Source organism: Brevibacillus dissolubilis, assembly GCF_006170445.1.
In the GTDB taxonomy this organism is placed as follows: Bacteria; Bacillota; Bacilli; order Brevibacillales; family Brevibacillaceae; genus Brevibacillus_B; species Brevibacillus_B dissolubilis.
Genome location: NZ_VCNA01000007.1, coordinates 173,014 through 230,684, shown reverse-complemented (window position 1 = coordinate 230,684; position 57,671 = coordinate 173,014). Strand labels below are relative to the sequence as shown.

The 57,671-nt window shown below is 49.7% G+C and carries 52 protein-coding genes and 1 riboswitch (2 of these 53 only partly in view); of the genes, 10 read left to right on the top strand and 42 right to left on the bottom strand.

Annotated features, from left to right (window positions below; all coding sequences use genetic code 11):
* Nucleotides 1-908, bottom strand: the beginning of a protein-coding gene (gene secA, locus FGI41_RS15085; protein WP_139491179.1) for a preprotein translocase subunit SecA. It extends 1,585 nt beyond the left edge of the window; 908 of the gene's 2,493 nt are visible here — the first part of the coding sequence; it begins with the start codon at nucleotides 906-908; its stop codon lies off the left edge, out of view.
* 144 nt (nucleotides 909-1,052) lie between these two features.
* On the bottom strand, nucleotides 1,053-1,598 hold the full coding sequence (gene hpf / locus FGI41_RS15080; RefSeq protein ID WP_139491178.1) for a ribosome hibernation-promoting factor, HPF/YfiA family: 546 nt from the start codon (nucleotides 1,596-1,598) through the stop codon (nucleotides 1,053-1,055).
* 238 nt (nucleotides 1,599-1,836) lie between these two features.
* On the opposite strand from hpf, the gene FGI41_RS15075 reads away from it, so the two are divergent.
* Complete coding sequence (locus tag FGI41_RS15075) at nucleotides 1,837-2,925, top strand: HD-GYP domain-containing protein (RefSeq protein WP_139491177.1); 1,089 nt, start codon at nucleotides 1,837-1,839, stop codon at nucleotides 2,923-2,925.
* Between the two features lie 399 nt (nucleotides 2,926-3,324).
* Here FGI41_RS15075 and FGI41_RS15070 read toward each other — a convergent pair whose 3' ends face one another.
* The 6 genes from FGI41_RS15070 to FGI41_RS15045 all read right to left on the bottom strand — a co-directional run bounded on the left by FGI41_RS15070 (nucleotide 3,325) and on the right by FGI41_RS15045 (nucleotide 7,546).
* Nucleotides 3,325-3,552 carry a hypothetical protein gene (locus tag FGI41_RS15070; protein WP_139491176.1) on the bottom strand — a complete coding sequence of 76 codons (228 nt, stop codon included), beginning with the start codon at nucleotides 3,550-3,552 and terminating at the stop codon, nucleotides 3,325-3,327.
* A 332-nt stretch (nucleotides 3,553-3,884) separates the two neighbouring features.
* Entirely contained in the window at nucleotides 3,885-4,082 is a 198-nt protein-coding gene (locus FGI41_RS15065) for a cold shock domain-containing protein (protein ID WP_139491175.1), read from the bottom strand.
* A 97-nt stretch (nucleotides 4,083-4,179) separates the two neighbouring features.
* Nucleotides 4,180-4,854 carry an amino acid ABC transporter permease gene (locus tag FGI41_RS15060; RefSeq protein ID WP_139491174.1) on the bottom strand — a complete coding sequence of 225 codons (675 nt, stop codon included), beginning with the start codon at nucleotides 4,852-4,854 and terminating at the stop codon, nucleotides 4,180-4,182.
* Nucleotides 4,855-4,947: 93 nt separating this feature from the next.
* A complete protein-coding gene (locus tag FGI41_RS15055) occupies nucleotides 4,948-5,721 on the bottom strand; it encodes a basic amino acid ABC transporter substrate-binding protein (protein WP_139491173.1) in 774 nt (257 codons plus the stop codon).
* 258 nt (nucleotides 5,722-5,979) lie between these two features.
* Nucleotides 5,980-6,741 (bottom strand): OmpA/MotB family protein, encoded by a 762-nt coding sequence (locus FGI41_RS15050; RefSeq protein ID WP_139491172.1) that lies wholly within the window; start codon nucleotides 6,739-6,741, stop codon nucleotides 5,980-5,982.
* On the bottom strand, nucleotides 6,731-7,546 hold the full coding sequence (locus FGI41_RS15045) for a motility protein A (RefSeq protein ID WP_139491171.1): 816 nt from the start codon (nucleotides 7,544-7,546) through the stop codon (nucleotides 6,731-6,733). The genes FGI41_RS15050 and FGI41_RS15045 overlap by 11 nt, the downstream gene beginning before the upstream one ends.
* 160 nt (nucleotides 7,547-7,706) lie before the next feature.
* On the opposite strand from FGI41_RS15045, the gene FGI41_RS15040 reads away from it, so the two are divergent.
* Nucleotides 7,707-7,895: a putative motility protein gene (locus FGI41_RS15040; protein ID WP_139491170.1), complete on the top strand. Its 189-nt coding sequence runs from the start codon at nucleotides 7,707-7,709 to the stop codon at nucleotides 7,893-7,895.
* A 71-nt stretch (nucleotides 7,896-7,966) separates the two neighbouring features.
* Here FGI41_RS15040 and fliT read toward each other — a convergent pair whose 3' ends face one another.
* The 15 genes from fliT to FGI41_RS14965 form a co-directional block, all read right to left on the bottom strand.
* Entirely contained in the window at nucleotides 7,967-8,371 is a 405-nt protein-coding gene (gene fliT, locus FGI41_RS15035; RefSeq protein ID WP_139491169.1) for a flagellar protein FliT, read from the bottom strand.
* 15 nt (nucleotides 8,372-8,386) lie between these two features.
* Entirely contained in the window at nucleotides 8,387-8,761 is a 375-nt protein-coding gene (gene fliS / locus FGI41_RS15030) for a flagellar export chaperone FliS (RefSeq protein ID WP_139491168.1), read from the bottom strand.
* A gap of 27 nt (nucleotides 8,762-8,788) precedes the next feature.
* Nucleotides 8,789-10,360 (bottom strand): flagellar filament capping protein FliD, encoded by a 1,572-nt coding sequence (fliD, locus tag FGI41_RS15025; protein WP_139491167.1) that lies wholly within the window; start codon nucleotides 10,358-10,360, stop codon nucleotides 8,789-8,791.
* Between the two features lie 12 nt (nucleotides 10,361-10,372).
* Entirely contained in the window at nucleotides 10,373-10,738 is a 366-nt protein-coding gene (locus tag FGI41_RS15020; protein ID WP_139491166.1) for a flagellar protein FlaG, read from the bottom strand.
* A 189-nt stretch (nucleotides 10,739-10,927) separates the two neighbouring features.
* Nucleotides 10,928-12,814, bottom strand: a complete 1,887-nt coding sequence (locus FGI41_RS15015; protein WP_139491165.1) for a glycosyltransferase family 2 protein — start codon at nucleotides 12,812-12,814, stop codon at nucleotides 10,928-10,930.
* A gap of 130 nt (nucleotides 12,815-12,944) precedes the next feature.
* On the bottom strand, nucleotides 12,945-13,715 hold the full coding sequence (locus tag FGI41_RS15010) for a flagellin N-terminal helical domain-containing protein (RefSeq protein WP_139491164.1): 771 nt from the start codon (nucleotides 13,713-13,715) through the stop codon (nucleotides 12,945-12,947).
* Nucleotides 13,716-13,940: 225 nt separating this feature from the next.
* Nucleotides 13,941-19,418, bottom strand: a complete 5,478-nt coding sequence (locus FGI41_RS15005; protein ID WP_139491163.1) for an OmpL47-type beta-barrel domain-containing protein — start codon at nucleotides 19,416-19,418, stop codon at nucleotides 13,941-13,943.
* A gap of 282 nt (nucleotides 19,419-19,700) precedes the next feature.
* Nucleotides 19,701-19,940, bottom strand: a complete 240-nt coding sequence (gene csrA, locus FGI41_RS15000; protein WP_139491162.1) for a carbon storage regulator CsrA — start codon at nucleotides 19,938-19,940, stop codon at nucleotides 19,701-19,703.
* A gap of 8 nt (nucleotides 19,941-19,948) precedes the next feature.
* Nucleotides 19,949-20,371 carry a flagellar assembly protein FliW gene (fliW, locus tag FGI41_RS14995; RefSeq protein ID WP_139491161.1) on the bottom strand — a complete coding sequence of 141 codons (423 nt, stop codon included), beginning with the start codon at nucleotides 20,369-20,371 and terminating at the stop codon, nucleotides 19,949-19,951.
* Nucleotides 20,372-20,392: 21 nt separating this feature from the next.
* Nucleotides 20,393-20,968, bottom strand: a complete 576-nt coding sequence (locus FGI41_RS14990; RefSeq protein ID WP_139491160.1) for a DUF6470 family protein — start codon at nucleotides 20,966-20,968, stop codon at nucleotides 20,393-20,395.
* Between the two features lie 29 nt (nucleotides 20,969-20,997).
* Entirely contained in the window at nucleotides 20,998-21,882 is an 885-nt protein-coding gene (gene flgL / locus FGI41_RS14985) for a flagellar hook-associated protein FlgL (RefSeq protein ID WP_139491159.1), read from the bottom strand.
* 33 nt (nucleotides 21,883-21,915) lie between these two features.
* On the bottom strand, nucleotides 21,916-23,415 hold the full coding sequence (flgK, locus tag FGI41_RS14980; RefSeq protein ID WP_139491158.1) for a flagellar hook-associated protein FlgK: 1,500 nt from the start codon (nucleotides 23,413-23,415) through the stop codon (nucleotides 21,916-21,918).
* A 12-nt stretch (nucleotides 23,416-23,427) separates the two neighbouring features.
* Nucleotides 23,428-23,931, bottom strand: a complete 504-nt coding sequence (locus tag FGI41_RS14975; RefSeq protein ID WP_139491157.1) for a flagellar protein FlgN — start codon at nucleotides 23,929-23,931, stop codon at nucleotides 23,428-23,430.
* A gap of 15 nt (nucleotides 23,932-23,946) precedes the next feature.
* Nucleotides 23,947-24,225 (bottom strand): flagellar biosynthesis anti-sigma factor FlgM, encoded by a 279-nt coding sequence (flgM, locus tag FGI41_RS14970; protein ID WP_139491156.1) that lies wholly within the window; start codon nucleotides 24,223-24,225, stop codon nucleotides 23,947-23,949.
* Between the two features lie 102 nt (nucleotides 24,226-24,327).
* Nucleotides 24,328-24,750: a TIGR03826 family flagellar region protein gene (locus FGI41_RS14965; protein WP_139491155.1), complete on the bottom strand. Its 423-nt coding sequence runs from the start codon at nucleotides 24,748-24,750 to the stop codon at nucleotides 24,328-24,330.
* Between the two features lie 337 nt (nucleotides 24,751-25,087).
* On the opposite strand from FGI41_RS14965, the gene map reads away from it, so the two are divergent.
* Entirely contained in the window at nucleotides 25,088-25,840 is a 753-nt protein-coding gene (map, locus tag FGI41_RS14960) for a type I methionyl aminopeptidase (protein WP_139491154.1), read from the top strand.
* 123 nt (nucleotides 25,841-25,963) lie between these two features.
* On the opposite strand, the gene FGI41_RS14955 is transcribed toward map, so the two are convergent.
* The 10 genes from FGI41_RS14955 to FGI41_RS14910 all read right to left on the bottom strand — a co-directional run bounded on the left by FGI41_RS14955 (nucleotide 25,964) and on the right by FGI41_RS14910 (nucleotide 37,532).
* Nucleotides 25,964-26,794: a ComF family protein gene (locus FGI41_RS14955; protein ID WP_139491153.1), complete on the bottom strand. Its 831-nt coding sequence runs from the start codon at nucleotides 26,792-26,794 to the stop codon at nucleotides 25,964-25,966.
* A complete protein-coding gene (locus FGI41_RS14950) occupies nucleotides 26,791-28,803 on the bottom strand; it encodes an ATP-dependent helicase ComFA (RefSeq protein WP_139491152.1) in 2,013 nt (670 codons plus the stop codon). The genes FGI41_RS14955 and FGI41_RS14950 overlap by 4 nt, the downstream gene beginning before the upstream one ends.
* Nucleotides 28,804-29,002: 199 nt before the next feature.
* Entirely contained in the window at nucleotides 29,003-29,353 is a 351-nt protein-coding gene (locus tag FGI41_RS14945; protein WP_139491151.1) for a hypothetical protein, read from the bottom strand.
* A gap of 76 nt (nucleotides 29,354-29,429) precedes the next feature.
* Nucleotides 29,430-30,137, bottom strand: coding sequence for a response regulator (locus FGI41_RS14940; RefSeq protein WP_139491150.1), 708 nt, complete (start codon nucleotides 30,135-30,137; stop codon nucleotides 29,430-29,432).
* Nucleotides 30,138-30,172: 35 nt separating this feature from the next.
* Nucleotides 30,173-31,327: a sensor histidine kinase gene (locus FGI41_RS14935; RefSeq protein ID WP_139491149.1), complete on the bottom strand. Its 1,155-nt coding sequence runs from the start codon at nucleotides 31,325-31,327 to the stop codon at nucleotides 30,173-30,175.
* Between the two features lie 11 nt (nucleotides 31,328-31,338).
* Nucleotides 31,339-32,301: a polysaccharide deacetylase family protein gene (locus tag FGI41_RS14930; RefSeq protein ID WP_255298475.1), complete on the bottom strand. Its 963-nt coding sequence runs from the start codon at nucleotides 32,299-32,301 to the stop codon at nucleotides 31,339-31,341.
* A gap of 145 nt (nucleotides 32,302-32,446) precedes the next feature.
* On the bottom strand, nucleotides 32,447-33,652 hold the full coding sequence (gene metK / locus FGI41_RS14925) for a methionine adenosyltransferase (protein ID WP_176560288.1): 1,206 nt from the start codon (nucleotides 33,650-33,652) through the stop codon (nucleotides 32,447-32,449).
* 134 nt (nucleotides 33,653-33,786) lie between these two features.
* Nucleotides 33,787-33,885: riboswitch (SAM riboswitch) on the bottom strand.
* A 98-nt stretch (nucleotides 33,886-33,983) separates the two neighbouring features.
* Nucleotides 33,984-34,427 carry a hypothetical protein gene (locus FGI41_RS14920; protein WP_139491147.1) on the bottom strand — a complete coding sequence of 148 codons (444 nt, stop codon included), beginning with the start codon at nucleotides 34,425-34,427 and terminating at the stop codon, nucleotides 33,984-33,986.
* Between the two features lie 52 nt (nucleotides 34,428-34,479).
* Nucleotides 34,480-37,053 carry a S8 family peptidase gene (locus FGI41_RS14915; RefSeq protein ID WP_139491146.1) on the bottom strand — a complete coding sequence of 858 codons (2,574 nt, stop codon included), beginning with the start codon at nucleotides 37,051-37,053 and terminating at the stop codon, nucleotides 34,480-34,482.
* Nucleotides 37,054-37,127: 74 nt separating this feature from the next.
* Nucleotides 37,128-37,532 carry a hypothetical protein gene (locus tag FGI41_RS14910; protein WP_139491145.1) on the bottom strand — a complete coding sequence of 135 codons (405 nt, stop codon included), beginning with the start codon at nucleotides 37,530-37,532 and terminating at the stop codon, nucleotides 37,128-37,130.
* A 166-nt stretch (nucleotides 37,533-37,698) separates the two neighbouring features.
* On the opposite strand from FGI41_RS14910, the gene FGI41_RS14905 reads away from it, so the two are divergent.
* Complete coding sequence (locus FGI41_RS14905; RefSeq protein ID WP_139491144.1) at nucleotides 37,699-39,843, top strand: S8 family serine peptidase; 2,145 nt, start codon at nucleotides 37,699-37,701, stop codon at nucleotides 39,841-39,843.
* A 78-nt stretch (nucleotides 39,844-39,921) separates the two neighbouring features.
* Here FGI41_RS14905 and FGI41_RS14900 read toward each other — a convergent pair whose 3' ends face one another.
* The 3 genes from FGI41_RS14900 to FGI41_RS14890 all read right to left on the bottom strand — a co-directional run bounded on the left by FGI41_RS14900 (nucleotide 39,922) and on the right by FGI41_RS14890 (nucleotide 42,893).
* Complete coding sequence (locus tag FGI41_RS14900; protein WP_139491143.1) at nucleotides 39,922-40,905, bottom strand: SLAP domain-containing protein; 984 nt, start codon at nucleotides 40,903-40,905, stop codon at nucleotides 39,922-39,924.
* Between the two features lie 30 nt (nucleotides 40,906-40,935).
* Nucleotides 40,936-41,883 carry an SLAP domain-containing protein gene (locus FGI41_RS14895; protein WP_139491142.1) on the bottom strand — a complete coding sequence of 316 codons (948 nt, stop codon included), beginning with the start codon at nucleotides 41,881-41,883 and terminating at the stop codon, nucleotides 40,936-40,938.
* 77 nt (nucleotides 41,884-41,960) lie between these two features.
* Complete coding sequence (locus tag FGI41_RS14890) at nucleotides 41,961-42,893, bottom strand: accessory Sec system S-layer assembly protein (RefSeq protein WP_139491141.1); 933 nt, start codon at nucleotides 42,891-42,893, stop codon at nucleotides 41,961-41,963.
* 166 nt (nucleotides 42,894-43,059) lie between these two features.
* Between FGI41_RS14890 and FGI41_RS14885 the strand changes: the two genes are divergently transcribed.
* Entirely contained in the window at nucleotides 43,060-43,803 is a 744-nt protein-coding gene (locus FGI41_RS14885) for a response regulator transcription factor (RefSeq protein WP_139491140.1), read from the top strand.
* Here the strand turns inward: FGI41_RS14885 and FGI41_RS25475 are convergent.
* Together FGI41_RS25475 and FGI41_RS14880 are read right to left on the bottom strand one after the other, a co-directional pair.
* The gene (locus FGI41_RS25475; protein ID WP_255298474.1) at nucleotides 43,773-43,907 is read right to left on the bottom strand and encodes a VOC family protein; all 135 of its coding nucleotides are present in this window, start codon (nucleotides 43,905-43,907) and stop codon (nucleotides 43,773-43,775) included. The genes FGI41_RS14885 and FGI41_RS25475 overlap by 31 nt on opposite strands.
* Nucleotides 43,908-44,029: 122 nt before the next feature.
* Nucleotides 44,030-44,446, bottom strand: coding sequence for a MarR family winged helix-turn-helix transcriptional regulator (locus FGI41_RS14880; RefSeq protein WP_139491139.1), 417 nt, complete (start codon nucleotides 44,444-44,446; stop codon nucleotides 44,030-44,032).
* A 103-nt stretch (nucleotides 44,447-44,549) separates the two neighbouring features.
* Here FGI41_RS14880 and FGI41_RS14875 point away from each other — a divergent pair, with 103 nt between their 5' ends.
* Nucleotides 44,550-44,798, top strand: coding sequence for a hypothetical protein (locus FGI41_RS14875; RefSeq protein WP_139491138.1), 249 nt, complete (start codon nucleotides 44,550-44,552; stop codon nucleotides 44,796-44,798).
* An 81-nt stretch (nucleotides 44,799-44,879) separates the two neighbouring features.
* On the opposite strand, the gene FGI41_RS14870 is transcribed toward FGI41_RS14875, so the two are convergent.
* The 4 genes from FGI41_RS14870 to FGI41_RS14855 all read right to left on the bottom strand — a co-directional run bounded on the left by FGI41_RS14870 (nucleotide 44,880) and on the right by FGI41_RS14855 (nucleotide 50,786).
* The gene (locus FGI41_RS14870) at nucleotides 44,880-46,613 is read right to left on the bottom strand and encodes a phospho-sugar mutase (protein ID WP_139491137.1); all 1,734 of its coding nucleotides are present in this window, start codon (nucleotides 46,611-46,613) and stop codon (nucleotides 44,880-44,882) included.
* A 70-nt stretch (nucleotides 46,614-46,683) separates the two neighbouring features.
* The gene (gene galU, locus FGI41_RS14865; protein WP_139491136.1) at nucleotides 46,684-47,568 is read right to left on the bottom strand and encodes a UTP--glucose-1-phosphate uridylyltransferase GalU; all 885 of its coding nucleotides are present in this window, start codon (nucleotides 47,566-47,568) and stop codon (nucleotides 46,684-46,686) included.
* 94 nt (nucleotides 47,569-47,662) lie between these two features.
* A complete protein-coding gene (locus FGI41_RS14860) occupies nucleotides 47,663-49,363 on the bottom strand; it encodes a phospho-sugar mutase (RefSeq protein ID WP_139491135.1) in 1,701 nt (566 codons plus the stop codon).
* Nucleotides 49,364-49,382: 19 nt separating this feature from the next.
* Entirely contained in the window at nucleotides 49,383-50,786 is a 1,404-nt protein-coding gene (locus FGI41_RS14855) for a sugar phosphate nucleotidyltransferase (RefSeq protein ID WP_139491134.1), read from the bottom strand.
* A gap of 268 nt (nucleotides 50,787-51,054) precedes the next feature.
* Here FGI41_RS14855 and FGI41_RS14850 point away from each other — a divergent pair, with 268 nt between their 5' ends.
* The 4 genes in view from FGI41_RS14850 to FGI41_RS14835 are tightly spaced (at most 49 nt apart) and all read left to right on the top strand, a layout consistent with a single transcriptional unit that may run on beyond the window.
* Nucleotides 51,055-52,545 carry a sugar transferase gene (locus FGI41_RS14850; RefSeq protein ID WP_176560283.1) on the top strand — a complete coding sequence of 497 codons (1,491 nt, stop codon included), beginning with the start codon at nucleotides 51,055-51,057 and terminating at the stop codon, nucleotides 52,543-52,545.
* A gap of 49 nt (nucleotides 52,546-52,594) precedes the next feature.
* The gene (locus FGI41_RS14845) at nucleotides 52,595-53,422 is read left to right on the top strand and encodes an ABC transporter permease (protein WP_139491132.1); all 828 of its coding nucleotides are present in this window, start codon (nucleotides 52,595-52,597) and stop codon (nucleotides 53,420-53,422) included.
* Nucleotides 53,412-54,725 carry an ABC transporter ATP-binding protein gene (locus tag FGI41_RS14840; RefSeq protein WP_139491131.1) on the top strand — a complete coding sequence of 438 codons (1,314 nt, stop codon included), beginning with the start codon at nucleotides 53,412-53,414 and terminating at the stop codon, nucleotides 54,723-54,725. Before FGI41_RS14845 ends, FGI41_RS14840 begins: the two co-directional genes overlap by 11 nt.
* 6 nt (nucleotides 54,726-54,731) lie before the next feature.
* Nucleotides 54,732-57,671: the 5' portion of a glycosyltransferase gene (locus FGI41_RS14835; protein ID WP_139491130.1), read on the top strand. 2,160 nt of this gene lie beyond the right edge of the window; the window shows 2,940 of its 5,100 coding nt (coding positions 1-2,940); its start codon is at nucleotides 54,732-54,734; its stop codon lies beyond the right edge, outside the window.

Here is a 57,671-nt window from a genome sequence, read left to right as displayed (position 1 = left end):
CGCTTGAACAGCGCTTCCGCTTTGAGTGCAGAGGTGATGTGATGGTTGAGCGCCATATGCTCGACATCATAAAGGTTATTGATGTTGAATGCCTTTTCAATCTTGCCTATTCCGTCATCTGTCAGCGTGACGATCTTCAGCTTCTCGTCGATGGTGAAGTCGGTATCTCTTTCCAGACGTTTGACGAAATGAGCGCAGATGTAATACAGTTCCGTGGTCCGGTTCGCCGCACCCGAGATGATCAGCGGTGTACGCGCTTCGTCGATGAGGATGGAGTCCACCTCGTCGATGATGGCAAAATGAAGCGGACGCTGTACCATCTGCTCTTTGTACAGCACCATGTTGTCACGCAGGTAGTCAAAGCCGAACTCATTATTCGTTCCGTACGTAATGTCGCAGTAATAAGCTTCACGCTTCTGCTCGGCATTCATCCCACTGACGTTGATACCTACGGTGAGGCCCAAGAAATTATACAGCTCACCCATGATCCCGGAGTCACGCTCAGCCAAGTATTCGTTGACGGTGACGACGTGTACGCCTTTGCCTTCGAGTGCATTGAGGTATGTACCCAGCGTAGCTACGAGGGTTTTACCTTCCCCCGTCTTCATCTCCGCGATGCGGCCTTCCTGCAGCACCATACCACCGATCAGCTGCACGTCGAAGTGACGCATCCCAAGGACACGCTTAGAGGCTTCCCGACAGACAGCAAACGCTTCGTTCAGGATGCGGTCCAGCGTCTCGCCCTTTTGAAGGCGTTGTTTGAATTCAAAGGTTTTTTCTTTAAGCTGCTCATCGGTTAAAGCAGATATCTGCGGTTCCAACGCATTGATTTTCTCGACGCGCTTGAACATTTTCTTTACTTCACGTTCATTTGAGTCGCCAAAAATCTTCTTTACCAGTCCTAGCATTACAGGGGCACCCCTTCCATGGTTCCCTCTTTGGGAAGCCAGTCTATCTCCATACTATACTAACTATCTATTTTACAGAGTAACACAATTAAACACAAGTAAGGGGAGACGCCGATTGACGCTCCCCTGTAACGAATTTTCGACTTATGCCGGTTCAATCAGCCCGTATTTGCCGTCATTTCGACGATATACGACATTGACCGAATCGGTCTCACTGTTGTGAAAGACGAAAAAGTTATGACCCAGCATATCCATCTGTAAGACAGCTTCTTCTGAATCCATCGGTTTTAAGTCAAAGCGCTTGGTGCGCACGATTTCAATATCTACTTCATCTTCTTCAAAAAGCGCTACAGGTGAGGTCTCACGGAAGGCTAGCTTCGTCCCGGCCTCTACACGGATTTTTCGCCCCAGTTTGGTCTTGTGCTTGCGCATCTGCCGCTCCAGCTTCTCGGTGACGAGATCGATGGCGGCGTACATGTCCTCATGAGTTTCTTCGGCCCTGACAATCACACTCCCCATGGTCATGGATACCTCAATGGTACTGTCTCCGCGCAGCACGCGCATGGTCACATGTACATCAAGGGAATGGTCTTGGTCAAAATAGCGGTCGAGGCGTCCAATCTTCTTCTCCGCATAGTCTCTGAGAGCAGCGGTTACCTGAATGTTTTCTCCACGAATATGAAAGTTCATGAGTATGACCTCCTTCCGTCCTGTGATATATATATTCTCGAAAATTCAGAAAAATCCTTCTTGGAAATCACACTTTTTTTACAAAAATCGCATTGTTCTTCATATATATATGATCAAGCCAAGCTTTTTGCATGAAATTTTGACAAAAAACGACGAGAAATGTGCGAAAGATTTGGTATAATATTTAAAATGGAATTATGTAGGACGTTTAGTACAGAAGACACGGAGGAGTCAACCAATGCCCCAGATAACCACAGATTTTTCGGCGGTCGGTAAAATTTTAGAAGAGGACATTCATAATACACATGGGTTATTGCTTCTTACCAAAGGGACTGTCTTAACTCCATCAGATGTGAATCTACTCCTTGGGCATAAAGTCTCCTCCATTCGCGTAAGCACTCCCTCAGATTTTAAGCTTTTTGGACCTAAAGAGGAAAACGGGGAATCCATCACCTTTCAAATCTACGATGTGCTCGGCCAGTACGAGGAAACAGCAGAAAAATACGTGCAGGCCATGGAGCAGACCCGCGAATTGTTCAGCAAAGTGACAGAGGTCTATATCCCCCCGCTCCAACAGTTCACCAATGCATTTTTCCCCATGCTCGATCAGGTGATCAAGCAGACAGGGATTTTTCACCCGATCTATTTAGTGGAAGGTTCTGAGAATTATACCTACCGTCACTCCATCAACGTCGGCATCCTGTGCGCCCTGATTGCCAAGTTGATGAACCGGACCCGTGAAGAGGTAATCCTCATGGGGCAGGCCGGCTTGTTGCATGATATCGGTAAAATGCTGATCCCGCAACACATCCTGATGAAGCCGACCAATCTCACCTCGGACGAATACGATACGATGAAAAAGCACACCATCTACGGACACGATCTTCTGCAAAAGATGGAAGGAAGCAATGAGCTGATCTCCCTCTGCGCTCTCTTACACCACGAGCGCCGTGATGGCTCCGGATATCCACATGGCCGACGGGGGTCAAATATCCCGCTCGAATGCCAAATCGTCGCTGTTGCTGATGTATTTGATGCGATCTGCTCTGACCGCGTCTACAAGCCGCGTACTTCTCCGTTTGAGGCGGCGCAGCTGTTGTGGAAAGCGACCTGCGAGGGGCAGTTTAATGCTGAGATTGTGACCCGTTTTATTAATTACATAGCTTTGCTGTATGTCGGTTGCCGTGCCGTCCTCAATACCGGCGATGAGGTAGAGGTTGTCCTCATCCACACCGATGAGCCGATGCGTCCGTTGGTGCGTAAAGGGTTGGAGTATATGGATCTGCGGTTTAACCGGCGAGTGATGATTGAGAAGATGATTGGATAGGATTGGTTAATGGATTGTAATGAAGAACTGAGGGGTTCCTTGGTTCTTTTTTTATTGGCTTGATTGGTTTTGGTGGGGGAGAGGGGGAGCCCTTCAAGCTGCTTGCCTTCTTGAAAATCCGCAAGGATGTAGGAGCTGTCCGCTGCGGCAAAAGAAATGGCTTGTCCGGGGAAAAATGTTCTATGAAGCTTATTCAAGCGATGGGGTTTCCCCTGGGAGGATTCAGAGATGCTGGTACGCCATTTCTTTTCCCTTCGCTGGGGCGGCTTTTCAAAGAGGCTCGCATCTTGAACGGCTCCCCCCTCTCCTGCCAGCTGTCGTGATCAACCGGATTAAAAAAGAATTGGTGTATCGAACATCTTTCTTCATACACATCCATCCTGATCAAAACAATCCCCCCTATGCATACCTGATCCTTCTCCTAATCACCTGCCTGAGCCCCTTTTTTCTTCGTCTGCTTCCAGCAACTCTTGAACCTGCGACTCGCTCTTTTCCCATTATTTCTTCTAACATTTCTTCCTTCTCCCCCACTTTATCATCACCCCCCCTTGAAAATTCCCCATCAACCTCTCCTTCGAGATGTCCCACTAAACTCTCCCCTGACTCCACCCACGTCCATTCCATCATCCCCCGCTTTCAAGAGTCTTTTCGTTTTCTCCCGCCCGCGCAGAGAGAGGGTCAGGGGTGTGGGGGACTGGCCTTTTTGACAGCTTACCCAGCAGGGAAGGGAACGGATGGGGAGATGCTTTTGGGGCAAATAGTCTCACTTCCTGGTACTACCCAGATGTTTTTGCCCCACTCCCCATCTGTTCTCTTCCCTGCGGACAGTCACAGCTTCTAGCGAAGCTGGCAAATCGGCCTTGTCCCCCACACCCCTGACCCTCTCTCCCCCCACCGCAGCCCCGGAAAAAAGGAAAAACCCTTGAAAGCTATCGCCCCCAAGGGTTTTCATTTGCTATTTATCTTTTGGTAACGTTAGCAGCTTGTGGACCGCGTTCGCCATCAACGATGTCGAACTCAACTTCTTGTCCTTCATCAAGGGATTTGAAGCCCTCGGTTTGGATGGCACTGAAGTGTACAAATACATCGTCTCCGCCTTCACGTTCGATGAAGCCAAAACCTTTTTCAGCGTTGAACCATTTAACTCTACCTTGCATGTAATCAAACATTCCTTTCTGTTTAAAAACTAATGAGAAGCTCGTTCTCATGAAAAGAATATACACTTTGAATACAGCAAAGTCAAATTAAGGGAGTTCACCTTGAACTGAAACGTTTTTCCAGTCCACGAACAACCACTCGCGATAGGAACAAAGTCATGATGAGATAAATCGCAGCAGAGGTCATGTATGGAGGGTAGCGTTCGAAAGTGTTTTTGGCGACACTTAAGGCCGCGTAGCCCAGTTCGGGTGTGGCGATGACCGCAAGCAGGGAAGAATCTTTGAGCAGAGAGATGAATTCGTTGCCCAAGGCGGGAAGCATACGGGTGAACGCCTGGGGGATCATCACCAAGCGCATGGCTTGCCCTTTGGTCATCCCGAGTGAACGGGCTGCTTCCATCTGACCAGGGTCAATCGACTGAATCCCCGCCCGGAAGATCTCCGCGATATAGGCGGCTGCATTCAGGGACAGCGCGACAAAACCGGAGAATAAGGCGCTCGGTGGTGCTTGCTCCGGCATAAATACATCCCAGATCGAAGGAATCACTGCAAAATGAATCAACAAGATCTGGACAAACATCGGTGTACCGCGAAACACCTCTACATAAACCGCTGCAGGTATCCTCAAGAACGGGTTGCCCGACATCTTGCCAAGACTGAAAAACAGACCCAGAATCGTACCGCATCCGATCCCTACCGCCGTTAAGGCGATCGTATAAAAGATCCCCCGGATAAACAGTTCCCGATACTCATAAATAACGCTCCAATCCATTACCGAAGTCCCCTTTCTCCCCTGATCGTTGGACAGGCTGTCAGGAAAAGGGACGGGCGCCCGAAAGGTTCCCGCCCTGCCGACTGTACCCTTTTATTGCTTGAAGTACTTGTCATGGATTTCTTGCAGTTTGCCGTTTTCCTTGATGATTTTCAGCCCTTGATTCAGTTTGGTGAGGAATTCGGTATTGCCTTTCTGGACCATGATGCCGTAGTGTTCCGGGGCGAAGGAGTTGTCTTTGATCAGCTTGTATTGCTTGCCCTCGATCTTGCCGGCGAAGTAGCTCAGCACCCCATTGTCAGCCACGACCGCTTCGACGCGTCCATTGAAGAAATCATCCACAGCAGACGGGGTATCCTCGTAGCCCTTGATGCCTTCATACGTATCGCCGAAGGCTTTTTTCACCACAGTCTCACCAGTAGTGGCCGATTGGACGCCGATCTTCTTGCCCTGCAGGTCAGTGAGCGCACCCACTGGGGAATCCGCACCGACGAGGATCAACTGATTCGCTTCAAAATAGGGTTCGGTGAAGTCATATTTCTGCTTCCGTTCATCTGTGATCGTGATCGAAGAAATGCCTGCGTCAACCGTCCCCTTTTCCACCCCGTCGAAAAGCGGGTCCCAGCCTGTGTTGCGGACTTCGAACTTGAACCCGGCCGCATCCGCAATCGCCTGCATCACATCAATATCAAAGCCCGTAATTTTGTCTGCCTCCATTTTCTCAAACGGGGGGTAGGCCGCATCTGTACCGATCACATAGACCTTGTCCCCAGACGAAGTGGGCTTGTCGCCTCCTACCGAACATCCAGCCAGCAAAAGTCCGATGCTCAGGGCGAAAGTGAGAGTTTTCCACCAGTTTTTTTTCATTTTGCAAATCCCCCTTTTATCGTATTCCACAAGATATCCACAAGAAATGTAGGTGTTTTAGGCAATTTCCACACAGTTATTCACATTATCCACAACAGCTTGTGCACAATCTGGATAACTTAAGGATTTCTGTGGATTTCTTTGCGCCAACATTCTCTGTGTTATCAATATATGCACGATGTACAAGATTCAGGAGACTTGTTTTCCCGCGAAAAATAAAAAAGACAAGGAGCATCACTCCCTGTCTTTATCCACAAGTTATTCAGGATTCGCCATGATCAACACTTCGACACGGCGGTTCAGCGCCCGGTTATCCGGGGTAACATTGGTGACCAGTGGCTTGTTCTCACCATTACCTGCGATGCTAAAACGGGTCGCCGGTATGTGGTGCGCATCCACCATCTCCCGCATCACAGCGATGGCACGCCCCGCAGAAAGCTCCCAGTTGGACGGGTATTTGCTGCTTTTGATCGGTGTGTCATCCGTGAAGCCTTCGATCCGCACCTGGTATGGAAAACGGGTCAGCACTTCCGCGACAGAAGCGACGGCACGCTTGCCATCCTCACCAAGCTCCGCAGAACCACTGGTGAACAGCACCTTCTCCGGAAAACGGATCAAGAGACCTTCTGTAGACTCCTCGAATTCGATGTTCAACTCCTGGAGTGCCGTAGCCAGTTGGGCCTTCACCATCTCCATATCCTCGTCAGTCTTGTCATCAGAGCCTTTCAGCGCCTTCACATCGCCTACCAGCGCATCCCGTCTTGCTTCGAGCAGAGCGATTTCGCGTTGGAGCTCCAGCTTTTCGATGGAGAGGATCTCCTTGCTCTCGATCGCTTCCTTGAGTGTGGCCTGCTGCTTCGCCTCCGCGACCTTGACTTCGTCGAGCTTCACCTGGATCTGACTGGAAGAAGTAGCCGCGATGATGACCACGATGACGAACAACAGCGTAATCAAATCGCTGTAACTGAGCAGCCAGCTTTTCTCCAGCTCCTTCTCATCGTACAGGCGATCATCCTGCATAGTCGGCCTGCCTTTCAATCGTTCCTCTGGTTGTGCCTGGAGTCTTGATAAGCATCAGCTTCTGGTCACCCGGCAGGAACGAATTCAGTTTTTCAAACAGCACACGCGGGTTTTCTGCCTTTTGCAGTCCCACACAGCCCTCGATGAAAATCTTCTTCTCAAACATCTCCTGATCGTGAATATCCATCAAACGATAGTAACACGGAAGCGCAAATACGTTGGCCAGCAGTGCACCATACAGGGTCGCGACGACCGCAGCACTTAAGCTGTGGCCGGTGTTGGTAAAGTCAGAGAGCGTCTTGAGCACACCCGTCATCCCGAGCAGCGTACCAACTAACCCTAAGCCTGGTGCAAGTAAGCTGATCAGTCGAAACATTCCGCCAGCCTGCTGGTAGCGGTACTGTTCCCCTTTAAGCTCGTTTTCGAGGATCATACGAAGCTCCTCTTCCGGCACACCCTCAATCGCCAACAGACTGCCTCGGCGAACGAAGGACTCCGGTTCCTTGGCTAATTCCTTCTCCAGCGGAATAAAGCCTTTTTCTTTTAGAATAAGCGCGTAATCATAAAAACGCTTGATCGTCTCCTCCACATTACTTTGGCGGCCATGGATCAACAGACGAACCAGCGGACGAATCTGAATATGCTTGCGCTTGATCGCAAATGAAATCACGACTGCAAGAGCAACCAATTCCACCGCGGTCGCGTTAAACAGAGACGAAATACTGCCATTGAGATAAATCGCGTGTAATAGGATAAAAGCCGCCACCACGATAAGGATGATGGATCGACGGTTAGTCGGTAGCATGGTTTCACCTGCCTGTCTGAGAGTCACTATCCATTATAACAGAGGATCTATGTAGAATTGGGACGGAAAATACAGGGGTACGCTTACGACACAGCCAACATTTTCCGATATGAATAAAGAAAGCACGATTATGTCTGATTCAATGAAAGGGTGATTCACGATGGATATCAGCAGCCTCATGAGCGCAAATCTGGCTTCCTTGCGTCAAACAGTCTCATTGAGCATTCTTTCCATGTCTCAATCGACTCAAGCCGCACAAGCAGCAGTCATGCTGGACGATTTCTCCAAAGCCCAAGCAACAATGGCTCCCCATCCAAATCTGGGTCGTAGCCTTGACATCAGCGTATAAGACATCATAAAAAGAGGTCGGGATTCCGACCTCTTTTTGCGTGGAGTCTCGCTCCTTTGAGGATGAGACCCTTATTTTTTCTTGTCGAAGAAAGCCCCATAGGCATTATATCCTGATTGCCCGGCATATTGATTGTTGGCAGTCTTGGCTCTGCGAAGCTTGCCGATTTGCATCTCTACCATTTTCTTACGGGCCATCACTTTCGGTGCGATCTCTTGGTCCAGCTGATAGATTCTGGCAATGTATCGCTGCTTGAGATCCTCGCTCAGTGTGGCTCCCTGCTGAATCATGGTGTCGATTTGGTTCATCATGGACTGGCGCTGTTGCAAAAGCGTCACCCAGAGCTCCGCATACGCTTCAGGTTCAACCTGATTATCCTCTTCAGGCTCCACCTGTTCCTTGTCTACCAGCTCTTTGAGAGCCAGGGTATGCGTCCATAACTGCTCCAATACTTCCTCTAACGGAGTGGCTGTCATCGTATCGCCTCTATTCTAGCCCTGTTTCTTAGCTAATGCCATTGCTTCCTTCCATGTATCGCGGAATTGTACGAAGAATTCTTCCACTTCATCAAGAATTGCGATATCCTTTCGCGAGTTAGCCTCGATCGTACGATGCAAGAGATAATCATAGAGTACGAGAAACTGCTCGGAGATTGGATATTGTCGGTCAAGAGAAGCAACCAATTCGTTGATAATATCTTGAATCCGAATGATGGACTCATGAGCCTTCGGGATATCTTTGCTCTCAATGGCCTGCTTCGCCTGCTTGGCAAAGCGAATGGCTCCATTGTACAACATCAAGGTTAATTCTCCAGGGGCAGCTGTTGTGACTTGGTTTTTTTGATACGCCTGAGCAGCATTATGCATGTGCTACATACACTCCTTTAATGAATGCTATTGCCCGCTACCCAACTGTTGACTGAGCCAGCTGCTTTGCTGATTCATTTGGCTAAGGGCTTTTTCCATAGCGGTGAATTGTCTCCAGTAGTTATCTTCAATACGGGTCAAGCGGTCTTCCCATTTGTAAATCCCTTGGTTGATGGTTCTCAGTTCCTGGCTAAGTGTGCTGTTATCACTGAGGGAACCAGAGATACCTGCTTTGTCCTTGATTTCATCCATGGAAGCACTCAGTTGGTTATAGATCCGTACTGCCAAACCGCTCTTTTCAAAATCAACTTTGGTCTTGCCACTGGCATCGGTGTAGTTGACCTGCTTCGTAAAAAGCTCTTCTACCTTGTCAGGGTTGTCGCGGATCGCATCCTTCAGCTTTTGTTCATCGATGTAGATTTTACCGCTCTCCATCGAGTTCAATCTAGCTGTCAGCGGGTCCGCTTTTTTCGGGCCGATTCCGATTTCACTGAGCGTGTCGAAGGCCGCGCTGCTCGCACCATTCATCGGTTGATAGAATCCGCGGCGCATTTCAGATACAGCATTGGAGAGGATACTGTCGCGGCGGAGCAGACCAGTCTTGGCTTTTGCTTCCCATTGCTCGATCTGTTTCTCTGTCATCTCTTCTTTTTGATCTTCGAGCAGCGGTTGGAAATCACGTTGCGGTTTTTCGCTCAGTTTGGTATTAAGCTTATCAATCACTTCATTATACTTATCGACAAAACTCTTAATCCCGTTATAGATTCCATCGATATCTTTTTCGACGGAAATTGTTACCGATCCGGTGAAGCCTTGTTCCTTCAGGTTCAGCTTCATACCATCCAGCTCAAGGGTATTGCTGGTAAGTGTATAAGATACACCGTTTACCTTCACACTGCCGGTTGTACCGTCAATCCCTGCGTAGCCATTGCCGCCAAAGCTGTTGGTCGTGTTGGAGATCGTTCCATTGGCAATGTTGAGCGGGTTCGCTCCGCTTACATTGGAGATGGTTACCGCACTGGCAGACCCTGTTGTTTTGGAGCTGAATACGATCGATTTATCAGTGGCAGAGTAAGTCGCCGTCACACCAGTCGTACTGGTTTGTGCATTGATTTTGGAGATAACGTCCTGAATGTTGTTGGAGGTAGTGACATTGATGGTAGCCGTCCCGCTCGCACCTGTCACGTCAAAGCTGAAATCTGACGCGAGGCCAGCATCAGAGAGCTTGGTCGTGCCGGTTGCTACTGAGTTGCTGAACTTCACAGATGCACCCGTAGCAGGTGTCGCAAAGTTTACGTCAGAGACGGTGTACGTAGACGCACTCGCCGAACCGGTAAGAGTCACCCCTACCTTGCTCTCGTCACTTGTTGTTGCTTTTTGTTTATTGAAGCCGGTGCTGAAACGCAGGTCGAATACGGAATTGCGAAGTTCAAGCATCATCGAGCTTACATCGCGGTATGCGTCACGTTTCCACTCGACTGTCTGTTTCTTTTGATTCAGCTTGTTTAGCGGGTAACGCTCGGCCTGCATTAATTGTTTAATCATGTTTTCGGTGTCCATACCAGAGGCCAGACCACCAAAGCGAATTGAACCTACCATACAAAATCCCTCCTACAATTTTTTATCGACCAAAAGGCCAATCATTTCGTACATTTTGGCGATGGTATCCATCATTTTTCTTGAAGGGATCTCACGGACCACTTCATCATGTTCATTGACGATCTGAACGTAGTATTCATTCAACTTTTCGTGGTAAGTGAACTTTAGATGTGAATTATTAACAGTCAGCCACTTGTTGAGAATCGGTAGATGGGCTTCCAGTTCAGACCGCATCAGCGCTTTATCCGCAATCGCCGCCTTGGCTTCCTCTGCACCAGTCTCTACTTGACCTGTTCCCCCCACTGAAGGCTGTGGAGTTGGGGCCTGATCAGGGAAGGAGGCAGGGGTTATTCCATTTGAATTAATACGAATATCCATGGGAACCTCCCGATACACAGTCTTTATATATGGTATCGGCTAGATGAACAAGAAAGTTAATAACTGTTTGAATGCAAGTGCGAATTTTTGGTAAGAAAAATGGAAAAATCCCCTTTGCGACTTTCAGGATCGGTCTTACTCCAACCTGTTCTGCTCAAAGGGGACATCACTTATTTGGTACTGGTAAAACTAAAGGTTTTTTACATGAATGGACAATGGATAAAGCTTTTTCATCTCGGCCTTGATGCTCTCTGCACCCTGTTTATTGCCGTTCTTGCTATATACATCATACAAGCGCTGATAGCTTGGGTATTCCTTATTCACGTTGACCAGTTGCTGATAGAGATAGGTCGCATCATCCAGATGTCCTTTTGCTGCACAAATATCCCCCAAAAGCTGTACGAGCGGGACATGGTTCGGATGGGTCTCAAGGTTGGGCAGCAAAATCTCAATCGCTGTGTCGGTATAGCCGTATTCATGAAGGATACGGGCCAACGCACATTGGGTATCAAGAGAACCCTTCATGACAAAAGCACTCAGGTACTCAAACTGGTCGAATTCTTCGAGGACGATCAGATGCAGGCAGAGCTCCAGCAGGATTTTTTCCAGCTCTGGTGAGAGACCCTTGTCGTTGCCCTCTTCGCGAAGGATGATCTTTTTGAGCTGCTTCCATTCTCTTTGACTGAAGTTCAGCGCACCCCTGCAACGCTCCAACAGGGACATATCCTGAAGCAGCAAAGATAACAGGATGGCATCTGACACGTTTTCATCCGAGATCTCTTCGACATTGTTCCATTCCAGACGGGCCGCTCCATAATGCTTGCTGTACTGTTGGGCAACCACTCGGAAATCTACGGACAAGCTGCCTGCATCACCCTGAATATAGCGGTAAAAGAGTGGATGGCGTGCTTCATACAGGGCATAGAGCAGTGTCTTCATATCATCCAGGGAGGTGAATGGGTATACCTTGGACAGATGCTCGTATGTTTCGTCCAGAGGGATGTGAGCCTTCTGCATCATGTTCAGATAAAGAACAACCGCTGGGCGGTGATGCTTATTGATGCTGATCGATTCGAATGCTGCTTCGAATGCCTCTGCATACCGCAGCTGTCTGGCGTAGACAACCCCCAAGCGATAGTACGCCAAGAAGCTGCCTGTCCCCTCCACGTTGAAGACATCCTTGGTTTCACCTATGGAGATACACTTCTTATACATCAGCTCGGCATCGTTTGAGAAGCCCTTAGCTTCATAGACCCGTCCCAAGCTGTAATAAAAATCAGTATAGTTCGTGTAGATATTAGACGCATCCGACAGAACAGAAATCGCATCATCATATTTATTCAGAGCTGTTAAGCAATTGGCTATGTTCACAATCAGATATTTGACATAGCTTTTGGTCTTACTAAGCTGATAAGAGCGCTTAAAGGCATCCAGGGCCTTCTCAAACTCTCCTACGGAATAGTAAGAAAAGCCAAGGTTCATCAGGTTGTAACCTGTCGGATTGGCTTCCGCCTCTTTTACGATGATGTCATAGTTACGGTTTTTCTTATCCTTCTCCAGCACTACGTCGCTCATATAACCAACGTGATGAATGAGGAACGCCGCGTCTCCCCCGGTTAATCCCAGAGACTCATCGTAGGTATTGACATTCTCATGGAGTTGACCCCGATAGCGCACGTCCTCACGATTTTTGAACAGCCGCGTATTATAGTGGTAGACAACCGAATCATTTGATTGATAGTTTTTGATCCGTACACGGTAATAATCTTTTCCTGATTCCAAATCCTTTTGGAGGTCGGTCTCTTTATCCAAGTATTCATCAGCATCAAGCACCAGAATATATTCACTTGTCGCCTGCTCTAATCCGTGGTTTCGGGCCGCAGCAAAATCTTGAATCCATTCGAAATGATAGACTTTTGCACCAAACTGCTCCGCAATCGAAACAGTGGCATCCGTAGAACCAGTATCTACGATGATGATTTCATCTACCTTTCCCTTTACACTTTCGAGACAGGTAGGAAGATACTTTTCTTCGTTTTTGACGATCATACAAAGTGATACCGTTTTTTTGCTCATCAGTAAGCCCTCACTTTTTATACTTTTCTCTCTTTGTTGTATCGACCAAAACCCCCGATTCCTTTATAAAATGTTGCTGGAAATACAAAAAAGGAACCTCGTAATGAGGTTCCTTTTATCGTTACTAAAATTAACGGAGAAGTTGGAGAACACCTTGTGGTTGTTGGTTAGCTTGAGCCAACATAGCTTGGGAAGCTTGAGTAAGGATGTTGTTCTTAGTGAACGCCATCATTTCTTTCGCCATGTCTGTGTCACGGATACGGGACTCAGCAGCTGTAAGGTTCTCAGTAGTAGTACCGAGGTTGTTTACAGTGTGCTCAAGACGGTTTTGGAGAGCACCGAGGTGTGCACGGGATTTAGAAACGTTGTCGATTTCAGTAGTAGTAGCATCCAGGTCAGCAGGAGCGATTGCGCTGATGTCAGTACCCATGGTGATGAGGATTGTATCAGCAGCAGCTTCGTTGATTTGGATGGTTACAGACAGAGTGCTGTCAAGGAGAGTGATACCGTTGAATTTGGTTTTGGAACCGATGTTAGCGATCTCATCAGTGAGAGCTTGGATCTCAGCAGTGATGTTAGCTTGGTCGGTAGCGTTGTAGGTACCGTTGTTGAATTGAGTGTAAAGTTCTTTAATACGAACGAGCATGTCGGATACTTCGTTCAGTGCACCCTCAGCAGTTTGGATGAGGGAGATACCGTCTTGAGCGTTGCGTTGTGCTTGCTCCATAGAACGGATTTGACCACGCATTTTTTCAGAGATGGAGAGACCTGCAGCATCGTCAGCAGCACGGTTGATGCGGAGACCGGAAGAGAGTTTCTCCATGGATTTGCCAGCGTTAACGGTGTTCATGCCCATTTGACGGTGGGTGTTGATTGCGGAAATATTGTGGTTAATACGCATGTGTAGTTCCTCCTTGAGTAGTAAACCTCCACGTCCTTGTGGATGGTTATTAGATTTCGGGAGCCTTCCCAATCGGCCGCTTGAGTTGTTCTCCCTTACATTATTATTATCGGTGGAGTATTTAGAGTTGTTTAGTGTTTTTTTGATTTTTTCTCAAAAAACTTTTGAAGGAAAAAAGAGAAGAACCGGAACATGATGTCCGGTTCTTCGATCGGGTAAAACCTATTACTTCTTAGCTTGAACAGTGGTAGTGCCGTACACTTCTTGACCATTAACAGTCTTCGCACGGAACTCAAGAACCACTTCACCGTTTGGCCAGTTGAAATCTTCACGCTCGAATTTGTATTGACCCAGTTTTGGTTGGGTACCTTTGTCGAGGCGAGGTTTCACGCCATTGAGGGTTACTGTGCTAGGATCAATGTCAGCTGCGTTGAAGCCACTGCCAGGGGTTACACGGACAGTGAACACACCCTTGTTGCCATTGATCACTTTAGGAGTTACTTCGATGGTAGCTGGTACGAGTACTTTGAAGGTTTTCTCCAGAGTAGTGGTCCAGCCAGCGTTGTCAGTTACAGTTACAACAACCTTGTACTCACCGGTTTGGTTGAGTGGGAACGTGTCGCCCTTCTTCACAACTACACCGTTGATTGTTACGGTTTCAGTTGCGATACCGGATACGGCATCGGTCGCTGTATAGTCGATTGGAAGTTTGGTTCCGTAGTTATAGGTGGAATTGAGGTTCCATTCTACAACCGGTTTGGTTTTGTCTACTTTTACTTCAACGGTTTTTGCTTCTTCTTTGTTACCTGCAACGTCTACGCTATAGAAGGTTACTTTGTTGATGCCTTCTTCGGTGACGGTGAGGGTTGTGCCTTCCACGAATTGGCCGCCGTTAATGGAGTAGTAGGTTTTCGCTACGCCACTTTGTGCGTCAGTCGCGGTGAGGTTTACGGTTACATCAGTTTGAGACCATTTGTCAGTTGCATCGGAAGTAGTTGCTGGAGCCGTTTTGTCTACTTTCACTTCAACGGTTTGAGCCTCTTCTACGTTGCCTGCTTTGTCTGTGCTGTAGAAGGTTACTTTGTTGATGCCTTCTTCAGATACAACAACAGTTGTGCCTTCCACTGGAGTTCCGCCATTGATGGAGTAGAAGGTTTTGTCTACGCCGCTCAGGTTGTCAGATGCTTCCAGAGTCAGGGTTACATCTTCACGGGACCAGTCAGTTGGAGCTGTTGTTTTGGTAACTGGTGCAGTGCGGTCTACTTTTACTTCTGCTTTTTTGACTTCTTCTTGGTTGCCTGCAACGTCAACGCTGTAGTAAGCGATGATGTGAATGCCGTCATTTTCAACAGTGAAGGTCGTACCTTCCACGAACTCAGCACCGTCTACGGAGTAGTAGGTTTTCGCTACGCCGCTGGTTGCATCGGTTGCGGTCAGGTTGATGACTGCTTCTTTGTTGATCCATTGAGCGGTAGCATCAGACGTAGTGGAAGGAGCGGTTTTGTCGATCTTCACTTCGCCTGTTACTGCTTCTTCTACGTTGCCTGCGTTGTCTACACTGTAGAAGGTTACTTTGTGTACGCCTTCTTCTGTGAGAGTGAAGCTGGTGCCTTCTTGCGGTTCGGAATCGTTGATGGTGTAGTAGGTTTTCGCTACACCGCTCAGGTCATCGGTTGCAGTCAGTTCTACGGTTACATCAGTGGTGTTCCAGCCTTCTGGCATGTTGCCTTTTGTTACTGGAGCCGCTTTGTCTACTTTTACTTCAAGTTTCTGTACTTCTTCTTTGTTGCCTGCATTGTCCACGCTGTAGTAGGCGATGATGTAGATGCCGCCTTCATTAACATTCGCTTCTGTACCTTGTTGGTATTCAGAACCGTTGATGGAGTAGTAGGTTGCTGCTACACCACTGAGGTTGTCTGTTGCCGTGAAGGTGATTTTACCGTCTTGGTTGATCCAAGATTGTGGTGCATCTGCAGTGGTTACAGGTGCAACCTTGTCGATTTTCACTTCGCCTGTTACTGCTTCTTCTGTGTTGCCTGCGTTGTCTACGCTGTAGAAGGTTACTTTGTAGATGCCTTCTTCTGTGAAGGTGAAGGTAGTGCCTTCTTTTGGTTCAGAACCATTGATGGTGTAGTAGGTTTTCGCTACACCGCTGGTTGCGTCAGAAGCTTCGAGTGTTACGGTTACATCTTGGTTGCTCCAGCCTTTTGGCAGGTTGCCAGTGGTGACTGGTGCGGTTTTGTCTACTTTTACATCGATTGATTTCCCTGCTTCTACGTTGCCCGCTTTGTCTACGGAGTAGTAGGAAATGATGTGTCTTCCCTCTTCTTTGACAGAAACGGTTGTACCGGATACGTATTCGCCACCATCAATAGAGTAGAAGGTGTCAGCTACGCCGGAGAGTTCATCAACCGCTGTGAAAGTGATCGTACCATCTTGATTAACCCAGCCTTGTGGAGCTTCAACCAAAGTGGTTGGGAAGGTTTTATCGATTTTTACGGTGATGGTTTGTTCGGTTTCTGTGTTGCCGGATTTGTCAACACTGTAGAAGGATACTTGGTGTACGCCCTCTTCAGAAATGGTGAGTGCGGTGCCTTCTTGTTTTTGACCGCCGTCGACGGAGTAGTAGGTCGCTGCAACGCCGTATTCGTCAGTTGCTGTGAACGTTACTTTCACATCTTGGTTGGTCCAGTCTTTTACATAATCAGCAACGGTTACTGGTGCTGTGGAATCGAGGGTCACTTCGAGAGTAACTGGAGCTTCCACGTTGCCAGCTTTGTCAACAGAGTAGAACTTGACGGTTGCTGTACCAGCACCTGTTGGAACCACTTTTGTGCCTTCGACATATTCGCTTCCGTTAATGGAATAGAATGTTTTGTCAGGGCCGCTCAAGGTGTCTTCCGCGGTGAGGTTGATTACACCGTTTTCGCCGATTTTGCCGGTAGTTACCGGTGCCGTACGGTCGATTTTGACGGTTTTGACTACAGCTGCCTCGACGTTACCTGCGTTGTCTACAGAGTAGTAGGTTACTTTGGTTTGGCCTTCTTGGGTTACTGTGAAGGTTGTACCTTGTCTTTCGGTTGCACCTGCGATGGTATAGAGTGTCTTGGCCACTCCGGACAAATCGTCAGTAGCAGTCAATGTAACGTTTACATCTTCTTTGGTCCAGTCAGATCCGATGTTGGAAGTGGTGACTGGTGCTGTTACGTCAATTACTTTCACAGTCGCTGTGGCAGAACCGTAACGAACAGCTTGTTTGCCGGTAGAGTTAACCGCATATACTTGGAACTCGTATGTGCCTGGTACCAGGTTCGGAACCGTGAAAGCAGTGCCGGTCACGCCGCTCTTCACAAGCGTTGGTTGACCATTTACCACTTGGTATACATTGTAAGAAGCAGCACCTGTTACTGCAGACCAGGTCAGATCTACGTTGTAGCCGGACACTTTCGCAGTCACAGTTGGTGCAGCCAGACCCACATCAACGGTTACCGTATTAGAGTCAGGTGATTCCCCGAAGCGGTCACTTACCGCAACGGCTACATAGTTGTGCGTGCCTTCGGTAAGAGCTGTCAGGTTCATAGAAGTACTGGTCGTTGTTCTTACCAACACTTTGTTTCCGTTGATGACTTCATAGACGTTGTAAGATGTTGCGTAGTTAATAGCAACCCATGACAGTCTTACAGACGAAGCATCAGTTACAGTCAATTTGAGTACCGGAGCCGCGATGTCTGGGAAGACAACTGGAACAGTAAGAGCGGAGCGTTTTGCAGATTCGCCGAAACGGTCGCTGACAGAGGATACTTCATACTCATAAGTGCCTTCTGCCATAGCCGCGAATCTCTTACTGGTGGTACCAGCTTCAGCTGTACCTGCGAGTGTTTTTTGACCGTCTTTTACCAGATAGATGTTGTAGGATGTTGCATACAGAGCCGGATCCCAACGAACTGTTACATCATTACCATTGGCAATGGTGTATTTGAAGTTGACCGGTGGCTCCATGATCGGGTATACCATCGTGCCGGAGACAGTAGATGCTGTAGGTGATTCACCGAAACGGTCGCTGACAGCAGTCACTTCATACTTGTATGGACCTTCCGGCAGATTAATGAGACGTTTGGAAACAGCTGGAGCAATCACATTGGTCACGAGCTTACGGCTTCCGCTTGTTACATCATAGATGTTGTAAGAAGTTACGTATTGGGACTCGGTCCACTTGATTGTCAGGTCGTTCCCGTTCGTTACCGAGGTGGTAAGGTTTGTCGGAGGCTGCATGATCGGGAAGACAACCTCAACGGTCAGTGGTTCGGACAGCAAGGATTCACCAAAACGGTCACTTTGCGCTGCGATTGCATACACATGTTTACCTTCTGCAACGTTAGTCAACGTATTAGTCGCACTCGGTGCGGTAACTGTTTTCACCAATGTATACTCTTCATTGACCAACTCATAGATCTTATAGGTGGTGGTGTATGTTACTTCTGCCCAGCTAAACTTCACATCGTTCCCTTTTACAATGGTGTAGCTGAAGTCAGCTGGTGGTTGGATGTCTGGATAAGAGAGTTCAACCGTCAATGGTGCAGATAAAGCAGATTCACCAAAGCTCGGGTGAACGGAGGTTACGACTAAATTGTACGTACCTTGAGGAAGTTTACGTGCAGTATAAGTAGTAACACCGAAAACTTCTCCGAGGAGTTTATTTTCTCCGTTAACAACAGAATAAATCTTGTAGGATTGCGCGAATGCTACTGCGTCCCAGCTCATTGCAATGTCAGCACCGTTTTTGATTTGATACTGGAGATTGGTTGGTGCTTGCATTTCTGGATAATCGAGTTCGACTGTTACAGGCTCACTTTGTACTGATTCACCAAAAGTGGAGTGAACAGTGGTAACGACGAGGACATGTGTTCCTTGTGGGAGTTTACGTGCGGTATAGGCAGTAGACGACGTATTCCCAAGCAATTTGGATTCATCGTTTGTGATTTCATATACATTGTAAGTTTGTGCATTGACAGCCGCATCCCACTTCAGGGCGATGTCACTGCCATTTACAATCGTATATGTCACATTGGCTGGTGCTGCCAAGTCTGGATAATCCACAGTAACAGTTACCTGTTCGGAATGATCAGACTCCCCGTATAACGTATTGACAGATGTGAGGGAGTACGTGTGTGTACCCTCTTTCACACGTGATAATGTACGAGCAGCTGACGTATCAGCAGTGGTAATCAGCTTTGGCTGACCATCAATCCATTCATAGACATTGTAGCTGTTTGCATATTGAGATGCTTCCCATTTCAGGGCCACATCGCTGCCTCTGAGGATTGTGTAGCTGATCCCCGTTGGAGCTTTCATCTCTGGATACACAATTTCTACCGTCACAGAACTGGATAACTCTGACTCAACCCCCGCCTTATAAGAAGCAACTGCATAAGTGTAGCTGCCTTCTTTTAGGTTTCGGATGTTCATTGAAGTTGCCGCAACTTGGCTTACCAACTTCTTCTCAGTGCCAGTCAACTGATACACGTTGTATACACTGATACCGGTAATAGCATCCCAAGACAGCGTAATGTCATCGGGACTCGTGTTCTTACTGGCGAGGTTGGTTGGTACAGGCAGCGTATCCGCAAACACGTTACCCATCGGCATTAACATTTGTAAAATTAAGACAAATGTAAGCAAGAATGACAACCTACTCTTAACCATCGCGTTTCCTCCTTTTTCCACCGTGAAAAGGCAAATAAAAAACCAGTAAGATGCTGGGCATGACCCGACCTCTTTCTGGTCTACATGATACCTTGTCAGGAAGGCCTATTCTTCCAACAAGGCCCATGTTGCAATCCCTGCTTGTGACTACCGCAGTTTGCCTTTTTCACCAGTGTATGTTATTTGTTTATAGCTTTATAGTATGTTGACGATATTAATATGTCAACGGACTATTTTCCTGTGTATATGAATTTCAATAGAACTTTTTTCTCATTTGTAAATTCATGACTTTGGTGGTTCTTGCTGCATAAATCTCCGGATATGTGCCCAATCCAATTTACTTTGAGAAGCTAGCCTGTTCTCTTCCTGGATCGCCGAATAGACCTCTTTCCGGTGCACATCTACTTCACGCGGAGCTGAGATGCCGATCCGAACCGTCTCTCCTTCAACAGAGATCACCTTAATCTCAATGTGATCGCCAATCATGATGGATTCGTTCTTCTTGCGTGATAAGACCAGCATAGGTTCACCTACTCACTTGTGGCTTTCGTTGGGATTTGGAATAAAGGTTGGCGTATGTCGAATTTCTCATCATGTAAAATGACTTGCTTGGCCATCCGGTTATCCATGTTGATGATGATTGGTGCTTTGAGATTTACGGTAATTTGGTTGTCAGCTCGCAAGGTAGCCATGTTTACCACGCCAATGTTACTATCTTCCTTCATACGAAGAGCTGATTTCGCCTGTTCCGGCAGATCAAACTCATATTCTCGGAAAAAGGAAAACGGATTAATCACCCAAAATGATACCGTTTGCTCTTCTATTGATTGCAGAACAAAAAAGGGACTATCCGGCTCCTCCTGCAACAATTGAAAAAATTGTAGGTTTGAAAAGCCAGGTACTCCCTCCTCAAAATAGAGTTTTTCCAGTTCGATAGATTTGAATGAGGTCATCAGGACATCCCCTTCTGTCTATTACAGCGATTTATCAACATGAAGACCAACAACCTCAATCGTGAGACTGTTCCATCGATTGACATAAGCCTCGACTTTTCCCGGTGTGTAGTTGTGAACAGGTTTATGTATGACCGGGTCCATCTTCTTGCCTCTTGGCTCAACCGTGATTTCCGGCTGCTTGGCTTCGTAGTGCAGCTCGATACCATCCCCGCCGTTATGGTGGGCCATGATCTCGGTCTGCTCATAGATGCCGCTTTCTTCAAAAGCAATATCAGCAATCGGCTTCCCCTTGTTTTCAATCTTCGACAGACGGTCACCCTCGGAACTGATCTGGGCGATTGCCTCCATTGCTTTTTGGTATCCGTACTCGGCATTATCCCGAGTACGGAGTAGAATCCCACGAAGATCAAGGTTGTTTTGGCCTTCGGTTGTATCAATAGTTAATTCACCCTTGGGCTGACGGATCTCAAGAATAGCTGCTTCTTGTGTCAGATTCAGCTCAGCCTGTGGTTGTTCGATCTCTTGAACTGGTTTGTTGATCTGCAAACCTAATTGAGCAAAGACGGATTGCATACGTAGTTGAGGGATTTGCATAGAAACTTCATCCTCTTTCACTCAAAAATTTAGCGCAAGAAATCGAGCAGGGATGGCTGAATGATCCGTGCACCAACGCCTAGGGCGGAACGGTGTACGTTTTCTTGGGTCTTGAGCTCAGTAATAACCTCAGCCATATCTGCGTCCTCGTTATCAGACATCAGCTTGTTGAGGCTGACCTCTTCAGTGGAGAGACGTTCAGAAATCAATTCCAGACGGTTCACACGCGCACCGAGTGTCGCACGTACGGCAAGCATGTTGTCAGTTTGGCTGACTACCCGGTCCAAAACGGATGTAGCTGATGCACCTGTATTCAAGATCGTCACGGCATCACCGAGCACTTTAAAAATATTGTCGGTAGCTGGCTCGTTAAAGACTTGAACACCCTGCACGTTGATCGGCAAGAAAATGCCTTTGCTCAGCTCGACGTTGATGTCGTCAGCACTCTGGTTAGTGAATGTCTGAGTGACCGGATCAAATGGCTGTGTCTTGGTCTCCGTACCTGCGAAGATGTAACGGCCCCCGATGGTTTTATTAGCGACGCTCCCCATCTGCTCTCTGATCTGAGAAAGTTCACCAGCGATAGCTTGGCGGGCTGCATCATCCAAAACGCCTCCGGATTGTACCAAGAGCTCCTTCGCCCGATGCATCAGGTTAACGGCTTCATCCAGTGCTTGGTCTGTCGTATCCATCCAGGCTTGAGCTTCGTTCATATTGCGTTGGAATTGCTCATTTTCCGCCAAAGCAGTACGATAATACATCCCTCTGGACGCAATAACAGGGTCATCAGACGGACGGGAGATGACGCGCCCCGACGATGCCTGCTCCTGTAATTTATCCATCGCTCCCATGGAGTTAGACAGATTGCGCATCATGTTTTTATTCAACATGGTCTGGGTAACACGTATTGACATGATCAATGCTCCCTTCTATATATACCCACTAATTTAGAGACCTACACGTCCCATACCATTAATAATTTTATCTAAGATCTCATCCATGCTGGTCATCACGCGAGCCGATGCATTATAGGCATGCTGGTACTTCACCATTTCCGCCATCTCTTCATCGATGGAGACACCGGATACGGACATCCGCTGTGTATCGACTTGACCCACCAGGATATCGGAGTTTTTCTCCATACGCATAGATTCTTGGCTGTCTACCCCGAGCTGGGCAATCGTATAACGATAGAAGTCGTCAAGCGTGGTGGTTTCCCCCAAGCCATTTGAGCCTGTGCTTGCGATGATGGTCTTGAACTTCAGAGATGCGATAGCCTGTGCGTTGGAGCCGTCACCCTCATTGGTTGTTCCGCCGGTTCCGCGCGTACCTGCTGCGATCGCATTGAGACTTTTCATAATCTCTGGATTCACTTCGAATGATGCTGCACCTGTCGGATTGCCGTTAGCTGTTCCTTTTTGGACGAAGAACGGAATATTGGCAGGTCCTGGGGTGTTATTGATTTGGAAGAGGTTAACCCCTTGTCTGTGGAGGTTGTTGATCTCGGTAGTCATATTGAGAGCAAGAGCGTCAAGTTTGCGCAGCATATCTGGAATGACGCCAACCATCTGACCGTCCACACTGTAGCCCCGGGATTCAAAGGTTCCAGCCAGACTTCCTGTTTTCGGTGTGAAGACCGCTCCACCCAAGGAGATCTCGACCAGTCCTGTTGTTTCATTGGTGCCGACCGTCATCGGAACAGAGGTACGGCCAGTTACAAGGTTTTGCCCTTCGATTGTGACGTTCACCATTCCGCTTTCGGCAGTGGTTACTTTCACTTCTGTCATTTTGGACAATTTATCGATGAGGACATCGCGTTGGTCGTAGAGGTCATTCGGTTGATAGCCATGTGGAACCACGTCGGCAATCTGCTTATTGATATTGGCAATCTGTGTCGCGATCGAGTTGATATCAATCGCTTTGACGCGCACGACATTATCGAGGTCAGTCTGGAGCTCTTTCATGGAGGTGGTAAGTGCGCCAAACGTCTCGGCAATCGCAACAGCACGTTGACGGACAACAGCACGGGCAGACAAGCTCTCAGGTTCTTTTACGAGGTCTTGCCAAGATTTCCACATATCATCCATGACCTTTTGCAAGCCGGTATCTGACGGTTCATTAAAAATGGTCTCAATTTTCTCAAGACCATCACGACGGGCTTCCCAATAGCCGAAGTGTTTGTTCTCGGTACGGAATTGCACATCGAGATAATCTTCGCGAATCCGTTGCAAATCCGTAACTTCTACACCTGTACCCATTTGGCCGGGAGCACGGTCAACGTTCATTCCCGGAGCCGGTATCCCCTTGGTTGCCTGCATGTTGGCACGTTGACGGGTGTACCCTTCTGTATTTGCATTGGAAATGTTATGCCCTGTTGTATTTAGGGCTGATTGCTGTGCGAACAACCCGCGTTTGGAAACCTCTAACAGATGGAATGTCGAGCGCATGCGGACACCTCTCTAATATTTTTTGTTGATCATGGAACGGTTCGTATAGGTTCCAGCCCCATACCCAGTCGGCTTTCTGTAAATGAAATCGTCCTCTGGTGTATCTGTCAAAAAATCCAGACTATAGTTGATAAAAGAAAGGGATTGCGCCAATAACTGCTGATTTAATTCATTGGCATCGCGCAGTTGGGACACAATCCTCATAAGTTCATCGCGATAATGAGTGAGGCGCTGCTTCTCCTCAGCCCCTGTCCAGCTCTTGATGAAATCTTGCAGAGTGGCATTTTGGACGGGAAGACCCCGCTCTGCGAACAGCTGATCGATCAGTTCAATACGCTTGGCTTCCGCCGCACTGATCGCCTTGATGAATTTTTGTTCCTTCTGGGAGATCGCGGTCAACGCCGTGACATCCCCCTTGATCAGGATTTCTTTTTTCTGAGTGGCAAAGGTATAGAGTGCTTGATGAAGCTTCAGCAGATTCTCTAACACCTCATACAGTTCATCTAATCGGCTCATCTGATTTCACCGCCATTAAGGCTTTTTCCAAAAGTTAATCAGTTTTTCAGCGATCTTTTGGCTTGGAACCTGGTAGGTACCTTTCTCGACCTGTTGCTTCAGCTCTTGAATTTTGGCTTTGCGCGCGGAGGTCAGTTCAAGATCTTCTCCCAGCTTGAGCAGTTCAAGCGCTTCAGTGGAGATCTGCACCTCGTCTTTACCCATTTTGCCTTTGACTTGGCCAGCACCTTTGGCTTGTGGGGTTTTATTGTAAGCATTGATCATGCCCGTACGATTGGTCTCATTGATACGCATATGGAATCACCTCGATAGAAAGCTAAATAAAAAACCGATGAATACGTCTTACTTGTATCATCGGCATTTTTACTAAAAATGATTAGTTATTTTATGAGTTGCTTACTCCAGCGTTTTTTTCCGCTGGTACGTAATATTGCGCTTGTGCTGCTCTTCTTCGCTCAGACGGCGGTCAACATCAAGCTGCTGGTTGATCTCGCGTTTGAGTGAACGCATGCAGGATTCGCACATGTTGCCTGTACGGATTGGTTCACCGCATTGCTCACACGGATAGCCCAGATTCGGGGTTCCTGCGACAGAGATTCGTCCGTCTTTGATGAAACGGGTAATCTGCTTGACAGACACACCTGTTGCATCGCTTACCTGGTGGATTGTCGAACCACGGTTTTCACGTTTGCGTAAGAATTGAGCTACTTTTTCATATTCTTTCTCTATCTCTTGGTAGCATTTCGGGCATACATCACGTACGCCGCGGACAAATAATACATCGCAGCGCACACAGTTCGCCAAATTAGCCATCACCATATAGATTGCCCCCTATAACGAACAGGTAATTGGAATAAATTCATATTACCCCAAACTCGAATTCTTGACCATGGCAAACTCAAGATATTTGATGGCAATTTTGTTGGCATTTTCCGACAAACCGCGCTGTTTCCTGTAGATTAATCTGTCTCTTTTTGTTATCCTCACATTCATAACGTTAGAAAATGATCAAAGTTGATCAGGAATATGACTGCCCCGACCGAAAAAGATGATAAAATAAAATGGACATCTCACACGGCATAAAGCAGTTGTTGGATACTGAATAGACCGACACCGCATATCTTAAATAAAACCATGAACATTGGAGGTACACCTCGTGATTATCTTGAAAAGCAAAGAGCAGATCGAAAACATGCGTGAGGCGGGCAAGATCCTTGTCGCAGCCCACAAAGAGATCAGGAAACTGATCCGCCCTGGAATCAGCACATGGGAGATTGACCAGTTCGTCGATCAATTCCTCGCTGAACACGGAGCCACTCCAGAGCAAAAGGGCTACAATGGATACGAATTCGCAACATGTGCTTCTATTAATGATGAGATCTGCCACGGCTTCCCGCGTAAAGAACCATTGAAGAACGGTGATATCGTCACAATCGACATGGTGGTCAATTATAAAGGATGGTTGGCTGACTCTGCCTGGTCCTATGGAGTGGGTACCATCTCGGATGAAGCCGCTCGCCTGTTGGAAGTAACCAAAGCATCTCTGTATAAAGGGATTGAACAGGCAGTCGTCGGAAATCGCATCGGTGATATTTCCCATGCAATACAGTCTTATGCGGAAGGTCTTGGTTATTCTGTTGTCCGTGACTTTACCGGACATGGGATCGGTCAATCCATCCACGAAGATCCGCATGTGCCTCACTATGGCCCAGCCGGCCGAGGACCTCGTCTCAAAGAAGGTATGGTCATTACAATCGAACCGATGATCAATATCGGAACGTATCACGACACCATGGATGACAACAACTGGACCGCACGCACACTGGACGGTAAGTTGTCCGCGCAATATGAGCATACGATTGCGATCACCGCTGATGGGCCGCTGATCTTGACCAATCAAGACGAGTAGTCAGTAAGCAGAACAGAAAAAGAGATGGCTTCGGATAGAGTCCTGACGGTACTTGGCTGTCAGGGCTTTTTGGTGTTGGTTCTTCACTTTCGGTTAGATGTGCTTATCCATACGTCTTGTCGCTTATGAACGGCAGACGGTCAGACTGAGAATGCGGGCTTCCCGGAGAGCAGGAATCTTCCTGAGTGTCTGGGCACAGGAACGGATGGTTGCTCCCGTAGTATAGATATCGTCGATCAGCATAATGGCGGGAACGGTGGCTTTGCCCGGTGCAGCTGATATTCTCGGGACTTCATCGTATGTTGCTGGATCTCCTGTGGCATGGGCGGGTAAAAAGGCATCGTTCATACTGACCATCCGTGACTGTTTGCCTGTCTGCTGACTAAGCTTGGTCGTGTTCTTTTGGCGGGTCAGCAGCTTTCGAACCGGTAATCCAAGCTTACGCCCTACAGCTTCAGCGAGGAGCTCTGTCTGGTTGAACCCCCGCTCACGCAGACGCTGGTCGTGCAGAGGGACATAGGTGATCAGCTCAATCCCCTGCTGATCATAATGTCGATACCAGGCAATCAGCAGCAGGGTGGAAAAGAGCTGCATGAGACGTTCATCCCCACGGTATTTATACACGCCGATCAGATTTTTGGCCCAGTCATCATAACGAATGGTACTGCGGTTGGTGATCTGCAGCTGCTCCGGAAAACCGCTGCAATCCCCGCAAATAGCTTGTGTGCCCCGACTGTTCACCAGCATATGCCTGCCGCACACCATACACCATGGATCATGCAAAAAGGGGATTCGACTGATACAGGTGGCACATAGCGGCAACTGGTTAAGCAGAGAGTAGACTTTTGGGTAATGGTTGGTGCGGACAAGCATCGCTGCAAGCTGGCGGATCACTCCTGTACGCGCATGTCCTCCGATCGACTGACCACAGGTGAGACATGGCTGTCTGCTCATTCGGCAACTCCCCGTTGGATTCGGCTTGCCAGCTGGTTCATCTGTTTGATCTGGGCAATCGCCTGATAGGGTGCCTGTACACGATGCTCCATCAAAAACAGGATCGTCCCACCCGGTGAATTTGCCGAACGCCCTACCCGTCCGGCAATCTGTACCAATGATGCCTCATCAAAAATACCAGCATCTGCTCCCAATACGATGCAGTCGCTTCTTGGGATCGTTACACCCCGTTCGAGAATCGTGGTTGTGACGAGCAAGACAATTTCTCGTTGGCGAAAACGAAGTACTTTTTCTTCCCGCCCCTGATCAGCAGCATGGACACCCTCAATCCGCTCTGCATAACGGGGCAGATGGTACCTCAGATAGGCTATGACAGTGTCCACGTCCCCGATCCGAGGGACAAAAAAGAAGACTTGCCGCTCCTGTTCCAGTGAGTCTTCCAGTGGCTGGATCACCTGCGGAAGCGGTTGATTGCTCTTAAGCTTGTTTTTCCACCCCTGTACAATGACGGTCTTTGGAACTGGCAACGGGTGTCCGTGATAACGGCTTGGCAAGATGACATGGGTCGCGGATGCGTGGGGCAATTCCTGCTTGATCTTGAACAGCCTTGAGATGCGGCACCATAGTCGGCATAGTCGGTTCTGGCCTGCCGTTGCCGATGGTGGAGCATGATGCGGGCGCACCAATTTGTCACGCAAATACTTCGGCGGCGTGGCACTCAGGTACAGTATCTTTCCCTGCTCCGAAACGGCCCGATCCACAGCTCTGTACAACGAGTGATTATTGTGAAAAGGGAACGCGTCCACCTCATCGACGATCACTAATGCAAACCGCCGATAGAACCTCATCACCTGATGTGTGGTCGCGATAACCAGCTCACCCTGCTCCCATTTCTCCGTACTCGAACCATGAATCGTCAAAGTCGTCACATCCGGAAATACCCGCGTAAGACGCGGAGCCAGCTCCAATACCACATCCTTGCGCGGAGTAGCGATGCAGACCTTCCCGCCTTGGCTCAATACTTCTTCTACGACAGGAAAGATCAGTTCTGTTTTGCCAGCCCCGCAGACGGCCCAGATGAGAAAGGCGGTCTCATCTCCATTCACAAAGCCCCTGGCCCTGCTCGCCACTTCTGCTTGAGCCGGGGAGTATTGACCTGTCCATTGCAGCAAGGGTTGCCGATGGTGGACAGACAGCGAGTGGTCGGCTGAACACAAAAGTGGTGTACAGCACTTGGCCCGCCCCATCTGCAGACATGCGGTACAATATGCACAAGCCTGCCGACAAGAATGGCATACGGTCAGCTTGATCTGCTCCATTTCCCCACAACGCAAGCAGACAGGTACAAGCTTTCGGGACAACAGTCCCTTGCGCAACGTAAGGGAAACACCCGGCAGGCGCAAGACGGCACCTTTTAACACCAGCCATTGAACAGCCGCCTCGGACAGATGTTCACCAGCCCGTTTTTGCTGATGCAGAAACTCCACTTCCTCCCACAGCAGGGACCGTCCCATGAGCAGCTCATGCATACGGCCTGCCTCTTGCTCCAGCTCCCGAAAAGAATAGTGACCATCCTCCAGCTTGACCATCCCTTCGTCCGAGTCATCTGTCTGAGCAATCCCGCCTGCTTGATCTGCCACACCCAGACCATGGATATCGTCCGACAAAGACCACGGGTTAAATGTAAAAGCAAATGGCAGCTTCCCCATGTCTTTTTCTCTTGCAAGCTGCTGCACAGACTTGTTATAGAGCATAGTCTGTTCCTCTGCCAACCGATGAAGGATCCTGCTATCAACGCGATTGCCGCCCCGTCCCTCCGCCAGCCTCATCTCCATCCGTTCCTTCAACGCAAAGACGAGTGCCAACGACGGACTGCTCCCCAATACAATCAACCGTCCCGCTCCTTGCTCTCGCCAAAACAGCTGGTCAACAGAAAAACATGAAGTGATATACAGATGAATACCACGCTGAGCGGTTTGTCCGGTTTGCTCCGTTTCCTTACCATACATAATATATTCCCTCGTTGTATCCAACGAATGTAACGAACCCAACGCGCTCATCCCACTCAACGTAACTCCCCCGATCTTTTCCCTTTCTCTTTCAGTTTGGAAAAAGACAGAACCTTCTGCAAGAAAATTTCCATAACGTTTGAACAACTTGTTTAGTGGGCATATAAAAAAGGAGAGCATTTCCAGCTCCCCTTTACCTTTAGGCATTGCGTAGGTCAATTGTGATGGTGCTTCCATCCTCTGCCGCAGGATCTGCGATGAGGAAATCCAATGTTCGTTGATAAATCTCTGTCATTTTACCGGTGTAGTCATGGGAACCTTCATCGACAAATGAGATTCGGATCGGCCTGCCAGACATGCTTGCCCGAAATAACAGTCCCCGCATCACCATCTCCAAGCTTTGCTCCGAATTACGCAAAAGCAGTTGATAATGAACGCACGGTTCTGCCACTGGAGTCAAGGTGTGTGCCAACACGAAATGACAAAGGCTTACCAAGAGGGCGGAGCAACCATATGCCGCAAGCAACCAAACCACAATATCTGCTACCACGGTCATCCCCTCCTACAAAACAGGGTATGCGGCACAGCTTGGTCTGGTTGCATTTTTTAGACAGATTCCTGTATGACTAGAGTTTTACCCAGCCGTTTTTGATGGAAATAACAACAGCCTGCGTACGGTCTTGCACGTTGAGCTTTTGCAAGATGCTGCTGACGTGGTTTTTTACAGTTTTCTCACTGATAAACAGGAACTCACCGATCATGCGGTTGCTTTTCCCTTCTGCCATCAGCTGCAGCACTTCACGTTCGCGGCGGGTGAGGGATTCAATAATGCGCGGGTCAACCACTGGTGTATCCTCAAGCGAAATGGAGCGGTCCATGGTCTCTTCCTGCTCACTCAAGCGACGGAATTCGTCGATCAGCTTGCCGGTTACTTTTGGATGCACGTAAGCACCGCCTTGGGCTACAACGCGGACAGCTTCAACCAGATCACTGGTCGCCATTTCTTTGAGCAGATAGCCGGTTGCACCGGAACGCAGAGTGCGGTATACATAGCCTTCATCATCGTGAATGGACAGAATGATGACACGGGTATCAGGGCTTACCTTGACGATTTCTTCTGCAGCAGAGACGCCGTTTACTTTTGGCATGTTAATATCCATCAGAACAACATCCGGTTGATGCAGCTCAACCAGACCTGCCGCCTCTTCCCCATCGGAGCCTTCCCCGACTACTTTAAAATCATCTTCCATCTCCAGAATACGTTTTACACCCTCACGGAACAATTGATGGTCATCCACCAACACAATACGAATTTCACCCGAATGTTTTTCCATATTGACTAACCTCCTCTTTTTTATTGGTACCAGTACTATTTCGATGCGTTTGGTTGCAATGGGATTTGGAACATGACCTTGGTTCCCTGATTCACCTCAGATGTGATGGTCATTTTTCCTTCTAACAGCTGTGTACGCTCCTTCATGCCCATGAGACCGAAGGATTGGCCGTTTTTATTGGTCTCAGAAACCTCGAACCCGACACCATCATCTTTGACGACGAGAAACAGGGTCTCCGGTTGAAACTCCACTTTGACCTGGACGAATCTCGCTTTTGCGTGCTTCGCCACATTGTTCAGGCATTCTTGAATCAGACGGAATCCAGCCGCCTTGAACGAGCTTTCCAACTGCTGCTCTTTGCCGAAGACGACAAGGTCTACTGTTACCTTGCTGCGTTCCTCGAAGTTTTGGATGTATTTTTGCAGAGTCGGAACGAGACCTAAGTCATCGAGTGCCATTGGACGCAGGTCAAAAATGATCTTGCGCACGTCAGCCAGACTAAAGCGTACCATTTCTTTGAGTTCGTGCAGCTCAATCTGCGCTTCCATAATACGGTCGTTCTTGAGCATCTTCTCGACGATCTCGGTACGCAGCACGACGTTGGCCATCGATTGGGCGGGACCATCGTGAATGTCCCTGGCTACCCGTTTCCGCTCCTCTTCTTGTGCTTGAATGATTTTGAGTCCGAGCAATTGATGCTGCTTGGCTGTTGCCAGCGCATCTTCCACCTGACTTAAATCACCTGTCAAATAGCCGAGCACAACGCTCATCTGGCTGAGCAAGCCTTCTGCTCTCGCCACGGTTTCCTGAATGTTGCGCAGGCGCAGCTCCAGATCATCACGGCGGCGGCGCAGGTTCTGCTCACGCTCACGGGCCAGTGACAGTTCTACTTGAATGCTGTTGGCTTCTTCGTATGCAAGACGGATATCCTCTTCCGAAAAGCTCTGGAAGTTACGGCTGACCATCACCAGCCGTTGGCGGGCGCGGCGTGATTTGAGATCGAGCTGATCCACATTGGTAATCACTTCGGCAATCACTTGACGCACTTCATTGATTTCTTTTCGGATCGTATTGCATTCATGACGTGCACTCTCTGCAATTTCAAAAATCTGTTCCTTGCTCATTTCAACGGTTTTAATGGTCTTTTTAAATACCCCGTCAAGCAGGGTTATGTCGATAGCCTTATCCATGATTTCTCTCCTTATTCCGTTTTGGCGGAGGTGAAGAGTTCAGCGAGTTCTTCTGCTCCTACTTCGCGCAGTCCTACATCAAACCGCGGGATGCCGTACGGATTGACGCCCGGTTTTACTACGCCGTTGTTGGAGTTGAATACGTATTCAAAGCCGGCTTCCTTCGCAACATCCAGCACGGTCTTGCTGCTGTATCCGTGTGGCAGTGAAATAGCGGGCATACTTTCGCCCAGCCAGTCTTCGAGCGCGACGCGGGACATCATAAAATCCACGTACAGGCGGTTGCGATACTCGTCATCATTTTCTAAACGCTGTAAATCTTCGAGGTAAACGGGTTCCGTCCCTGCCTTCAGCTCGCCCCATTCGTTTTTTTCTTGCTGCTCATGCAGGCTGTACGTATGGGATGCGACTTCAATCAAGCCGGATGAACGCATTTCCTCCACCTGCTGAAAACTTAGCGGAGTAGTCATTTGTTCCCGCTTCCGCTCTACACTGTCACGCAGGCGGCTGGCAATCACAAAATTGACAGCAGGAAAGTTGAATTCCCGAAGAATCGGGTACGCCTCTGTGTAAAAACTCTCATATCCATCGTCAAACGTGATCAGCACTGCATTCTCCTGTGTCAGAATGCCGGTATCGACGAAGCGCAAAAACTCCTTCAGGGAAATCGGATGCAGATCATTTTCATACAAGTAGGTCATTTGGGCTTTGAACTGATCAGGCTCAATGACATACTTTTTGTCTGAGTCTTGAGAAACGTGATGATAATTTAGGATGACAACCTTATCTTTGTACCACGTTTGTTGTTTGGGTTCTGTTACTTTCTTCACCGTATCAGACGGGGCAGTCACGGGTAAAGGTTGCACCGGAATTGGTGTTTTTTCTGGATTTTCTTGTGTGGGCATCATACCAAGGAACATTACCGTAAGAAACATCAAGGCGAATGCTGTCAAAAAGGCCCCTCGTTTTTTCACACCAATACTCCTCCATTTCTACTAGTTAACCATTCGACAGGGAACATGAATATCCTTTTATGGATTGTGTGGGAATGCAGGTAAAGGTGCCCAATAGAAAAAACCCGGCACAGGTGGCCAGGCTTTTTTCCGTATGAAAATCGATTTATTTCGCGAGCGCAGCAGCATCTTGCTTGAGCAATTCTGCTTTGTCTGTGCGCTCCCATGGAACATCAAGGTCGTTACGGCCAAAGTGACCGTAAGCCGCTGTTTGTTTGTAGATTGGACGACGAAGGTCGAGTTGTTTGATGATACCAGCTGGACGAAGGTCGAAGTGCTTGCGAACGAGCGCAACCAGATCTTCTTCGGAGAGGGAGCTTGTACCAAATGTATTTACGCTGACAGAAACAGGTTGAGCTACACCGATCGCGTAAGCAACTTGTACTTCTGCACGGGAAGCGAGACCTGCTGCTACGATGTTTTTCGCAACATAGCGGGCAGCGTAAGCACCGGAACGGTCAACTTTTGTCGGATCCTTACCGGAGAACGCGCCACCGCCGTGACGAGCGTAACCGCCGTAAGTGTCAACGATGATTTTGCGGCCTGTAAGACCCGCGTCACCTTGAGGACCACCGATTACGAAGCGGCCGGTTGGGTTGATGAAGTATTTGGTTTCACCATCAAGGAGGTTAGCTGGAACTACTGGCTTGATTACGTGTTCCATCAGGTCTGCTTGGATTTGCTCAAGAGTTACTTCTGGAGCGTGTTGAGTAGAGATAACGATGGTGTCGATGCGAACCACTTTACCGTCTACATACTCAACCGTAACTTGAGTTTTGCCGTCTGGACGCAGGTATGGCAGAGTGCCGTTTTTGCGAACTTCAGTCAGACGACGAGCGAGTTGGTGAGCCATGCTGATTGGCAGTGGCATCAATTCTGGAGTCTCATCGCAAGCAAAACCGAACATGAGACCTTGGTCACCTGCACCGATTGCTTCGATTTGCTCATCAGTCATTTTACCTTCGCGTGCTTCGAGAGCTTGGTCAACACCAAGAGCGATGTCAGCGGATTGCTCGCCGATTGCAGTGATTACGCCGCAAGTATCAGCGTCAAAACCGAATTTCGCACGGTCATAACCGATTTCGCGGATGGTTTCACGAACGAGTTTTTGCATATCCACATAAGTGCTGGTAGTGATCTCACCTGCGAGCAGTACGAGACCAGTGGTTACGGAAGTTTCGCAAGCTACGCGGGCATTTGGATCCTTCGCGAGGATTGCGTCAAGAATAGAGTCAGAGATTTGGTCACAAATCTTATCCGGGTGACCTTCTGTTACTGACTCAGAGGTGAACAGACGACGACCTTTTTGCAGTTCCATGTAAAAAAGACCTCCTTAATATAAAAAGATGTTCTTTTATGATGCCGAGTTGGGTTATTTTTCTCTCACAAAAAATAAACCTTTTCCTAAGTTGCTGAGGAAAAGGTGCTTTTTATGCGTTCCCTAACCTCTTATCGGCCAGAATGTAACCATTCTGCTGGTTAGCACCGTACGCAACGGTTGCCGGGCTTCATAGGGCCAGTCCCTCCGCCTGCTCTGGATAAGAGCGTATCCACGTTCTATAGAATATCCTTTTTTAAAATAGGTGTCAATCTTCTTTCAACATGATGTTTCATTTTTTTACAAATCATTCATTTTTTCTCTATTATTCTACGGAATACTTTCCTCGAATCATGATGTATGCTATCCCGTTATAATCATCTGCCAGTCGCAGACCGCGCGAGTCAGAGCGGGCAATCAGCAGCAGGTGGTTCAATCCGACCAGTGTCCCACCGCTGAGGTCTGCTCCTGCTGTAATATCCGTCAAACCGTCTCCATTTATACCTGATACGGCGACGACTCTGCCGGTACGGACGATGAATTCCGTGCCTTCATAGCCATAGAGGACTTGTCCGGGTGACAGCTGTTCGACCACAAGCGACTTTCCGCTTGAGCCTGTGACCTGTGCGATTTTTTGATCGACATAGCTTTTGGTGACGACCGGGTCATTGGCTGAGCCTGGGACTCCAGGGGCTTCCGCATAGACCGGGACGGTGAAGAGAGCGACTGCAGCCAGACTTAGGCTCACCAGTCTTTTTGAATATTTCACGAATCATTCCTCCTTGCGTTCGTTACCGGGTGGATGCTCACAGATGTGTTCGTCAGAGACGGAATGCTTTGCTTAAGAATACCGCCATTTCGCCGCGGCGTACGGCTTGGTTCGGACGGAAGGTTCCATCTTTGTACCCTTTCAGCCAGCCGTTGAGGGTGAGGATCTCGATTGCCGGCGCTGCCCAGAAATTGCGTTTGACGTCGCGGTAGGACGATTGGCGCGGATAGAGCAGCATGTGCTTGGCGCGGGCGACCATCACAGCCATCTCAGCACGGGAGATCACCCGGTCAGGCTGGACGGTGTTGTTCTCATAGCCCTGCATAATCCCAAGCTCACTGACCTGCATGATACTGCTGTAGGCCCAATGCTTGCGGGAGAGGTCGCGGAACGGATTGGAGCCTGTTTTGCCGACCTCAAGCCCATTGCTCTTCATGGCGCGGAGCAGCATGGTGGCAAACTCGGCACGGGTGACCCCTTTGTCAGGACGGAAGGCGTAGTCCGAAAAGCCTTTGACAATCCCTTTCTGGGTGAGACGGACGATTTCTTTTTTGGCCCAGTGGGTACTGATGTCACGGTAGCCTGAGATCAGCGGCTGTTGGATCAGCTGAATTCGGTAGCTGTCATATTTGAACGGCTTGGCGCTGTCGAGACGGATGTAGTAGGTTCCCGGCTTGAGCTTCATCTCGAAGATATTGCGGCCGCGCTTGGAGAACTGGGCCACTTCGTCCTCGGAGAACAAGACGTAATCAAGCGACTGGTTGTACATCGTAAGCCGCACTCCTGAGTCAACCGGTATGTATGGAGCGCGAATGGTCACATAGGAGTCAGAGCTTACGCGGAAGGAGTACCAGTCATAGTCAGAGCGGGTGGCAAGCGTGCCAGTCATGAAGGAATTGGTGCCGAGCTTGGTGGCCTGACGGTAGGTATCGTTGGGCTCATTGGTGTCGGCCCGCTCCGGGGTATAGGTCAGATCCAGCTTATACTCCCCATTGACTGCTGTCGGAATATAATTCGATACTTTAATGAAGTAACGCCCTGGGGTGACATCCATCAGAATCCGTTCGGTCGGGTCCTTGGGGGTCCCATTGTCAAAAGGGGGCAGTGGATGATTCTTATCCCCCTCCTTATAAATCGCTACGACCGGGTCCATCCGGCGGGTGTCTGGTGCAACCACGATATTGAGCTTCCCGCCGCTGCGCACATAATACGAATACCAGTCCGTATCACCTGGGACGTTGAAGTTGCCTGTTACGCTGACACGGTTGCCTGGTGGAAGTGAGCGGTAGGCTGTCTTTTCGTTGTTTCGCTCATAGCCGTCTGGGCCGATCGTGAAGCGGTTGGTCAGTGTGTAGGCGAAATCGCCTGAGCCACTCCCCCGCTCCAGCTTGTAGAACAGCCGTCCGGATTGGGTCGGGATCGTCAGTGTGTCCCCATCGGCGAGATAATAGGTGACGGGCCCGCGCCCTTCCATGTAAAAGGTAGCTGCAATCGGTGCGACCGCTTTGGAAGTAACCGATGCAGTAAAAACCAGCTTGCCGTCATAAGGGACATCCGTATAGAACCAGTCAATCGTATCGTATGGACCTAGGCGGGAGAGGTTTTGGGACTCAATCGGAAATGGTGTCGCCTTACTCTGGGTGTTGTTCGGTTCGCTGATATCGCTGGAGAGCTTACTGCGCACGGCTTTTTCGATGTTGAGCAGACCGTGGCCGGATTTGCGGTCCCAGCCGTTTTCTGCGATGTCCGTTGCTGAGCCGAAAAGAATCTGACGAACCTCCAGTGGAGTAAGGAAAGGCTGTCGGGACAGAACCATCGCCGCCGCTGCCGCCACTTGCGGAGTGGCAGCAGACGTACCCGTCATCGGGCTGTACTTGCCGCTCATCGCTGTGGTGTAGATACTGACGCCAGGTGCGACAATATCAATCTCCGGTCCATAATTGGAGCTGGAGGTGACCACGTTGCTGCCGTTGACCGACCCAACTGAGATGACGGTCGGATAGGCGGCCGGGTAATCGACACGGTCTCCCTCGTTACCGCTGGCTGCTACGACCACAACGCCTTTTTCCTCTGCGTAGTTGACGGCCTCCTCCAGAGCAGGGGCGTGATACAGATAGGCAGCTGACATACAGATGACCTTGGCTCCTTCACTGACAGCACGGTAAATTCCTTTTGCCAGTGTATTGGTATCGGTCTCCCCCTGCTTGTCCAGCACCTTAATCGGCAGAATTTTGGCACTCCACATCACGCCCGATACCCCGATGCCGTTGTTCCCCTTGGCCCCGATAATCCCTGCTACCTGTGTCCCGTGTCCCTTCATATCACGGGCAGGTTCCTTGGGCACCAGATTAATCGTCGGCAGCAGGTTGCCCTGCAGGTCAGGATGAGTAGCGTCCACACCGGAATCAAGGACAGCAATCTTGATGGCAGTAGTACCCTTGCTCACCGTCCACATCCGGTCGGCCCGAATCTGCTTCAGATGGGTCTGGTTATGGTAATACTTATCGTTCGGGGCGATATAGGCCGCGTGCGCAGGCTGGGGGTGATAGAGCGTGACCAGCAAGGCGACTGCACTGATACTCGTAACAGCTGTGCGGCCCCGGCGTTTCCATTTCTTTTTCTTCATGACGGTCCCCTCAATTCTCCACTGTCTCTCTATTGTTTTCGGGAAAAGGACGAAGGATGAAAAGGCTTAATAATCTAGCGGATATACTCGATCTCTGGCGCTTCCCCGTCTTCCCCTGTGGTTTTCTCTATCTCTACTGTGCTGCCGTCTACATAACGAGTATAGCGGTCAGACATTTTTTGTGTATCAATCGGTCCGAATGCCGCCTCTACATCATCATACGACAAAATGTCTTGGAAGACTGCCATTTTTCCCAGCAGGATAAAATGGGACTGCGAATAATCAACCTGGCTCAGCAGCTCGAGAGCAATTTCTTGATTGTCCATAAGTTCATCCATACTAAACATTACTGGTGTCGCTCCACCGATGTACAACCCCTCTTCAACAACCGGTGCCGCCTTCACCATAGAAAATCCGACCATAGACAAGCAAGCCATGAGTAGAACCAACGAAGCCAGGAATTTTTTCAGATGAAGCATGTTCCTACCCCTCCTTGTTGTGGATATTCCTATTCTAGCATAGAGAATCGGCAGGACGGACTAGTTCTGTTCTATGCAAATTATACTAATCTATTTTTTTGACTTCAATTTCAAGGAAATGTTGCGTATCATCTAAATAATATCCTTGATTGGAGGAACAGCGAACATGCGAAAGCCGATAAAACGCCTCCTGATTCCCCTCCTCAGTATGGTGATGGCGACCGTACCTGTCTGGGGCAGTCCGTCTTACAGCTATGCCCGTAATCAGTCTCCGACCACTGCCGCAACTGAACAGACAGCGTCAGAGCTATTGGTCGTCTGGAACCATAAACATAAGACTAGTCCCTATCGAACCGCTGCGGCCCGTCCGTTCACGATCAACCATATAACCGCCCAAGAAAAACGTCTCGCTCCTGATGTCAGCCTGATCAAAGCCCGGTCTGCCGAGGAGGCACAACTACTGCAGGATGCACTCCAAGCCGACCCCGGTGTAGAATCGGTCGAGCCGAATCAGCTGTTACAGCTTCAACTGCCAGACCGAAGCGAAGCCGCTCTTCGCCGGGCGATGCAGGCAGATGGGGAGCGTCCGGATGACCCGATGTTTGATCAGCAGTGGATTTTTCCTTTTTTGCATGTGACAGAGGCGTGGGGCCTGCTTCCTCCTCCATCTGAGCATGAGGTAAAAGTAGCCGTGATCGACTCGGGTGTGGAGATGACCCATCCTGATCTGTTGCCGATTCTTTTGCCCGGTAAAGATTATGTGGACAATGATGCCTATCCGCTCGATCTGCTCGGGCATGGGACACATGTGAGTGGCATATTGGCAGCCAAAAGCCAAAATCGAGAAGGAATCTCCGGGCTAACAGGTTCAACACCAGTAAAAATCATCCCGCTCCGCATCCTCGACGCCAAGGGCTTCGGCAGTGTCTCATCCGAGGTGCAGGCGATCTATGATGCCGTGAATATGGGGGCCGATATCATCAACCTGAGCCTGGGTGCGGATAGCTATTCCCAAGCAGAGGCGAGAGCCGTCCGGCATGCTATCGAGCAAGGCGTCATCGTCGTAGCCGCCACAGGCAATGAAGGTGGGGATGTCTGCTATCCGGCAGCTCTGCCCAATGTGATCGGTGTCGGAGCATCTACCCGGCGTGACAGTATCTCGTGGTTCTCCAACTATGGCCGCGAAGTGGATGTGATCGCCCCTGGTGAAGACATCCTGAGCACTGTGCCGTTTGATGTGAATGAGACTGGCTACGAATACTCAAGCGGCACCTCCATGGCGACCCCTGTCGTCTCAGCCCTCGTCGCCCTGATGCGTGCCCAAGACCCACAGATCACCACTGAAGAAGTGACGGATATCCTGCGCACGACCTCTGTCGATCTCGGCATAAAGGGACGCGACCGCTATGCTGGGTATGGACGAATCGACTACCGTGCCGCTCTGCTCCGGTTCTATGAAAACCGCACAAGTGCCAATGAGACCTATACGATGAAAGCCTTGCGCCAAGATCCGTCCCACTTGCGCGAACTGTTCACTGACTACAAAAGCAACGACATTTTTGTAAAAGCAGCTGACGGCAGTCTGTATACCTGGGCTGAATTACTCAAGCTCACAAGCCGCCTCTCTGACCTGCTCGATGATGACAAAACCACGCTGAGCGTTGCCCCTGACCATACTGCAGAGGGTGGGTTTATCCAATCGGTCACACCTGACTGGCAGACAACGGTGAGCGACCCCAATCCTATGATCGAAGTCACACTGGATGTCCCACTCACCTCCGCTCATCTGAGCAAATACATGAAGGTGATTGACTCCAAAGGTAAAAGGCTGGCCGGCATCCGATTCAAGCGGGTATCATCCACCAACACCTTTACCGTACAGTCAAACCGACCGTTCCTGATGAATGAAACCTACCATCTCCTCTACATGGACACCCTGCCGATCGTCCAATTTACCGTAACGGAAAAAACCAGCTCGTTCCCTGTCTCCCAAGCTCGGGTCGAATTCACATCCCTGCCGGTGCAGACAGACATTCCGCTGGACAAGACTTTTGAAGTGGGATTCAGCAAACCGATGCAAGCAGGCAGTGTAAACAGCTCGACGGTCTGGCTGGAAGATGCCCAAGGCACCGAGATTCCAGTCACCCTGACGCTTCTAGCAGACCAGCGGCGGGCAACAGTCGATCCAATCCAAGATCTGTTGCCAGGACAGACCTACTATCTGAAGGTCTCTGATTCGACGCAATCGGTAAAAGGTGTGCGACTCAAACAGGCTGTTGTGCTGCTGTTTCACACCCGCTCATCATCCTGAAATCATCTACATGAATCAACGCATGACAAAAACCCCCGATCTTCACACAGGATCGGGGGTTTTGCTGTCTCGATTGCCTTATTGGATCAAGCCTTTAGGTGCAGGCTGTTGCGGGATAAAGCTGTCCTCAGACGCATCTGGAATATGTGCGCTGCACTGATGGGCATCGACATTTTCCCGTTGGATCGAGTCTTCTGGGATATAGAAGCCGTAGAGACGGGTCTGACCAGCCTCGACCCAGAGGTTTTTCAAGCCATAGTTGACACGGGCAACCAGATTGCCTGCCTGATCTTGCACGATGATCGGCACTTCGGTGATCTCCACGCGGCTGCCCAGACCGTTGCCCAAGGACACGATGACCTTGATTCCGCCCTCTTCCACGTTGGTGAGACCCACCACTTGCAGATCGACACGTCCTTGTGTCGGAGCCTTGGCTGCTTCGGCTTTGAACAGGGACTCCTCTTCTTCGGTCAGACCGTTTTTGATTTCAAGCAGTTCTTCTGCACGCTTGGATTGCTGATGCTTCTCACGGTCGATGGAGAGGAGCAGAAGGACTTCCTGCTCTGGCACCTTGGTGAACTCATCCCAACGGAAGAAGAAATCATATGGACGGCTCGACATATCAGCCAGTCCGCCGAATCGGATCATGTCAAATGTCTTGCGTGCGACCACTTCGCCATCCACTGTGGTAAGCACCAGCGGCAGCTTTTCCATGAAAATGTCACGGTTGGTCGCATTGCGCAGGAATGCCAGCACAAGATAGCCTTCTTCTGTTACGTTGTTGAAAAACGGTATGACACCGATCTCGTCACGTACAACGGGAGGCAGTTGGTCATGGATAAATTGGAGCAGGTCCATATCCATCTCATCCAAGCGTCCGGCCCATGGGCCAAACAGACTCATCTCCAGTTCATTCGAAGGAATCCGGTTTGATGATTCTTCCGGTTTTTCCAGTCCGGAAATCCCTACATAAGACTCGGTTTGCAGATAGTCTTGGACGTCTTCGCGAACTTTCTCCAAGCTTTCCTTGTTACCGAACCAGTTTTCCAATAACCAGCTCATATGTACTCATCCTCCTGGTTGACGATGCGCTTATTTGTCAGTTGCAATCAGTTTCCATTTGTCCAGTGATGCATCCGGCTTCTTGATGATATCTGCCGGGAACACAACGAGCCAAGGCTTCGTCGTACCGGGCTTGACCACCACTTTGCTGGCATCGACGGAACCCTTTGCGATCAGGTCATCGTGGGCATCACGGACTTCAATCCGCAGTTTTTCCGGAGAGTAGACCGTGTCACGGGCATTGCGAATCAGCAGGCCGATTGCCAGATGCCCTTCTTTGGTCTTCCCGATATCAAAACCGGTGATCTCCGTCATATTGTACTTGAGTCCTGGAAGCTTATGGGCCAACCTCTCAAGATGGGCTTTCTGCTTGTCTGTCATACGGGCTTCCATCGCCGGATCGATATCCAGATTATGCGGCCAGATGTATGTCGTTTTGGTGCCTAAATTCAGCATGACTTTCCATGACTTGAAGGCAAAGTTGTCGCTTAGGAAGGTCTCTCTCGGGAAGAAGACTTCCCACGGACGGCTGGACATCGGCGGGATATTCCCTACGTCAGACAGGTTCAGCTTCTGACGGGCAAACGGCTTGCCATCGAGCACAATGGTCAACCCGACGTTCTCAATCTTCAATTGATTCGGGGTGGCATTGCGGACGAACAGAGCCACGGTGATGCCATCCTCGCCCGGAATCAAGCTGAAACCGATTACACCAATCGTACCCTCATGCATCGCAGGCAGGTCTTCCTGCAGAAAGCGGAGGGTGTATTTTTTCTCTGTGTCCAATTGCTGCTCCCACACCGGATGCAGGGACAATGCTGTTTTCACTTTGACTTCTTCAGCAGAAACGTATGTAAGGTCACCTTCCGCCTCGGGAGACGTGACAGATTCCTGGGACAGGTCTTGTTTGATTTCATCTACAGACCGCAACTCCTCCGTGTCTTTTCCACGAAACCAATTCTTCAAAAATTGAAACATAGATATCCTCCTTCCGTTCCCTAAATCTATTTCCCTATAATAAAGCTTTTGTCAAAGAGGGTCAAATCATCAAGAAATTACAGAGAATAGACTCCCCAGCGGGACAGATCCGGATTCTCTTTCTGCACGGCTTCTTTTGGGAAAATAAACAGCCAAGGCTTGCTTGTATCAGTATCGAGCTTGAAGTTTTCCAGCTCAAACATGCTTTGCGCAACCACGTCACCTTGGGCGTCTTTGATCGCCAATGGCAGGCTGTTAAGGAAAAGAGGTTGTTTTGTCCCATTGCGAAACAGTACAATCACTTGCAAAGAGCCGTTGGTGAGTGGATGAAGGCTGACGCTTTGGAGATTGATCTCGCCCTCGTTGATCGGCGGAAGCTTCTTAGCCAGATCGATGAATGCCTGTTTTTGCCCGTCGGAGAGTACCTTGAGCCAGGATTCCTCCATCTCCAGCTTGTGCGGGAGGACCAGACGTTTTTGCGCCTGCTCGAACGCCAGCTTCCACTTCTTGACCATGATATTATGTGCCAAAAAGTTATCGCGGTTGAACACGAAGCTCCAAGGTCGTGCCGAGTGAGGTGGCAGCTCACCGAGTTCAGCCATATTGAATGACTGTCTGGCAAACAGCACATCATCGGGCAGGACGATGCAGAGTGTTCTTTCTCCTAACGTAAGCGGCTGGTCCGAACCGTTGCGCACGAAAGCGGTCACTTCGACGCCGTCTTCATGCGGGATGATTTTGAGACCCTGCACGGCCATGTAGCCCGCTGGCAACGGTTCCAACTGGTTGACCATGAAGGCCAGTGTGTACTTCTGGGTGGGATCGACTTTATTTTCCCAGTCTGGATGCAACGACAGGACGGTTTCCGGAGCCGTCTCTGCTTGTTGTTCCGTGGCAGCAGCTTCTGTGTCCTCACCGGCTGCTTCTGTCTGCAGGATGGATGCCTCCTGTATCTCTTCTTTCACGGCTTCCTTGTCTTTTCCGAGTAAGCTCTTGATAAACGAAATCATAAAGAACGCTCCTAACCCCGATTGTTTTTTATTTGTCCTCCACTATAGCATAGTTACCTGCCATTTACCAAAATGCACAGGTAAAGAAGGGTTTTCCTGCTTGGAGCAAGAATAAGGAATTTAACACTATTCAACAATTTTAACAAAATGCTTGGTGGTGAATAATATGAACCAAAAATCCAGCCCTGCTACGATCCTGGTGGCGGACAACGAACCCGCCGTTCTTGAGGTAATCAGCGTGGCTTTGACAAGGGAAGGCTACCACGTGATCCCTGCCTGTGATGGGATGGAGGCTCTGGAAGTGCTTCGTTCCCAACCGGTTGACCTGGCTATTTTAGACATTATGATGCCCCGATTGACCGGCTTTGATGTCTGCCGGATCGTCCGGGGAGAGAGCGATATACCGATTCTGTTTTTGAGCGGATTGCAAAATGAAGTAGATAAGGTGCTCGGTCTTGGGCTGGGTGCCGACGATTATATTATGAAGCCATTCGGAATCGCGGAGCTGAATGCCCGTGTCGCCGCCAACCTGCGCCGCTACCGGGGAAATCCGTTCAGCAATGGCGCTGGGACAGGCATGGGTGTCGGATCGGACAACTCGATGCTTCACTTCGGGCCGATACAGATTGATGTGAAGGGCTTTACCATTCTCGTAGACGGAACTCCGCTTCCTTTTTCCCAAAAAGAGTTCGAGATCGTCTGCCTGCTTGCCCTCTCTCCCGGCACAGCCTTCTCCCGCGAGCAGATCTACGAAAAAATCTGGGGCGCACAACCGATGGGCGAGACTGCGACCGTCACCGAACATATCAAAAAAATCAGGCAAAAATTTCTCCAAGCGATCCCCGGGTTCGACCAGATCAAGACCATCTGGGGTGTAGGCTATAAATGGGAGAAAGACAAGGCCGGCTGAACATACTCACATACATGGCCATCCGGATGCCGCAGGATGACGACCCGTCCTGTGGGTCGCTCGGTAACAGGTGCGACGATCTGACCGCCTTGGTTCTCGATCATTCGGATGGCCTCCTGCACAAAGACGGGGGATGACCGAAACGATTTGCATGAGGGAGTCCGCTCCTTTTTTTATTAAGTAATTAGATATCTAACTATCTTCTTGTGAAAAGTGTAGCACAGGGTTATTCCCCTTGCAAAGGTTCGTTACATTTTTTGCTTAAATCAACCAAGGTCATCCACTCTTCCTCTGTAAGCCGGGCAGAGAGGCGATCGACCATCGCTTGATGGACAGGGCCCACTTCACGCAACAGCGCAAGTCCTGCGTCGGAGAGCACGACCAGACGCATGCGGCCATCACTTTGGATGCGTTCACGGTGAAGCCAGCCTTTTTTCTCCAGTGAGCCAAGCAATGCCGTGATGGTAGGCCGGGTCACCAACAGACGGTCGCTTAATTCGGAGGGCTGCAGCTTTCCACCTGCCTGCCAGAGTACGCCGAGTATATTGAACTGAGCCGGGGTAAGACCATAGGGGGCGAGGTGCTCCTCAATCTGGCGCAGGAGCGACTGTGAATTTTTCAGATAGGACAAGATGTGTTGCATGGATGGACACCCCCCTCGTTATTTTCCTCACGATATCAGCCGTGCCGCGCTTCTGTCAAGGGCTGGTCCTTGTGTATACTAAAGGAAAAAGGGAGGGCTTGGTATGACGATGATCCGGCTGCATTGTTACTCGTGTGAACAGACATCCACCATCCCGCTTCATCACTGGTCGTTTGAGGCGGACACCGTAATCTGTCCCTTTTGTGAGCAGGTCATGGATGGCAGTCACAAATCAGCGATGGACGGTGCGATTCAGTATCTGCGGGTGGCGAATGAACAGATGAAGGAACCTTTTCGTGAGGGAACGACGAGATTTGCCTTTGAGGTGGACGGATTCGTGAAGAAGGAATAGGAAAACGGCTTTCCAGCAAGAAGCCATTTGCTTAGGAAAGCCGTTTTGGATATGACGGAACGGGACATGCCCCTCCTCTGTCTAAGTCACTACTTCAATAGAATCAATCCGCTTCATAACCTCGTCTCTGAGATTGCTCAGCTTCTCTTTGGCACTCTCTTCCGTGTCTGCCTGGACGGCGAAGTAGAATTTGATCTTCGGTTCTGTGCCGGATGGACGGAGGCAGAACCACGAGCCGTCTTGGAGCAGGAAGAACAGGGCATTTTCCTTGGGCAGGGTCAGCGGGGTGCGCTCTTGGGTCAGCAGGTTGAGCGCTTGCCGGCTGGCATAGTCTCGCAGTTCCTTCACCTGCTGACCAGCGATGGTGAGGGGTGGATGGTTGCGCCAGGACTCCATGATGGAGCGGATGCTCTCGACACCGTCTTTTCCAGTGAGGGTGCGGGATTCCAATGCTTCGAGATGGTAGCCATAGCGTTGGTAGAGGTCTTGGAGTGCGTCGTAGAGAGTTTGGCCCTGCGCTTTGTAAAAGGCAGCCATTTCGCAGATGAGCAGCGTCGCCATCACCGCATCCTTTTCACGGACGAAGGTGTCAGCCAGATAGCCGTAGCTCTCTTCATAGCCGAAGGCAAACTGTCGGTCGCAGGTGCGCTCGAACTGACGGATCTGCTCGGCGATGTATTTGAAGCCGGTCAGCGTGTTGATTGTCTTGACGCCATAGTCGGTGGCAATCGCTTCACCAAGGCTGCTGGTGACGATGGTTTTGATCATGGTGGCGTTGGTCGGGAGCAGGCCGCGCTTTGCTTTTTCAGAGAGAAGATAGGAGAGCAGCAAGGCACCAGTCTGGTTACCTGTCAGCACCTGATACTCGCCCTCCCGGTTACGGACGACGGCACCGACGCGGTCACAGTCAGGGTCGGTCCCTACGATGATATCGGCATTCGTCTCACGGGCCAGCCTGATGGCAAGGGCAAAAGCTTCCCGCTCTTCCGGGTTCGGATAGCGGACCGTGGAGAAATTCGGGTCTGGCTGCTCCTGCTGTGGCACGACATGCAGCTGGGTAAAGCCTGTCACACGCAAAACGCGCTGGATCAACAGATTGCCCGCACCGTGCAGCGGGGTATATACAATAGAAAGATCGCCGGCATGCTCAGGATTCAGCACCATCTGAGCGAGCCTTGTCACATAAGCCTGATCAATCTCTGAACCAATCCACTGCAAAAGTCCGGTCTCTTCCGCCGCTTCACGGGACAGACGGCGTACATCAGAGAAATCTTGCACCTGTGCAATCGCTGAGATGATGGCATCTGCTGTGCTGGCAACGATCTGGGAACCGTCTTCGGCATAGACTTTATAGCCGTTATATTCAGAAGGATTATGACTCGCAGTGACGACAATCCCAGCCTGTGCCCCCAACTCCCGTACAGCGAATGAAAGCTCTGGTGTCGGTCGCAGAGAATCAAACAAGTAGACACGGATTCCATTGGCAACCAAAATACAAGCCGCTTCCAGCGAGAGCTCGGCAGACTGGTGGCGCGAATCATGGGCGATGACCACCCCTTTTCGTGCTACATCCGCTCCCAGACTCAGCAGGTAATCTGCCAACCCTTGGGTAGCACGACCGATGGTATAGCGGTTGATCCGGTTGGTTCCGGCTCCGAGAATCCCGCGCATCCCTCCTGTACCGAATTCGACTTGCTTGTAAAAGCGGTCTTCCACTTCTTTTGGGTTATGGTGCAAGGAACGTAATTCTTGCTTGGTCTCTTCATCGACATATGGACTGGTAAGCCAGTGCTGGTAGAGTTCAACTGCGTTCATAAAGGCCTCCTCGGGCAACAGAGTAATCTTTTCTACTCTATTGATATGAGGAGGCCTTCGGTATTAGAACTTATACGCTAGATTTGCTTACAGATGTAATGGATTGCAGGTGCTGTAACAAGCCGTCCCGCAGATCATCACGCATCAGCGCAAAATCGACAGTGGCTTCGAGGAAGCCAAGCTTGTCCCCGATGTCGTAGCGTCTGCCTTCGAATTCGAGTGCGACCATCCCTTGGTCTTGGGCCAGCAGACGCAGGGCATCGGTAAGTTGAATCTCCCCGTTGGCTCCCGGCTCGGTTTTTTCCAGATACGCAAAGACTGACGGGTGCAGAATATAGCGGCCCATCACGGCAAGATTGGACGGTGGATTGGCCTTTGGTTTTTCTACCAGATCGACAACCTCTGTCTGGGTACCTTCCTGCATTCCTGGGGTGACGATTCCGTATTTTCTCGTTTCCTTCCAGTCGACACGCTGTACACCGATCACGGATTTTTCCTGCTGATTATAGACTTCGATCAACTGCTGCAGGCAGGGCTTATCGCTGTGTACGAGGTCATCACCTAACAGGACGGCGAACGGTTCATTGCCGATGAACTTACGTGCGCAGTAGACGGCATGTCCCAAGCCGAGCGGTTCCTTTTGGCGGATATAGTGGATATCGACGAGGTTGGAGAGGTCATCGACGATTTTGAGCAGGTCTGTGTCATTCTTTTCGCGCAGCTTCAGATCCAGCTCCAGTGAGCGGTCAAAATGGTCCTCAATCGCCCTTTTGTTGCGTCCGGTCACAATGATGATATCTTCAATACCGGAGGAGATCGCTTCCTCCACAATATATTGAATCGCAGGCTTATCTACGATTGGAAGCATTTCTTTGGGTTGGGCTTTGGTTGCAGGCAAAAATCGTGTGCCCAAACCTGCGGCAGGTATAACCGCCTTTTTGATCATAAGATTCATCTCCCCGTTTCACTCATCTCTCTCTTATTCTAGCAGAAGTCTGCCACTTCCCTATATAAAAAAAGGGAGGTAATCCCTCCCTTTCTCAATCCGCTTATTGATCTACCAGCTTCAGAACAAACGCTTGGAGCTCCTGAAGCTTGCTCTCTGCCTTGTCCACGCTTTCTGCTGTGGCACTGAAATAAAACTTGATCTTCGGCTCTGTACCAGATGGGCGAATCGCCACCCAACTGCCGTCACGCAGCACGTATTTGAGAACGTTAGACTTCGGCAGGCCGTCGATGCCCTGCTTGTAGTCTTTGCTTGCTTCCACTTCGACCGATCCGATGTGGGTTAGCGGGTTGTTGCGGAGATTGTCCATCATGGACGCGATCTTTTCTTGGCCCTCTTTGCCTTTGAATGTAAAGGAAGAGAGGTCCTCCAGGTAATAGCCGAACTTCTGATAGACTTCTTCGAGCACGTCATAGAGTGTCTTGCCTTGCGATTTATAGAAGGCGGCCATCTCAGAGGCGATCATGGCAGCTTGTACTGCATCCTTGTCACGGACAAAGTCGCCGATGAGATAACCGTAGCTTTCTTCATAGCCGAACAGGAAGCGGTACTCCCCGCTTTGCTCGTACTCCGCGATCTTTTCCCCGATGAATTTGAAGCCAGTCAGGGTGTCAACCGTCGTCACATCGTATGCAGTAGCGATCGCACGGCCAAGCTCAGATGTCACGATGGTCTTGAGCATGACTTCGTTGCCTGCGAGCAATCCCTTGGCTTTCTTTTGCTCCAAGATGTAGTAGAGCATCAGCGCTCCGGTCTGGTTGCCGTTGAGGATGACGTATTCGCCTTCACGGTTCTTGGTCACGACGCCCACGCGGTCAGCATCCGGATCGGTTCCGAGAACGATGTCGGCATCCACTTCTTTGGCCAGTTGGATGGCCAGTTCGAATGCCTGGCGCTCCTCTGGATTCGGTGAGGTGACGGTCGGGAAGAATCCATCCGGCTGCTCCTGCTGCGGCACGACATGTACGCGGGTAAAGCCCATCGCCTGCAGGATGTTGCGCACCGGCTTATTGCCTGTCCCATGCAGCGGAGTGTAGACGATCCGGAAGTCTTCTGCTACCTGCTTAATCGCCTCAGGCTGAAGCGAGAGAGTCAGCAGGCGCTCTGTGTAAAGGCGGTCGATTTCCTCTCCGAGCATCTGGATCAGGCCTTTTTCCTGACCTTCTTCCAGTGTCAGGTAAGGAAGCGACAGCTCGTCCTCTACCTTTTCGATCTCGGCGAGGGTCGCATCCGCGCCGGTCGGCGGGAGTTGACCACCATCTTCACCATATACTTTATATCCATTATATTCAGGCGGGTTGTGGCTGGCGGTCAGTACGATTCCACCAGCTGCCTGAAGATGCCGCACAGCAAACGAGAGCATCGGAGTCGGACGCAATTCACAGAACAGATACACCTTGATGCCGTGATAGGCAAACACACCTGCCGCCGCCTGCGAAAATTCAGGGGACATCTGGCGGGAATCACAGGCGATCACCACGCCTTTTTCACGTGCCCCTTCCACTTGGTTGATCAGATAACGGGCAAGCCCTTCTGTCGCCCGGCGTACGGTGTACAGATTCATGCGGTTGGTCCCTGCACCGATGATACCGCGCAGACCCCCTGTACCGAATTCCAGATGACGATAAAAGCGGTCTTCGATTTCTTTCTCATCTGTCAGCCCAGCTAGTTCTTTTTGCAAAGATGCCTCAAGTGCCGGGTACTCAGCCCAGCGTTGGTAAGCTGTACGGTAATCCTTCAACATATACACCCCACACTTTAGATTACTTCTTGGCAGCGGCCACCTCTTGGAGAGCTGAGTCTGCCAACTGGCAATTCGCTTCGACCTCTTCCCATGTCATGTAGAGACGGACGATGTCTTCTTCGATCAGATCACTGCCGCTCTGTACCTCAATGAATTCCAGATCAGTTAGAGCTTTGATCCCGTGCTTGGCGGTCACCGAAATTTTCAGTACATCTCCCGGCTTCACATGGTAGATGAGGTCATCGAGGGCAAACGCACCTTCCCCTTTGATGATGGTCCATACTTCACTACGCTTATAGTGTAACTGGTAGCTCAAATTTTTTCCAGCTGTTACACCAATTCTCTTTGTTAGTACCTCAGTCCCATCTTCGAACTTGGTATGGTCAAGCACACGATACCAGCCCCAGCGTCTTTCCTCGTACATCGGGCGTTGGTCGAAGTCCTTGACGACTTCCTTGATCCGCGGGCTGGACATTTTATCTGTGACAAGGATACCGTCAGGACTTGCTGCTACTACGACATCGGAGAGACCGAGCACGGTGACAGGGATGTCCAGCTCGTTGATCAGGTGCGTGTTATGGCTGTCCTCGCTGACGATTCCCTTACCGATCACAGGGGTCTTGATCTCTTCGGTCAGCGTGTTCCATGTACCGAGGTCTTTCCAGTACCCGTCGTATGGGAGCATGACAATCTTGTTGGCTTTTTCTACAACCTCGTAGTCGAAGCTGTTTTTGGTCAGAGATTTATAGTTGGCGAGCAGTTCTTCGTAATTGGTGGTGATGCCTTTTTCGCGGAGCAGCTCCAGCAGGAATCCAAGCCTGAAGGCGAATACCCCACAGTTCCAGAATGCATTTTGTCCGATCAGCTCTTGGGCCACCGCTTCGGTTGGTTTTTCTTTGAAATGGCTGACATGGAGGAAGCTCTCTGTGCCTTCTGTTGTCGGAATGATATAGCCGTACTTCTCAGATGGATAGGTCGGAGTAACACCGATGAGGGCCAGCTCCGCTCCGGATTGATTCAATACGGCTTCCATCTCACTTACTTTATTGAAAAAACGGTCCTCTACATAAGGGTCAACCGGAAGAACCGCCACGGCTTCATCTGCACTCGCGTTTGCTACATCATGCAGGTATACCGCTGCCAAGGCAATCGCCGGGAAGGTGTCACGGCGCTCCGGTTCGATAATCAATGGTACTTCATAGCCCAATTGGCTTTGGATCATATCTACTTGTGCCTTGCTAGTCGCCACGACAGCAGAATCCGCCAGACCTACTGTCCCCAGCTGATTCCAGACCCGTTGCACCATGGATTCCAAGTGATCTTGATCGGTGGGCAATACCCGCAAAAACTGCTTCGAGCGCGCATCATTGGACAGGGGCCAGAGACGTTTCCCCGATCCACCTGATAAAAGCACTAATTTCATCTATCATTTCTCCTTTTCATGTACCTGAGTGGTTTTATCCTAATCTCTCAGCACCACTCCCCTGTGCAAAACCAGCAGCAGGAAGGACGAAGGAGATGACTTGCCATAACGTAGGTTCAGTATAACAAACCCCCTGATGATTCGGTAGGTGAATCTAGCTCCCAACAATTTCCGCATTTCCAATTTGATTTTATGGAACATGCATATTCGTTGTGTTACAATGGTAGCGCACTTTAGTAGAGACACATTCGATGCGGGTGAGAAAAACATGAAATCCAAAACCGTGCAGATTGATCCCAAGCTGTACGCTGTCTCCGAACCGAATCAACAGGTTCAGAAAAAGAAGGCCAACCTGTCACGGCTCTCTTTTTGGTTCGGGCTAGCGGAGTGGGGACTTATTTCTGCTTTTTTTTACTTTGTCTATGTGTGGCGTATCTCGACAGAGTTTGAGATTGCTTCTCCATGGTTGCGGCTGGACCTCCCACGTTTTGGGGAATACGCCTTGTTTTACACCGTGTTTATGCTGATCAACTTTTTCTTGATCCTGCATTACCGGCTATACAGTGTTCAGCAGGCGACAAGCTTTTTCGATGAATACACCAAGTCGGTCAAAGCCGCGCTGTATGCGGTTCTCATCTCGGTGGGGATCTCCTTTTTTCTCAAGATCATCGTCTATTCACGTCTGGTGATTCTGATCGTCGTCTTGGGAAATCTGCTGATCTCGTTTACAGTCCGCTTGATCAGAAGGCTTGTCATCTCCCAACTCTATCAGAGGGGACATCTGCTGCGGCGCGCACTGCTCGTCGGGGAAGGGACTCTGACCGAGAACCTGCTCAAAGAAATCCAGAGCGGCAAACAGATGGGGATCTCGGTGGTCGGTGTTGTGATGGATTCTGATGAGGATTCGTTGTCGGGGCTTCCCGTCTTACCTAAGACATCGGATCTCAGACAAACTATTATTAATGAAGAAATAGACGAAATCATCATTACTTCATTAGATGATCGTCCATACATCGAGTACCTGTTTCAGAAATTGCGAAAATATGATGTCGACTTCAAAGTCATTCCCGATATGTTCAACATCATCAGCTCTCCGATTGAGTTGGGACATATCACCACGATGCCCTACTTTTCACTGGTTCGCACTCCGATGAAGGGGATCAACCTGGTGTGGAAGAGATTCTTCGATATCATCCTATCCGTGATCATTGTGCTTCTCTTATCCCCGCTGTTCCTTGTGACGGCTATCGCAATCAAGCTGGATTCTAAGGGAGAGCTTATCTACCGCCAACAGCGTGTCGGTAAGAACGGACAACTGTTTCACATGTACAAATTCCGCTCGATGGTTCAAGAAGCCGAGAAGCTGCTCGCCTCTCTGGAAGACGCCAACGAAGCGGATGGTCCTGTTTTCAAAATCAAAAATGATCCACGATTGACAAAAGTGGGTAAATTCATTCGGAAATATTCGATAGACGAATTACCTCAGCTCTTTAATGTGATCAAGGGTGACATGAGCCTGGTTGGTCCACGTCCGCCGCTTCCTGTTGAGGTCGAGCAATACGGGGATCGCGAGTGGAGACGCATGGAGGTCGTTCCCGGCATCACAGGGATGTGGCAAGTCAGCGGGCGGAGCAACCTGCGTTTTCAACAATGGGTCGATTTGGATCTCTACTATATTGAGAACTGGAGCATCCTCCTCGATCTCAAAATCATGTTACGTACGATACCAGCTGTTCTAAAAGGAGAGGGTGCCTACTAAAGCACCTTTTTTCGTAGAGAAAAGCCATACTGGAGACAAGGGAGTTCATATGCGAAAAATATTGAATTATATTAACCCGTTTCATCTGTTTACATCGCTGTATCAACATCGTTATCTGCTTGGCCAAATTACCAAACGGGATATCCAGAGCAAATACAGAGGCTCTCTGTTAGGCAGCGTCTGGGCGTTCATCAATCCATTGGTACTGCTGGTCATCTATACTTATGTGTTCTCTGTGATCTTTCAGGCAAAATGGGGCTATTCCACCTCGAGCAACCATTATGAATTCGCACTGGCCCTCTTTTGCGGGTTAATCTCATTCAATATTTTTAGTGAAACCGTAAATAAGTCGACAGGGATTATCCTGTCCAATCCTAACTATGTGAAAAAGGTCGTCTTCCCTCTGGAGATTCTACCGGTTTCAGCCCTGTTGTCTTCGATGTTTCAAGCGATGATTAATTTTCTGCTGCTGATGATCGGTATGTTGTTTTATTTCCAAGAGGTGCATCTGACCACCCTGCTGTTCCCGATTTTATTGATCCCTTTGGTGCTGTTGACAACGGGAATGGCCCTGTTCCTGTCATCGCTTGGGGTATATGTGCGCGATATCGGGCAGATTGTCGGCGTGCTGGTGACGATCCTCTTTTATGTGACACCGATCTTCTATCCGGCATCCGTGGTTCCTGAGTTCTTCCAAGAGATCATGTTTGCCAACCCGCTTTCCACGATCATCGAGGCCATTCGTCAAGCGATTCTGTGGGGCAATCAGCCTGATTGGGCTTCCTGGCTGCAGACAACAGGCATCACCCTGCTTATCTTCCTGTTTGGCTATGCTTGGTTCAAACTGACCAGAAAGGGGTTTGCCGATGTCATCTAGTGATACTGTCATCTCAATTCGGAATGTAAGCAAAACCTATAAACTGTTCCAACATCCACTCGCCCGATTGAAAGACTTTTTTGTACAAAAAGGCACGGTGAAGGAATTCACTGCATTAGAACCTATCTCGCTTGATATCAAACGGGGAAGTGCCGTCGGTCTGATCGGTCGCAACGGTTCTGGTAAAAGTACGCTGTTGCAGATGATCGCAGGCGTCCTCGCCCCTACGACCGGCACAATCGAGGTAAAAGGCCGCGTCTCTGCCCTTCTGGAGTTAGGCTCAGGCTTTAGTCCTGAGTTTACGGGCCGCGAGAACGTGTTCCTCAACGCCAGCATCATGGGGATTCCGCGCAAAGAGATGGAAGCACGCTTCGACGAGATCGTCAGCTTTGCTGATATCGGTGACTTCATCGACCGTCCAGTGAAGACGTACTCCAGCGGGATGTTCGTCCGGCTTGCTTTTGCCGTCGCTACCTTGGTCGACCCTGATATCCTGATCGTAGACGAAGCACTCGCGGTAGGTGATGAGAAGTTCCAGCGCAAGTGCTACAACCACTTGGAAACGATGCGGAAAAAGGGATGTACGATTCTGTTCGTCTCCCACTCAATGCCGACGGTTCAACAAATCTGTACCGATGTCTACCTGCTCGACAAAAGCAAGCTGATCGCACATGGTGAGCCGAAAAAAGTGATCGATATGTATCACAAGCTGCTCTACTCCGGCGAAAATGACTATCTCAAGATCATGAATGAGAAGAAACAAGCCACCAAAAAGGCGGAAGCTTCCACCCCAACCAAGAAGGAAGAAGCATCAGCGGTCACAGCCGAAGGGGAAACTGCAGCTACTTCCAACACTGCCACCGAAGAGACCGGCACAGGTCTTGCCTGGTTTGACACCGTCCAGTTGCTGGATGCGGACGGTCAGGAATCCTTCGTCTATGGCGTCGGTGACCAGATGAATATCCGCTGTGTCCTCAAAAGCAAAGCGGATTGTGAAGATATCCTGCTGGGGATGAAGATCGTCACCACCCAAGGGGTCGAAGTCTTTGGTACCAGCAACAAATATAAGAACCAGACGATCTCCGTCTACAAAGACCAGCCTTTGGAAGTTACTTTTCAAATCGATCTGTCACTTGTGCGCGGTACGTATCACATATCTGTGGCCATGGCCCAAAAAGCAGGCAGTGAAGACATGGTGTATCTGGATAAAAAGACAGATCACTTCACCTTCCGCGTGGAGGAAAATCCGATTAATGGTACGGGGATTGCCAATCTGGCTACCCAAATCCTGCTAAAGGAGTAGACCAACGTGAGAATATTAATCGTAACCCAAAACTACCTCATGGGTGGGTTGGAGACGCAGATTCAGACCTACTGTGAAAAACTGAAAAAGCAGGGACATGAGCTTTATCTGGCGACCGGCTCCAATGCCAGAACAGAAGGGTTACAAGGTACGGTTACCGGTTATCTGTTCCTCGATGGCTGGACCGACCGCAGAGGGAGTCAGTTCCTCGCTCTCAGCGAACAGCTCAAGCAGTATATTCAAGAGAACGAGATCGAGATCGTTCATCTGCACCCGTTTGAGAGCATGCTGGTCGGTGCGTTGGCTGCCCGTATGGCGAATGTCCCTTATGTCGTGACCATCCATGGACCTGTCAATCTCAGCAATCTCTATGGCCCCATCTACCGTTTATTTTTGAAATCCTGTCTGTTTGCCACCGCGGCTAAGGTCTATACCGTCTCACCTGAAGTCTCTGAACTGGTCAAACCGATGGATACCCGTCACGTGGCCAAGGTACTGGCGAATCCAATCGATACGGATAAATTTGCATCTGTACATGTCGATCTGACATCCGGCAGATGGGCGGCTATCTCCCGACTTGACCAAGATAAGGTGCAAGGCTTGCTCCGTTCCTTTGAAATGATGCAGACCATGCGAAAGCTGGGTCACCCGGTACAGATCGACGTCTTCGGTCATGGGAATGCTTATGAGGAAGTAACTGCCTGGATCGAGGAGAATCAAGCCGATTGGGTGACGATGCGCGGGGAGAGCCATTCCCTTCATGAAGATTTGCGTGAAGGCTACAGCGGTGTGATGGGCATGGGCCGTGTGGTACTCGAAGCTGCCAGTCTCAACCTGCCTGTCCTCTTGGTCGGCTATGATGGCATCAAGGGTCTGATCACTCGGGACAATGTCCAGAATGCCTTCCAATCCAACTTCTCCGGACGCAACCTGCCGCTCTGTACCGAGGGTAGCCTGAGTGATGCCCTGCATGCCCTGCAAAGCGGTGCGGCTATTGGGTCGCTGCGTGACTGGGTCATCGAAAACGCCAGTATCGGCTCCATCATCTCCACCTATACCCAAGATCTGGCGGCCGCACTTCATCAGCCTGTCGTCTCCGATTGGGATGCAAGACTGAAGCGTCTGCTCATCGATCATCCAGAACATGACGTACTTGATCCGAACCGAATCGAAACCTGGTTTGAATATATGGAGGACGGAAGCAATGAGCTCACCCTGCTCCTCAGTCAGCTCAGAAAAGAACGCGAACAGCACAACGCCCTGCTCGTCCGCGTAGCCCAATTGGAGCAAAATCTTCATGACTTCCAAAACTACCAACAAACCCAGGAGAACACCTACAAGGAAACCCTCCACCTCCTAAGAACCGAAGCGGATCAGCGCGAACAGGAAAAAACCGGTTACTATCAAGATCTGCAGGAACGTACCAACCAACTGCTTATCCTTCAACAAGAGCTTCACTTGCAACAGACACAAAACACACGTCTTGAAGAACACCTGCACCAATTGGAATCGGTCACCATCGCAGAGCTTCAGACACACCTCTTTGATACCAAGGCGGAACTGGAAAAAACCCAGCACGAGTTAAGCCAGGCTCATCATGAGTTACATCAGACGAATCATAAGTTAACCGAGACACATGATCAACTGGCAAACTGTATGGCCCGGTTAAGCGAGAACGACACACAAACGACCGATACGAATCAACATCTGCAACTGGTTCTCGACCGTAATCAACATTTAGAACAGCTCCAGATCCAATATGTCGAGGCACTCAACTGGAATAAAAATGCTCTTGACGGCATCTACGCATCTACCCCTTACAAAATCGGAAGGATTATATCTACTATGGCGAATCCTGTTTCTTTTACGAAAAAAGTGGCCAAAAAGGTGTTGCGAGTCGGCTTTAACTCTTTTCGGGACAAAGTATCCCCCGAGACGAAGCAAAAGCTCAAACCGCTTCTCTCCAACGTCTACTATAAGGTTTTCCCTGAAAAGAAAATGGCGACCCCGCCTGTCTACCGTCCACAGCCAGTAGAAGCAGAGATCGCCGTTGCTGCTTACGCCGCACCTGCCGTGCAGCAGCCAGCCGGTTCTGTTGTAACTACACAAGTACCTGCGGCTTATTTCCAGAACCCTGCTCATGAAAAAGTGAGCATGATTCTTCCCGTCTATAATCACGCTGACATGCTGGATAAATCCATCCAAAGCGTACTGGCTCAGACCTATCCGAATCTGGAGCTGATCGTCCTCAATGACGGTTCCACCGATGGGATCGAGCCGATCCTGGCCAAATATTTTAACCATCCTAAGGTAAAAGTGCTGACCCAACGCAACCAGAAGCTCCCTCGCGCACTTACCAACGCCTTCGAGCATGCGACGGGTGACCTCTATACGTGGACGTCAGCGGATAACATCTGCAAACCACACATGGTCGAAAAGCTGGTCGAGTTCATGAGACGCAATCCTGATGTGGACCTCACTTATGCCAACTATGAGCTGATCGACGAAAATGACCAGCCGCTGATTGGAACCGAGCACCGTTATCACAACCAAGTGCCAAAAGGCTCTAACTTCATGAGCCTGCCGACAGAAGTAGGAACGGTGGGTCTGATCGAGGACAATTTTATCGGGGCTTCCTTCATGTATCGTGCTGATGCCGCGAAAGCCATCGGTGAATACGATCCATGCCTGGTCGGTACAGAGGACTATGACTACTGGCTGCGCATCAATGAGCTGTTCACCGTGAAGCGCTACGATTCCGAAGAGTCCCTCTACTACTACCGTGTTCACTCCAATTCTCTGAGTGAGAAGTTCGGCAAAAGCCACATCCGGGATAACGTCCCTAAGCTGCTTCAATACAACCGCGAGCGCAAAGCTTATTACGATCTGCCGTTCGATGTATTTGTCATCGCTGGTGACTCGCTGAACGAACGTCTTTATGATGTT

What these genes read in the sequence shown, in the direction of transcription:
- hpf (WP_139491178.1), bottom strand. Translation starts at nt 1,598, where the DNA reads ATGAACTTTCATATTCGTGGAGAAAACATTCAGGTAACCGCTGCTCTC.
- FGI41_RS15075 (WP_139491177.1), top strand. Translation starts at nt 1,837, where the DNA reads ATGCCCCAGATAACCACAGATTTTTCGGCGGTCGGTAAAATTTTAGAA.
- FGI41_RS15070 (WP_139491176.1), bottom strand. Translation starts at nt 3,552, where the DNA reads ATGATGGAATGGACGTGGGTGGAGTCAGGGGAGAGTTTAGTGGGACAT.
- FGI41_RS15065 (WP_139491175.1), bottom strand. Translation starts at nt 4,082, where the DNA reads ATGCAAGGTAGAGTTAAATGGTTCAACGCTGAAAAAGGTTTTGGCTTC.
- FGI41_RS15060 (WP_139491174.1), bottom strand. Translation starts at nt 4,854, where the DNA reads ATGGATTGGAGCGTTATTTATGAGTATCGGGAACTGTTTATCCGGGGG.
- FGI41_RS15055 (WP_139491173.1), bottom strand. Translation starts at nt 5,721, where the DNA reads ATGAAAAAAAACTGGTGGAAAACTCTCACTTTCGCCCTGAGCATCGGA.
- FGI41_RS15050 (WP_139491172.1), bottom strand. Translation starts at nt 6,741, where the DNA reads ATGCAGGATGATCGCCTGTACGATGAGAAGGAGCTGGAGAAAAGCTGG.
- FGI41_RS15045 (WP_139491171.1), bottom strand. Translation starts at nt 7,546, where the DNA reads ATGCTACCGACTAACCGTCGATCCATCATCCTTATCGTGGTGGCGGCT.
- FGI41_RS15040 (WP_139491170.1), top strand. Translation starts at nt 7,707, where the DNA reads ATGGATATCAGCAGCCTCATGAGCGCAAATCTGGCTTCCTTGCGTCAA.
- fliT (WP_139491169.1), bottom strand. Translation starts at nt 8,371, where the DNA reads ATGACAGCCACTCCGTTAGAGGAAGTATTGGAGCAGTTATGGACGCAT.
- fliS (WP_139491168.1), bottom strand. Translation starts at nt 8,761, where the DNA reads ATGCATAATGCTGCTCAGGCGTATCAAAAAAACCAAGTCACAACAGCT.
- fliD (WP_139491167.1), bottom strand. Translation starts at nt 10,360, where the DNA reads ATGGTAGGTTCAATTCGCTTTGGTGGTCTGGCCTCTGGTATGGACACC.
- FGI41_RS15020 (WP_139491166.1), bottom strand. Translation starts at nt 10,738, where the DNA reads ATGGATATTCGTATTAATTCAAATGGAATAACCCCTGCCTCCTTCCCT.
- FGI41_RS15015 (WP_139491165.1), bottom strand. Translation starts at nt 12,814, where the DNA reads ATGAGCAAAAAAACGGTATCACTTTGTATGATCGTCAAAAACGAAGAA.
- FGI41_RS15010 (WP_139491164.1), bottom strand. Translation starts at nt 13,715, where the DNA reads ATGCGTATTAACCACAATATTTCCGCAATCAACACCCACCGTCAAATG.
- FGI41_RS15005 (WP_139491163.1), bottom strand. Translation starts at nt 19,418, where the DNA reads ATGGTTAAGAGTAGGTTGTCATTCTTGCTTACATTTGTCTTAATTTTA.
- csrA (WP_139491162.1), bottom strand. Translation starts at nt 19,940, where the DNA reads ATGCTGGTCTTATCACGCAAGAAGAACGAATCCATCATGATTGGCGAT.
- fliW (WP_139491161.1), bottom strand. Translation starts at nt 20,371, where the DNA reads ATGACCTCATTCAAATCTATCGAACTGGAAAAACTCTATTTTGAGGAG.
- FGI41_RS14990 (WP_139491160.1), bottom strand. Translation starts at nt 20,968, where the DNA reads ATGCAAATCCCTCAACTACGTATGCAATCCGTCTTTGCTCAATTAGGT.
- flgL (WP_139491159.1), bottom strand. Translation starts at nt 21,882, where the DNA reads ATGTCAATACGTGTTACCCAGACCATGTTGAATAAAAACATGATGCGC.
- flgK (WP_139491158.1), bottom strand. Translation starts at nt 23,415, where the DNA reads ATGCGCTCGACATTCCATCTGTTAGAGGTTTCCAAACGCGGGTTGTTC.
- FGI41_RS14975 (WP_139491157.1), bottom strand. Translation starts at nt 23,931, where the DNA reads ATGAGCCGATTAGATGAACTGTATGAGGTGTTAGAGAATCTGCTGAAG.
- flgM (WP_139491156.1), bottom strand. Translation starts at nt 24,225, where the DNA reads ATGCGTATCAATGAGACCAATCGTACGGGCATGATCAATGCTTACAAT.
- FGI41_RS14965 (WP_139491155.1), bottom strand. Translation starts at nt 24,750, where the DNA reads ATGGTGATGGCTAATTTGGCGAACTGTGTGCGCTGCGATGTATTATTT.
- FGI41_RS14955 (WP_139491153.1), bottom strand. Translation starts at nt 26,794, where the DNA reads ATGAGCAGACAGCCATGTCTCACCTGTGGTCAGTCGATCGGAGGACAT.
- FGI41_RS14950 (WP_139491152.1), bottom strand. Translation starts at nt 28,803, where the DNA reads ATGTATGGTAAGGAAACGGAGCAAACCGGACAAACCGCTCAGCGTGGT.
- FGI41_RS14940 (WP_139491150.1), bottom strand. Translation starts at nt 30,137, where the DNA reads ATGGAAAAACATTCGGGTGAAATTCGTATTGTGTTGGTGGATGACCAT.
- FGI41_RS14935 (WP_139491149.1), bottom strand. Translation starts at nt 31,327, where the DNA reads ATGGATAAGGCTATCGACATAACCCTGCTTGACGGGGTATTTAAAAAG.
- FGI41_RS14915 (WP_139491146.1), bottom strand. Translation starts at nt 37,053, where the DNA reads ATGAAGAAAAAGAAATGGAAACGCCGGGGCCGCACAGCTGTTACGAGT.
- FGI41_RS14910 (WP_139491145.1), bottom strand. Translation starts at nt 37,532, where the DNA reads ATGCTTCATCTGAAAAAATTCCTGGCTTCGTTGGTTCTACTCATGGCT.
- FGI41_RS14905 (WP_139491144.1), top strand. Translation starts at nt 37,699, where the DNA reads ATGCGAAAGCCGATAAAACGCCTCCTGATTCCCCTCCTCAGTATGGTG.
- FGI41_RS14900 (WP_139491143.1), bottom strand. Translation starts at nt 40,905, where the DNA reads ATGAGCTGGTTATTGGAAAACTGGTTCGGTAACAAGGAAAGCTTGGAG.
- FGI41_RS14895 (WP_139491142.1), bottom strand. Translation starts at nt 41,883, where the DNA reads ATGTTTCAATTTTTGAAGAATTGGTTTCGTGGAAAAGACACGGAGGAG.
- FGI41_RS14890 (WP_139491141.1), bottom strand. Translation starts at nt 42,893, where the DNA reads ATGATTTCGTTTATCAAGAGCTTACTCGGAAAAGACAAGGAAGCCGTG.
- FGI41_RS14885 (WP_139491140.1), top strand. Translation starts at nt 43,060, where the DNA reads ATGAACCAAAAATCCAGCCCTGCTACGATCCTGGTGGCGGACAACGAA.
- FGI41_RS25475 (WP_255298474.1), bottom strand. Translation starts at nt 43,907, where the DNA reads ATGATCGAGAACCAAGGCGGTCAGATCGTCGCACCTGTTACCGAGCGA.
- FGI41_RS14880 (WP_139491139.1), bottom strand. Translation starts at nt 44,446, where the DNA reads ATGCAACACATCTTGTCCTATCTGAAAAATTCACAGTCGCTCCTGCGC.
- FGI41_RS14875 (WP_139491138.1), top strand. Translation starts at nt 44,550, where the DNA reads ATGACGATGATCCGGCTGCATTGTTACTCGTGTGAACAGACATCCACC.
- FGI41_RS14870 (WP_139491137.1), bottom strand. Translation starts at nt 46,613, where the DNA reads ATGAACGCAGTTGAACTCTACCAGCACTGGCTTACCAGTCCATATGTC.
- galU (WP_139491136.1), bottom strand. Translation starts at nt 47,568, where the DNA reads ATGAATCTTATGATCAAAAAGGCGGTTATACCTGCCGCAGGTTTGGGC.
- FGI41_RS14860 (WP_139491135.1), bottom strand. Translation starts at nt 49,363, where the DNA reads ATGTTGAAGGATTACCGTACAGCTTACCAACGCTGGGCTGAGTACCCG.
- FGI41_RS14855 (WP_139491134.1), bottom strand. Translation starts at nt 50,786, where the DNA reads ATGAAATTAGTGCTTTTATCAGGTGGATCGGGGAAACGTCTCTGGCCC.
- FGI41_RS14850 (WP_176560283.1), top strand. Translation starts at nt 51,055, where the DNA reads ATGAAATCCAAAACCGTGCAGATTGATCCCAAGCTGTACGCTGTCTCC.
- FGI41_RS14845 (WP_139491132.1), top strand. Translation starts at nt 52,595, where the DNA reads ATGCGAAAAATATTGAATTATATTAACCCGTTTCATCTGTTTACATCG.
- FGI41_RS14840 (WP_139491131.1), top strand. Translation starts at nt 53,412, where the DNA reads ATGTCATCTAGTGATACTGTCATCTCAATTCGGAATGTAAGCAAAACC.